At 68.3% G+C, this 55,907-nt stretch carries 55 protein-coding genes, 4 tRNA genes and 3 pseudogenes (2 of these 62 running past the window's edge); 31 read left to right on the top strand and 31 right to left on the bottom strand.

Annotated features, from left to right (window positions below; translation table 11 throughout):
• Positions 1-1,600: the 3' portion of an L-glutamate gamma-semialdehyde dehydrogenase gene (pruA, locus tag FHX42_RS15215; RefSeq protein ID WP_182545049.1), read on the top strand. Its footprint begins 29 nt before the window's first position; 1,600 of the gene's 1,629 nt are visible here — the last part of the coding sequence; its start codon lies beyond the left edge, outside the window; its stop codon occupies positions 1,598-1,600.
• 27 nt (positions 1,601-1,627) lie between these two features.
• Positions 1,628-2,557, top strand: coding sequence for a proline dehydrogenase family protein (locus FHX42_RS15210; RefSeq protein ID WP_182545048.1), 930 nt, complete (start codon positions 1,628-1,630; stop codon positions 2,555-2,557).
• A 90-nt stretch (positions 2,558-2,647) separates the two neighbouring features.
• Here the strand turns inward: FHX42_RS15210 and FHX42_RS15205 are convergent, their stop codons facing one another.
• Positions 2,648-3,316 (bottom strand): hypothetical protein, encoded by a 669-nt coding sequence (locus FHX42_RS15205; protein WP_182545344.1) that lies wholly within the window; start codon positions 3,314-3,316, stop codon positions 2,648-2,650.
• A gap of 25 nt (positions 3,317-3,341) precedes the next feature.
• Between FHX42_RS15205 and FHX42_RS27825 the strand changes: the two are divergent.
• Together FHX42_RS27825 and FHX42_RS15195 are read left to right on the top strand one after the other, a co-directional pair.
• Positions 3,342-3,736, top strand: a pseudogene (locus tag FHX42_RS27825) (DUF5753 domain-containing protein).
• A gap of 60 nt (positions 3,737-3,796) precedes the next feature.
• Positions 3,797-4,018 (top strand): DUF397 domain-containing protein, encoded by a 222-nt coding sequence (locus FHX42_RS15195; RefSeq protein ID WP_182545046.1) that lies wholly within the window; start codon positions 3,797-3,799, stop codon positions 4,016-4,018.
• 105 nt (positions 4,019-4,123) lie between these two features.
• Here the strand turns inward: FHX42_RS15195 and FHX42_RS15190 are convergent, their stop codons facing one another.
• Entirely contained in the window at positions 4,124-5,509 is a 1,386-nt protein-coding gene (locus FHX42_RS15190) for an MFS transporter (protein ID WP_182545045.1), read from the bottom strand.
• A gap of 313 nt (positions 5,510-5,822) precedes the next feature.
• Between FHX42_RS15190 and FHX42_RS15185 the strand changes: the two genes are divergently transcribed.
• The gene (locus tag FHX42_RS15185; RefSeq protein WP_182545302.1) at positions 5,823-7,490 is read left to right on the top strand and encodes a sodium:solute symporter family protein; all 1,668 of its coding nucleotides are present in this window, start codon (positions 5,823-5,825) and stop codon (positions 7,488-7,490) included.
• 26 nt (positions 7,491-7,516) lie between these two features.
• Positions 7,517-7,828 (top strand): hypothetical protein, encoded by a 312-nt coding sequence (locus FHX42_RS15180; RefSeq protein WP_182545044.1) that lies wholly within the window; start codon positions 7,517-7,519, stop codon positions 7,826-7,828.
• On the opposite strand, the gene FHX42_RS15175 is transcribed toward FHX42_RS15180, so the two are convergent.
• The gene (locus tag FHX42_RS15175) at positions 7,799-8,566 is read right to left on the bottom strand and encodes an IclR family transcriptional regulator (RefSeq protein ID WP_182545043.1); all 768 of its coding nucleotides are present in this window, start codon (positions 8,564-8,566) and stop codon (positions 7,799-7,801) included. The genes FHX42_RS15180 and FHX42_RS15175 overlap by 30 nt on opposite strands.
• A gap of 192 nt (positions 8,567-8,758) precedes the next feature.
• Between FHX42_RS15175 and FHX42_RS15170 the strand changes: the two genes are divergently transcribed.
• From FHX42_RS15170 to FHX42_RS15150, 5 genes are read left to right on the top strand one after another with little or no spacing between them, the layout of a single operon-like run.
• Positions 8,759-9,685, top strand: a complete 927-nt coding sequence (locus tag FHX42_RS15170; RefSeq protein ID WP_182545042.1) for a U32 family peptidase — start codon at positions 8,759-8,761, stop codon at positions 9,683-9,685.
• Positions 9,686-9,708: 23 nt separating this feature from the next.
• Positions 9,709-10,866, top strand: coding sequence for a mandelate racemase/muconate lactonizing enzyme family protein (locus FHX42_RS15165; protein ID WP_182545041.1), 1,158 nt, complete (start codon positions 9,709-9,711; stop codon positions 10,864-10,866).
• On the top strand, positions 10,863-11,876 hold the full coding sequence (locus FHX42_RS15160) for a zinc-dependent alcohol dehydrogenase (RefSeq protein WP_182545040.1): 1,014 nt from the start codon (positions 10,863-10,865) through the stop codon (positions 11,874-11,876). Before FHX42_RS15165 ends, FHX42_RS15160 begins: the two co-directional genes overlap by 4 nt.
• Before the next feature lie 38 nt (positions 11,877-11,914).
• Complete coding sequence (locus FHX42_RS15155; protein WP_182545039.1) at positions 11,915-13,414, top strand: aldehyde dehydrogenase (NADP(+)); 1,500 nt, start codon at positions 11,915-11,917, stop codon at positions 13,412-13,414.
• On the top strand, positions 13,411-14,331 hold the full coding sequence (locus FHX42_RS15150; protein ID WP_182545038.1) for an SMP-30/gluconolactonase/LRE family protein: 921 nt from the start codon (positions 13,411-13,413) through the stop codon (positions 14,329-14,331). Before FHX42_RS15155 ends, FHX42_RS15150 begins: the two co-directional genes overlap by 4 nt.
• A gap of 466 nt (positions 14,332-14,797) precedes the next feature.
• Here FHX42_RS15150 and FHX42_RS15145 read toward each other — a convergent pair.
• The 4 genes from FHX42_RS15145 to FHX42_RS15130 all read right to left on the bottom strand — a co-directional run bounded on the left by FHX42_RS15145 (position 14,798) and on the right by FHX42_RS15130 (position 15,627).
• Positions 14,798-14,872, bottom strand: a tRNA-Val gene (locus FHX42_RS15145).
• 1 nt (position 14,873) lies between these two features.
• Positions 14,874-14,945 (bottom strand) — tRNA-Cys (locus tag FHX42_RS15140).
• Between the two features lie 43 nt (positions 14,946-14,988).
• Positions 14,989-15,060: transfer RNA gene (locus FHX42_RS15135), tRNA-Gly, on the bottom strand.
• A gap of 141 nt (positions 15,061-15,201) precedes the next feature.
• On the bottom strand, positions 15,202-15,627 hold the full coding sequence (locus FHX42_RS15130; protein ID WP_182545301.1) for an SsgA family sporulation/cell division regulator: 426 nt from the start codon (positions 15,625-15,627) through the stop codon (positions 15,202-15,204).
• Between the two features lie 925 nt (positions 15,628-16,552).
• Between FHX42_RS15130 and FHX42_RS15125 the strand changes: the two genes are divergently transcribed.
• Both FHX42_RS15125 and FHX42_RS15120 read left to right on the top strand, forming a co-directional pair.
• Positions 16,553-16,942, top strand: a complete 390-nt coding sequence (locus FHX42_RS15125) for a TIGR02611 family protein (RefSeq protein ID WP_182545037.1) — start codon at positions 16,553-16,555, stop codon at positions 16,940-16,942.
• Between the two features lie 46 nt (positions 16,943-16,988).
• A tRNA-Val gene (locus FHX42_RS15120) sits at positions 16,989-17,060 on the top strand.
• Between the two features lie 58 nt (positions 17,061-17,118).
• Here the strand turns inward: FHX42_RS15120 and pepE are convergent.
• From pepE to FHX42_RS15105, 3 genes are all read right to left on the bottom strand, one after another.
• Entirely contained in the window at positions 17,119-17,841 is a 723-nt protein-coding gene (gene pepE, locus FHX42_RS15115) for a dipeptidase PepE (protein ID WP_182545036.1), read from the bottom strand.
• A gap of 121 nt (positions 17,842-17,962) precedes the next feature.
• Positions 17,963-18,709 (bottom strand): hypothetical protein, encoded by a 747-nt coding sequence (locus tag FHX42_RS15110; protein WP_182545035.1) that lies wholly within the window; start codon positions 18,707-18,709, stop codon positions 17,963-17,965.
• Positions 18,710-18,922: 213 nt separating this feature from the next.
• Entirely contained in the window at positions 18,923-19,309 is a 387-nt protein-coding gene (locus tag FHX42_RS15105) for a phage holin family protein (RefSeq protein WP_182545034.1), read from the bottom strand.
• Between the two features lie 212 nt (positions 19,310-19,521).
• On the opposite strand from FHX42_RS15105, the gene FHX42_RS15100 reads away from it, so the two are divergent.
• Positions 19,522-20,574 (top strand): LLM class F420-dependent oxidoreductase, encoded by a 1,053-nt coding sequence (locus FHX42_RS15100; RefSeq protein WP_182545033.1) that lies wholly within the window; start codon positions 19,522-19,524, stop codon positions 20,572-20,574.
• Between the two features lies 1 nt (position 20,575).
• On the opposite strand, the gene FHX42_RS15095 is transcribed toward FHX42_RS15100, so the two are convergent.
• Positions 20,576-21,538, bottom strand: coding sequence for a D-2-hydroxyacid dehydrogenase family protein (locus FHX42_RS15095; RefSeq protein WP_182545032.1), 963 nt, complete (start codon positions 21,536-21,538; stop codon positions 20,576-20,578).
• A gap of 96 nt (positions 21,539-21,634) precedes the next feature.
• On the opposite strand from FHX42_RS15095, the gene FHX42_RS15090 reads away from it, so the two are divergent.
• Together FHX42_RS15090 and FHX42_RS15085 are read left to right on the top strand one after the other, a co-directional pair.
• On the top strand, positions 21,635-22,426 hold the full coding sequence (locus FHX42_RS15090; protein ID WP_182545031.1) for a cupin domain-containing protein: 792 nt from the start codon (positions 21,635-21,637) through the stop codon (positions 22,424-22,426).
• A 630-nt stretch (positions 22,427-23,056) separates the two neighbouring features.
• Positions 23,057-23,368 (top strand): hypothetical protein, encoded by a 312-nt coding sequence (locus FHX42_RS15085; RefSeq protein ID WP_182545030.1) that lies wholly within the window; start codon positions 23,057-23,059, stop codon positions 23,366-23,368.
• 14 nt (positions 23,369-23,382) lie between these two features.
• Here FHX42_RS15085 and FHX42_RS15080 read toward each other — a convergent pair whose 3' ends face one another.
• From FHX42_RS15080 to FHX42_RS15060, 5 genes are all read right to left on the bottom strand, one after another.
• Entirely contained in the window at positions 23,383-24,465 is a 1,083-nt protein-coding gene (locus FHX42_RS15080; RefSeq protein ID WP_182545029.1) for a Gfo/Idh/MocA family oxidoreductase, read from the bottom strand.
• 219 nt (positions 24,466-24,684) lie between these two features.
• The gene (locus tag FHX42_RS15075; protein ID WP_182545028.1) at positions 24,685-25,404 is read right to left on the bottom strand and encodes a response regulator; all 720 of its coding nucleotides are present in this window, start codon (positions 25,402-25,404) and stop codon (positions 24,685-24,687) included.
• Positions 25,405-25,416: 12 nt separating this feature from the next.
• Positions 25,417-26,646 (bottom strand): sensor histidine kinase, encoded by a 1,230-nt coding sequence (locus FHX42_RS15070; protein WP_182545027.1) that lies wholly within the window; start codon positions 26,644-26,646, stop codon positions 25,417-25,419.
• A 119-nt stretch (positions 26,647-26,765) separates the two neighbouring features.
• On the bottom strand, positions 26,766-27,389 hold the full coding sequence (locus FHX42_RS15065; RefSeq protein ID WP_182545026.1) for an MBL fold metallo-hydrolase: 624 nt from the start codon (positions 27,387-27,389) through the stop codon (positions 26,766-26,768).
• A complete protein-coding gene (locus FHX42_RS15060; protein WP_182545025.1) occupies positions 27,389-28,474 on the bottom strand; it encodes an S-(hydroxymethyl)mycothiol dehydrogenase in 1,086 nt (361 codons plus the stop codon). The genes FHX42_RS15065 and FHX42_RS15060 overlap by 1 nt, the downstream gene beginning before the upstream one ends.
• 142 nt (positions 28,475-28,616) lie before the next feature.
• Here FHX42_RS15060 and FHX42_RS15055 point away from each other — a divergent pair.
• Positions 28,617-29,462: pseudogene (locus FHX42_RS15055) on the top strand (SAM-dependent methyltransferase); the annotation flags it as partial.
• Positions 29,463-29,519: 57 nt separating this feature from the next.
• On the opposite strand, the gene FHX42_RS15050 reads toward FHX42_RS15055, so the two are convergent.
• From FHX42_RS15050 to FHX42_RS15040, 3 genes are read right to left on the bottom strand one after another with little or no spacing between them, the layout of a single operon-like run.
• Complete coding sequence (locus FHX42_RS15050; protein WP_182545024.1) at positions 29,520-30,692, bottom strand: MFS transporter; 1,173 nt, start codon at positions 30,690-30,692, stop codon at positions 29,520-29,522.
• 32 nt (positions 30,693-30,724) lie between these two features.
• Entirely contained in the window at positions 30,725-31,915 is a 1,191-nt protein-coding gene (locus FHX42_RS15045; RefSeq protein WP_182545023.1) for an acyl-CoA dehydrogenase family protein, read from the bottom strand.
• A gap of 13 nt (positions 31,916-31,928) precedes the next feature.
• On the bottom strand, positions 31,929-33,131 hold the full coding sequence (locus FHX42_RS15040) for a CaiB/BaiF CoA transferase family protein (RefSeq protein ID WP_182545022.1): 1,203 nt from the start codon (positions 33,129-33,131) through the stop codon (positions 31,929-31,931).
• 158 nt (positions 33,132-33,289) lie between these two features.
• Between FHX42_RS15040 and FHX42_RS15035 the strand changes: the two genes are divergently transcribed.
• The gene (locus tag FHX42_RS15035; RefSeq protein ID WP_182545021.1) at positions 33,290-33,952 is read left to right on the top strand and encodes a GntR family transcriptional regulator; all 663 of its coding nucleotides are present in this window, start codon (positions 33,290-33,292) and stop codon (positions 33,950-33,952) included.
• Positions 33,953-33,993: 41 nt separating this feature from the next.
• Here the strand turns inward: FHX42_RS15035 and FHX42_RS15030 are convergent, their stop codons facing one another.
• The 3 genes from FHX42_RS15030 to FHX42_RS15020 all read right to left on the bottom strand — a co-directional run bounded on the left by FHX42_RS15030 (position 33,994) and on the right by FHX42_RS15020 (position 36,171).
• On the bottom strand, positions 33,994-34,854 hold the full coding sequence (locus tag FHX42_RS15030; RefSeq protein ID WP_328796171.1) for a 3-hydroxybutyryl-CoA dehydrogenase: 861 nt from the start codon (positions 34,852-34,854) through the stop codon (positions 33,994-33,996).
• Positions 34,855-34,964: 110 nt separating this feature from the next.
• Entirely contained in the window at positions 34,965-35,648 is a 684-nt protein-coding gene (locus FHX42_RS15025; protein ID WP_407926247.1) for a dienelactone hydrolase family protein, read from the bottom strand.
• Entirely contained in the window at positions 35,638-36,171 is a 534-nt protein-coding gene (locus FHX42_RS15020) for a hypothetical protein (RefSeq protein WP_182545019.1), read from the bottom strand. Before FHX42_RS15020 ends, FHX42_RS15025 begins: the two co-directional genes overlap by 11 nt.
• A gap of 156 nt (positions 36,172-36,327) precedes the next feature.
• On the opposite strand from FHX42_RS15020, the gene FHX42_RS15015 reads away from it, so the two are divergent.
• On the top strand, positions 36,328-37,560 hold the full coding sequence (locus FHX42_RS15015; protein ID WP_182545018.1) for a serine hydrolase domain-containing protein: 1,233 nt from the start codon (positions 36,328-36,330) through the stop codon (positions 37,558-37,560).
• A gap of 45 nt (positions 37,561-37,605) precedes the next feature.
• Here the strand turns inward: FHX42_RS15015 and FHX42_RS15010 are convergent, their stop codons facing one another.
• The 3 genes from FHX42_RS15010 to FHX42_RS15000 all read right to left on the bottom strand — a co-directional run bounded on the left by FHX42_RS15010 (position 37,606) and on the right by FHX42_RS15000 (position 39,768).
• Complete coding sequence (locus FHX42_RS15010) at positions 37,606-37,932, bottom strand: DUF2795 domain-containing protein (RefSeq protein ID WP_182545017.1); 327 nt, start codon at positions 37,930-37,932, stop codon at positions 37,606-37,608.
• A gap of 47 nt (positions 37,933-37,979) precedes the next feature.
• Positions 37,980-39,122: a baeRF2 domain-containing protein gene (locus FHX42_RS15005; RefSeq protein ID WP_182545016.1), complete on the bottom strand. Its 1,143-nt coding sequence runs from the start codon at positions 39,120-39,122 to the stop codon at positions 37,980-37,982.
• Positions 39,123-39,195: 73 nt separating this feature from the next.
• A complete protein-coding gene (locus FHX42_RS15000; RefSeq protein ID WP_182545015.1) occupies positions 39,196-39,768 on the bottom strand; it encodes a type 1 glutamine amidotransferase domain-containing protein in 573 nt (190 codons plus the stop codon).
• A 147-nt stretch (positions 39,769-39,915) separates the two neighbouring features.
• On the opposite strand from FHX42_RS15000, the gene FHX42_RS14995 reads away from it, so the two are divergent.
• Positions 39,916-40,368 (top strand): peroxiredoxin, encoded by a 453-nt coding sequence (locus FHX42_RS14995; protein ID WP_182545014.1) that lies wholly within the window; start codon positions 39,916-39,918, stop codon positions 40,366-40,368.
• Positions 40,369-40,427: 59 nt separating this feature from the next.
• Here the strand turns inward: FHX42_RS14995 and FHX42_RS14990 are convergent, their stop codons facing one another.
• The gene (locus tag FHX42_RS14990) at positions 40,428-41,426 is read right to left on the bottom strand and encodes a sugar ABC transporter substrate-binding protein (RefSeq protein ID WP_182545013.1); all 999 of its coding nucleotides are present in this window, start codon (positions 41,424-41,426) and stop codon (positions 40,428-40,430) included.
• 116 nt (positions 41,427-41,542) lie between these two features.
• Here FHX42_RS14990 and FHX42_RS14985 point away from each other — a divergent pair.
• Positions 41,543-42,904 (top strand): annotated as a pseudogene (locus FHX42_RS14985) (RNA-guided endonuclease InsQ/TnpB family protein).
• On the opposite strand, the gene FHX42_RS14980 reads toward FHX42_RS14985, so the two are convergent.
• Complete coding sequence (locus FHX42_RS14980; RefSeq protein ID WP_182545012.1) at positions 42,840-43,877, bottom strand: ABC transporter permease; 1,038 nt, start codon at positions 43,875-43,877, stop codon at positions 42,840-42,842. The pseudogene FHX42_RS14985 and the gene FHX42_RS14980 sit on opposite strands and share 65 nt — an antisense overlap.
• The gene (locus FHX42_RS14975; protein ID WP_328796168.1) at positions 43,870-45,312 is read right to left on the bottom strand and encodes a sugar ABC transporter ATP-binding protein; all 1,443 of its coding nucleotides are present in this window, start codon (positions 45,310-45,312) and stop codon (positions 43,870-43,872) included. The genes FHX42_RS14980 and FHX42_RS14975 overlap by 8 nt, the downstream gene beginning before the upstream one ends.
• A 307-nt stretch (positions 45,313-45,619) precedes the next feature.
• Here FHX42_RS14975 and FHX42_RS14970 point away from each other — a divergent pair, with 307 nt between their 5' ends.
• Positions 45,620-47,197: a serine/threonine-protein kinase gene (locus tag FHX42_RS14970; protein ID WP_328796167.1), complete on the top strand. Its 1,578-nt coding sequence runs from the start codon at positions 45,620-45,622 to the stop codon at positions 47,195-47,197.
• Here the strand turns inward: FHX42_RS14970 and FHX42_RS14965 are convergent.
• Both FHX42_RS14965 and FHX42_RS14960 read right to left on the bottom strand, forming a co-directional pair.
• On the bottom strand, positions 47,176-48,012 hold the full coding sequence (locus FHX42_RS14965; protein ID WP_182545010.1) for an SGNH/GDSL hydrolase family protein: 837 nt from the start codon (positions 48,010-48,012) through the stop codon (positions 47,176-47,178). The two genes, FHX42_RS14970 and FHX42_RS14965, sit on opposite strands and share 22 nt — an antisense overlap.
• Positions 48,013-48,110: 98 nt before the next feature.
• Positions 48,111-49,175, bottom strand: coding sequence for a lactonase family protein (locus FHX42_RS14960; protein ID WP_182545009.1), 1,065 nt, complete (start codon positions 49,173-49,175; stop codon positions 48,111-48,113).
• Positions 49,176-49,338: 163 nt separating this feature from the next.
• Here FHX42_RS14960 and rocD point away from each other — a divergent pair, with 163 nt between their 5' ends.
• Entirely contained in the window at positions 49,339-50,574 is a 1,236-nt protein-coding gene (rocD, locus tag FHX42_RS14955; RefSeq protein WP_182545008.1) for an ornithine--oxo-acid transaminase, read from the top strand.
• A gap of 74 nt (positions 50,575-50,648) precedes the next feature.
• On the opposite strand, the gene zapE is transcribed toward rocD, so the two are convergent.
• Positions 50,649-51,683, bottom strand: a complete 1,035-nt coding sequence (zapE, locus tag FHX42_RS14950) for a cell division protein ZapE (protein ID WP_182545007.1) — start codon at positions 51,681-51,683, stop codon at positions 50,649-50,651.
• A 34-nt stretch (positions 51,684-51,717) separates the two neighbouring features.
• Here zapE and FHX42_RS14945 point away from each other — a divergent pair, with 34 nt between their 5' ends.
• The 8 genes from FHX42_RS14945 to FHX42_RS14910 form a co-directional block, all read left to right on the top strand.
• Positions 51,718-52,485 carry a pyrimidine reductase family protein gene (locus FHX42_RS14945; protein ID WP_182545006.1) on the top strand — a complete coding sequence of 256 codons (768 nt, stop codon included), beginning with the start codon at positions 51,718-51,720 and terminating at the stop codon, positions 52,483-52,485.
• Positions 52,486-52,540: 55 nt separating this feature from the next.
• On the top strand, positions 52,541-53,065 hold the full coding sequence (locus FHX42_RS14940; RefSeq protein WP_182545005.1) for an Asp23/Gls24 family envelope stress response protein: 525 nt from the start codon (positions 52,541-52,543) through the stop codon (positions 53,063-53,065).
• A 45-nt stretch (positions 53,066-53,110) separates the two neighbouring features.
• Positions 53,111-53,458 carry a hypothetical protein gene (locus FHX42_RS14935; protein WP_182545004.1) on the top strand — a complete coding sequence of 116 codons (348 nt, stop codon included), beginning with the start codon at positions 53,111-53,113 and terminating at the stop codon, positions 53,456-53,458.
• 330 nt (positions 53,459-53,788) lie between these two features.
• Positions 53,789-53,968: a DUF2273 domain-containing protein gene (locus FHX42_RS14930; protein ID WP_182545003.1), complete on the top strand. Its 180-nt coding sequence runs from the start codon at positions 53,789-53,791 to the stop codon at positions 53,966-53,968.
• On the top strand, positions 53,965-54,372 hold the full coding sequence (locus FHX42_RS14925; protein WP_182545002.1) for an Asp23/Gls24 family envelope stress response protein: 408 nt from the start codon (positions 53,965-53,967) through the stop codon (positions 54,370-54,372). The genes FHX42_RS14930 and FHX42_RS14925 overlap by 4 nt, the downstream gene beginning before the upstream one ends.
• Positions 54,373-54,374: 2 nt before the next feature.
• A complete protein-coding gene (locus FHX42_RS14920) occupies positions 54,375-54,911 on the top strand; it encodes a DUF6286 domain-containing protein (RefSeq protein WP_182545001.1) in 537 nt (178 codons plus the stop codon).
• Positions 54,908-55,522, top strand: a complete 615-nt coding sequence (locus tag FHX42_RS14915) for an alkaline shock response membrane anchor protein AmaP (protein ID WP_182545000.1) — start codon at positions 54,908-54,910, stop codon at positions 55,520-55,522. The genes FHX42_RS14920 and FHX42_RS14915 overlap by 4 nt, the downstream gene beginning before the upstream one ends.
• Positions 55,523-55,552: 30 nt before the next feature.
• A protein-coding gene (locus FHX42_RS14910) for a 2-dehydropantoate 2-reductase (RefSeq protein ID WP_182544999.1) crosses the window boundary here: on the top strand, positions 55,553-55,907 show its start. The gene runs 533 nt beyond the window's last position; only the first 355 of its 888 coding nucleotides appear in the window; its start codon is at positions 55,553-55,555; its stop codon lies beyond the right edge, outside the window.

The following is a 55,907-nucleotide window of genomic DNA, read 5'->3' as shown; positions in this document are numbered from 1 at the left end:
GGCCAACGAGCCGGTCCGCTCCTACGCCCCCGGCTCGGCCGAACGGCAGTCCCTGCAGCAGCGGCTGGCCGAGCTCTCCGCCGAGCACGTGGAACTGACCACGACCATCGCGGGCAAGCAGCGCATGGCGGGCGGCGAACGGTTCGACGTCGTGCAACCGCACAACCACGCCCACGTGCTGGGCACCTGTGCGCAAGCCACCCGGGACGACGTCGCCGAGGCCGTGCAGGCCGCCAAGGACGCCGCCCCCGAGTGGGCCGCGCTGCCGTTCGACGAGCGCGCCGCGGTGCTCCTGCGCGCCGCGGACCTGCTGTCCGGGCCGTGGCGCGACACGATCAACGCCGCGACCATGCTGGGCCAGTCCAAGTCGGTGCACCAGTCCGAGATCGAGGCCGCCTGCGAGTTCGCCGACTTCCTGCGGTTCAACGTGCACTTCGCCCGGCGCATCATCGCCGAGCAGCCCAACTCCGTGCCCGGTGAGTGGAACCGCATGGAGTACCGGCCGCTGGACGGCTTCGTCACCGCGATCACCCCGTTCAACTTCACCGCCATCGCGGCCAACCTGCCCACGGCCCCCGCGCTGATGGGCAACACCGTGGTCTGGAAGCCGACACCGACGCAGCAGTTCGCCGCGCACTTCACGATGCGCATGCTCGAGGCGGCGGGCATGCCGCCCGGCGTGATCAACATGGTGACCGGCGACGGCGGGGCCGTCAGCGAGGTCGCCCTGACCGATCCGGAGCTGGCCGGGCTGCACTTCACCGGCTCGGCGGCGACCTTCCGCAAGCTGTGGTCCACCGTCGGCAGCAACATCGACACCTACCGCTCGTACCCGCGCATCGTGGGCGAGGCCGGTGGCAAGGACTTCGTCGTCGTCCACCCCTCGGCCAACCCGGCGCCGATCGCCACGGCGCTGGTGCGCGGCGCGTTCGAGTACCAGGGTCAGAAGTGCTCGGCGGCCTCCCGCGCCTACCTGCCGCGTTCGCTGTGGGAGTCGGGGCTGCGCGAGGAACTGCTGGAGACCACCCGCGACATCACCTTCGGCGATCCGCAGGACTTCTCCCACTTCGGCGGTGCCGTGATCGATTCGAGGGCCTTCGCCAAGCACAAGGCGGCGCTGGACCGCGCGGCCGCTGAGCCCTCGCTGGAGGTGCTGGCCGGAGGCGGCTACGACGACTCGGTGGGTTACTTCGTGGAGCCGACCGTGCTGCTGGGCAGCGACCCCCACGACGAGGCGTTCACAACCGAGTACTTCGGTCCGATCCTGGCGGTGCACGTCTACGACGACAACCGCTACTCCGAGATCCTGGAGACCGTCGACAGCACCAGCCCCTACGCGCTGACCGGAGCCGTGTTCGCCACCGACCGCAGCGCGATCGCCGAGGCCCACGAGAAGCTGCGCCACGCCGCGGGCAACTTCTACGTCAACGACAAGCCCACGGGGTCGATCGTGGGACGCCAGCCCTTCGGCGGCGCCCGCGCCTCCGGCACCAACGACAAGGCCGGTTCGATGTTCAACCTCCTGCGCTGGACCAACCCCCGCGCGATCAAGGAGACCTTCGACGCCCCCACCCACCACACCTACCCGCACCAGGGCTGAGTCCGAGACCGCGCCAAGGAGGCCACGATGCTGCGCAGCACACTGCTGGCTGCCGCCCGGTCGGGGGGCGTCAAGCGGATGGTGGAGGGCAACCCGCTGACCCGTTCCGTGGTGGACCGCTTCGTCCCGGGCACCACGCCGCAGGACGCACTCGCGGTCATCCGCGAGCTGGCCGGGCGTGGGATGTCCGTCACCCTCGACCACCTCGGCGAGGACACCACGGACGCCGACCAGGCGGCCGATACCGTGCGGGCCTACCGGCTGATGCTGTCCGAACTGGACTCCGCCGGCCTGGCGGGCAACGCCGAGGTCTCGGTGAAGCTCTCGGCGGTGGGACAGCAACTGCCCCACGACGGCAACAAGATCGCGCTGGACAACGCCCGGCTGATCTGCGAGGCGGCGGCGGACGCCGGTACCACCGTGACCCTGGACATGGAGGACCACACCACCACGGACGCCACTCTGGACGTGCTGAGCAATCTCCGGGTGGACTTTCCGTGGGTCGGTGCGGTGCTCCAGGCCTACCTGCACCGCACCGAACAGGACTGCCGTGACCTGGCCGGCGCGGGCTCGCGGGTGCGGTTGTGCAAGGGCGCCTACTCCGAGCCCGCCTCGGTGGCCTTCCAGGCCAAGCACGAGGTGGACCGCTCCTACGTCCGCTGCCTCCGGACCCTCATGGCCGGCTCGGGCTATCCCATGGTGGCCTCCCACGACCCGCGCATGATCAGCATCGCGCGGCAACTGGCCACCGAGACCGGGAGAGCGGCCGAGGACTACGAGTTCCAGATGCTCTACGGCATCCGTCCCGCCGAACAGCGGCGGCTCGCCGCCGAGGGCAACAGGATGCGGGTCTACGTCGCCTACGGCGACGAGTGGTACGGCTACTTCATGCGCCGCCTGGCCGAGCGGCCCGCCAATCTGGCCTTCTTCGCCCGCTCGCTGCTGAGCTCCGGGTGACGACCTCGGCCCGGTGCCCGTCCCCGAGACCTCCGCTCGGGGGCGGGCACCGTCGTGAGAGGCCCCGGGCGCCCGTAAGCCCCGGAACAGCTATGCGGAGATCGGTTCGGCGAGCCCGATGCGCGCGCTCGGTGAGGGTGGATGCATCTCGCCGGGTTCGCCGAGGCGGTGGCGGCCGACGTAGGTGTCCTCGACCGGTGGGGTCAGCAGGCGCTGGAGGTCGCGTTCCAGCGGGGTGGGATCGGGCTCGATCCAGCCGGCTTCGTCCCAGCCGGGTTCGGGGTGGTCTTCGGATGGCCAGACGATGATCTCGTCGTCGGGGTCACGATTTTCCCCAAAATCGTGCGGGTGTCCCCTGATCGTGCGGTGGAGCTGGACCACGGTCAGCGTGCCCGGCCCGGCGTGGGCGTGATGTCCGTTCCCACCGCGCACCGGCACCAGTAGCAGTAGCAGGAACGGCGCGGCCAGCAGCACACCGAGAGTCAGCCAAACACCGAGCTCGTGGGCAGTCATCCACAACCACCCCCGACGGCGGCGCTGATCACGACGGCGCTCGGCGATCGCATCCTGACGCTGCTGGGACCACTGCTTCGCCCGGTCCATGCACGTGTCGCAGGTCGGCATCAACCAGTCCAACTCGGACGGATCGATCAGTACGACCGCCTGCCCGCACAGCGTGACCCGCTCCTGCTCCGGACGCGGCTTCGCCTCCGGTGAGAACGCGTGCCGCCACCCGTACACCGAGTTCCACCACACCACCGGGCCCCGCCTAGTCGAGCTTCGGATGCAGCGGCAGCACCGATTGCAGGACCCGAAGTTTCGGTTCACCGCCGTAATCAACGAAGGAGCTCTGCACCGCCAGGTCGGTGGGCGCGCAGTCATGCGAGCGCAGCTACAACATTTGCTCGTCCTGGAGCATGCTGCCGACGTGGAAGTGCTGGTCCTGACGTTCGAGGCCGGTGAGCACGCGGCACAAGGGCAAACCTTTGCCTTGCTCGGCTTTCCGAGGAGCAGGACCCCGACGTCGTGTTCTCGGAGTCCGTGGCCACCTCCGGTTTTCTGGAGCGCTACCCCGAACTGCGCCGACACACCTCGGCGCTCGACTCAGCGGTTCGGCAAGCGCTCGACCCGAAGGAGTCGTGCGACCGCATCGAGCACATCCTCCGCACGATGGGATGAACCCCGGCCTGATTAGCATGGTGGAGCCCTTGCACAGGGCAAGCCCAGAGGTAGGCAGCAATGAAGGCAACCCCCACGCCCGATGAAGCCTTACGCCGGTCGGCGGTGTTCAAGAAGTCCACCTACTCCAGCGGTGCTCAGGACTGCGTCGAGGTCGCCCTCACCGCACGGGCCGTGGGCGTGCGCGACAGCAAGGACCGGGCCGTTGGGCACTTCACCGTGCCCCCGGCGCGGTGGAACACCTTCCTCAACACCGTGAAGACAGGCGCCTTCGACCGGTAGGTGCCACCCGATGGGTGGGGATGGTCCGGTTTCGCGCGAAACCGGGAAGCCCCACGTCCCGCGCCGACCGGGATCGATTCGAGTCGGCGCGGGCGTGGCACCGGGTCACCCCGCTGTGCCCGAGGTTTTCGACACGTCCCCGCTCGAACGTGCCGAGTGGGGCTCCGGAACCTCCGTGCTCGAACGGGTCGGACGGGTTTCGGCCAGCATCAGGGTCGACCCCAGCGTGCACAGCCCCATCACCAGCAGGAACGCCGACACTGCCGCCGATGTTCCGGTCGCGGCCAGCAGTGCGGTCATGATGAACGGGGTGCCTCCGCTGATGAGGATGGCCGCGAGCTGGTAAGCCATCGAGGCTCCGGAGTAGCGAACCCGTGGCTCGAACAGTTCGGAGAGGTAAGCCGCCAGGGGCCCGTAGGCCAGGCTGGAACCCGCACCGCCCACCGTGACCGCCACGGCGATCAGCGCCAGCGATCCGGTGTCGACGAGCCAGAAGAACGGGAAGGCCCAGACCACGATCAGTCCCGAACCGGCCAGCAGCAGCGGACGGCGTCCGAAACGGTCCGACAGCAGGCCGGAGACGTAGATGACTATCATGCCGACCGCCGCGGAGGCGAGGCTCACGGCGAGCAGGCTGTCGTAGTCCAACCCCAGTTCCCTCGTGCCGTAGTCGAGGACACCGGCGATGCTGACGTAGAAAATGGCGTTGCTGGCGAACAGCAGCCCGGCACCGAACAGGATCTGCCTGCTGTGAGTGCGCAGGGCCTCGGCCAGCGGCGCCTTCGGAGTCCGTTCGGCTCGTTCGGCGGCGCGCTCGCTCAGCTGCCGGTACACGGGCGTGTCCTCGATCCGCAGTTGAATGAACAGCACCACCGGGAACAGCAGGGCGCTGAGCAGGAAGGGAATCCGCCATCCCCAGCTCGCGAAGGCTTCCTCGCTCATCGTCGCGGCCGTGACCAGGAAGGCGACGTTGCCGAGGATCACGCCTGACGGCACGCCCATCTGCCCGAAGGTTCCCGCCTTCCCGCGGCTGCCCCTTCCGGCGCTCTCCGTGAGCAGCAGGGTGATCCCGCCCCACTGCCCGCCGACCGCGATTCCCTGGAGGAAGCGCAACGTCACCAGCAGTATCGGAGCCGCGGCGCCGATCGAGGTCTCGGTGGGCAGCAGTCCGATCGCGAACGTCGCCGAGCCCATCAGCACCAGGCAGGTCACCAGCGCGGGTTTGCGCCCGAAGCGATCGCCGAAGTGTCCGAACACGACACCACCGAGCGGACGGGCGATGAATCCGGCCCAGAACGTGCTGAACGCCAGCAGCGCGGCGATCAGCGGTGTGGCCTGGGGAAAGAAAAGCGGACCGAACACCAGCGCCGCGGCGGTGGCGTAGACGAAGAAGTCGTACCACTCGATCGAACTGGCCACGAGGCCCGCCGCCAGCAGCTTGGTGGGTGTCTTCGGTTCCGGTTCGCGCGAGGCGGTGTTCGGGTCCGTCATCGGCGGTCTCCTTGGACAGGCGGCGACCAACCACGCGAGCCTGACTCGTGGGGTTGTCCGCAGCACGTTCCGTGATCGTGGGAGTACATACCGGCCGGTTGGTATGACATGGTGCGGCGTCCGACCCGCCAGGTCAAGGCCTCCACGTCCGCTTTGCCGGTTTTTCGCATGACCAGCTTCACGAATGGCCTTGACCACGCCCCACGCCTGTCATAAGTTTCGAACACTGTCCGAAGTACCGAACAAAACGTTGCCGGGCGCCCGCGTGCACGACGCCGGAACCGGTGAGATCTCCCTAGGCGAGGGCACAACGATGCACTACTTGGCCGACGGGCTACGCCTGTCGATGAACTGGCTGGACTACCTCATCCTCGCCACGTACTTCGTCGTGGTGCTGGGCATCGCCCTGGTGGCGAAGCGCAGCGTCAACAGCAGTCTTGACTTCTTCCTCTCGGGACGGTCGCTTCCCGCCTGGGTCACCGGGCTGGCATTCGTCTCGGCGAACCTCGGGGCGACCGAGATCCTGGGGATGGCCGCCAACGGCGCGCAGTACGGTGCCTACACAGTGCACTGGTACCTGATCGGGGCCATCCCGGCCATGGTCTTTCTCGGCCTGGTCATGATGCCGTTCTACTACAACTCGAAGGTGCGCAGCGTCCCCGAGTTCCTGCTGCGGAGATTCAGCCCCTCCTCGCATCTGTTGAGCTCGAGCCTGTTCGCGATCGCCTCGGTACTCATCGCCGGAGTCAACCTGTTCGCCCTCGGGATCATCCTGCGCACGCTGCTGGGGTGGCCGCTGCCGGTGTCCATCGTGGTCTCGGGCGTGTTCGTGCTCGCCTACATCGTCATCGGCGGACTGACCTCGGCCATCTACAACGAGGTGCTGCAGTTCTTCGTCATCATCGCGGCGCTGGTCCCGCTGACCGTGCTCGGGCTGATCCGGGTCGGCGGCTTCGACGGGCTGATCGACAAGGTGGTCGCCAGCGAGGGAGCACAGTTCCTCAGCGCATGGGGCGGAACCGGGTTCGGCGAGCAGAACCCGCTGGGCACGAACTGGCTGGGGATCACGCTCGGGCTCGGATTCGCGATCTCCTTCGGGTACTGGACGACCAACTTCGCCGAGGTGCAGCGCTCGCTGTCGGCCAAGAACCTCTCGGCGGCACGGCGTACTCCGCTGATCGCGGCCTTCCCGAAGATGTTCATCCCGCTGATCGTGGTGCTTCCCGGCCTGATCGCCCTGGTCATCGCGCCCAGCATCGGCGGCCCGAGCAGTGCCTACGAGTACAACCAGGCCATTCCGCTGCTGATGCGGGAGCTGCTGCCCAACGGGGTGCTCGGTCTCGCCGTGACCGGTCTGATGGCCTCGTTCATGGCCGGTATGGCCGCCAACGTCTCCAGCTTCAACACGGTGTTCACCAACGACATCTGGCAGGCCTACGTCAAGCCGCGGATGCCCGACAAGCACTACGTGACGGTCGGGCGCGTGATCACCGTGATCGGGGTGGTCGTCGGAATGGGCACGGCGTTCATCGCCGCCTCGTTCAGCAACATCATGAACTACATGCAGACGTTGTTCTCGTTCTTCAACGTGCCGCTGTTCGCCACCTTCATCCTGGCCCTGTTCTGGAAGCGGATGACCGCCAAGGCCGGTTTCTGGGGGCTGCTGCTCGGAACCCTGGCGCCGGTGGCGTTCTACGCCTCCTACAGCACCGGATACGTTCCGCTGAGCACCGACCAGGCCGCCAACATGACCGCGGCGATCATCGCCTTCATCGTCAACGTGGTCGTGAGCGTGCCCATCAGCCTGGCGACCCGGCCGAAGGCCGCCAGCGAGCTGGAGGGGCTCGTCTACACCAGGGCCTCCGCGCAGGACAAGGGCGAGCACGCACCGGGAGACGGCGCCTGGTACCGCCGGCCCGCCCTGCTCGGGTGGGGCGCCGTCGCGCTGGCCGCCCTGTGCTACGTGCCCTTCACCCTGTGACGCACCACCCTCGAGGAGGAACCGCGATGACCGACAACGACACCGCACCCCCGTCCCCACAGCACGACGCGAGCACCGAACCCGCCCACAAGTCGAAGTTCGGTCAGCTGTTCGACATACGAGCCATCATCGGTGGCCTGTTCCTCGTCTACGGAGTCCTCATCGGGGCGGCGGGTGTCTTCGCCGGCCCGCAGGCGATTCACAAGGCCGAGGGAGTCAACATCAATCTCTGGACGGGGATCGCGATGTTGCTCGTGGGCGCGTTGTTCCTGATGTGGCTGAAGCTCAGACCGCTGTCCCCGCAGACGTCAGGAGGCGAGGAAACCGAGCCGATGTGACAACTCGTCGGCCCCCTGGCGGGCGAGATCACGCAGGAACGCCTCGACGTCGTCGTCGAAACGCAGGATCGGGGCGGAGATGCTCACGGCGGCCACCACCGCGCCGGAGTGATCCCGCACCGGTGCCGCGACGCAGGCGACGGCGTCGTTGGACTCGCAGTGCTCCCGTGCCACACCGTCGCCGGCGCGGATCTCCTCCAGCTCGCCGTGCAGGGCGCGACGGCTGGTGATGCTGTTGTCGGTCATCGCGATCAACCCGGTGTCGGCGTAGAGCTCGTCGACCCGTTTACGCGGCAACGTCGCCAACAGGGCCTTGCCCACCGCCGTGCAGTGGGCCGGAAGCCGCCGTCCGACGGCGGAGACCATTCGCACCGGATGCGTGCTGTCCACCTTGGCGACGTAGAGCACCTCGGTGCCCTCCCGCACGGCGATGTGCACCGTCTCGTGGCACTTCTCGGCGATTCCCTCCGCGACGAGCTGCCCCTCCCGAGCCAGGTCGAGGCGCTCCGCGTAGGCGGAGCCCAGCTGGAACCCGCGGACGCCGAGCCGGAAGCGGCTGCTGTCCCTGGTCGCCGGTGTCAGGTACTCCCGCTCGACGAGGGTGCTGACCAGCTCGTGCACGGTCGTGCGAGGCAGCCCCAGTCTGGCGGTGATCTCCGGAGGGTTGAGCTCGTGCTCGTCGAGGAACAGCTCGAGGATGTCGAAAGCTCGCTCCACCGCAGGTACCGCACGTGCCATCGGCGCCCTTCCCGGTACGCCGCCCGGACGCACCAACACTTGACCGGTATTTCGAACATCGTACCCGACCACCGCACATGACCAGCACTGACGGGTGGACCTGAAAGCACTCTCCCCGAAGGACTGTTGACCTGTTCGTCACCCCGGCATACGATTGCCGAACAATGTTCGGAATATCGAACGGACGGGCCCGTGCAACAGACACGCGATTTCCTCAGCTCGCAAGGGCTGCCTGCCACCGAGTCCGGTGAGGCTCCCACCAGTACGAAACGCTTCCCGGACGGCGCGCAGTACCGCGTCGAGATTCCCAGCGTGGAAGGTCCGGAGGTACTGCGCGGAGTCTTCGAGCAGGCTCGTACCCATGACGTCACCATCCACCGGATCTCCCAGGGCAGCGGAGGAATGCTGCTCACGGGCGACGAACTGGCCGAGATGGCCGAACTCGCCGGACACGCGGAGGTGAGTTTGTTCGCCAGGCCCGTGGCGGCCTGGGACACCGGCAGCATGGCCACGATCTCCGGGAGCGTCGCGGCCCAGGCGCGGGGCACCGAACAACTGGTGCACGTCCTGGAGGACGTCCGGCGCACCGCCGAGGCCGGACTGCGCAGTGTGCTGATCACCGACCTCGGTGTGCTGGCCGTGGCCGCACGAATGCGCGCGGCCGGAGAACTTCCCTCCGACCTGCGTTTCAAGGCCAGCGTGCAGATGGGACTGGCGAACCCGGCCTCGATACGCATCGCGGAGGATCTCGGTGCCGACACCTACAACGTGCCCACCGACCTGTCGATCCCCCAGATCGCGAGCATCCGTGCCGCCACCTCCCTGCCCCTGGACGTCTACGTCGAGTCCCCCGACGATCTGGGAGGGTTCGTCCGGCACTACGAGATCGCCGAGATCGTGCGGGTGGCCGCGCCGGTCTACCTCAAGTTCGGCCTGCGCAACGCCCCCAACATCTATCCCAGCGGCCTGCACCTGACTCCCACCGCCACCCTGCTCGGACGCGAACGCGTGCGACGCGCCCGCATCGGCCTGGACATGTTGGACCGGCATGCTCCGGACGCGAAGACCTCGCAGCTTCCGACCGCCGACCTCGCCGTCCCGCAGCCGGTCCGGCACTGACCCACGGCGTGAAAGGAATCTCAATGAAGATCACTCACCTGGAGACCTTCGTCGTCGGCACCCCGTGGCGAGACCTGACCTACGTCCGGGTGCACACCGACGAAGGCCTGGTCGGCGTCGGTGAGACCAGGATGCTGAGTCACACCCAGGCGCTGCTCGGGTACCTCGCCGAGGCCGGTCCGAACCACGTCCGCGGCACCGACCCCTTCGACGTCGAGTCGCTGGTGTGGCGCATGAAGTACGGCGACTACGGGCGTGCCGGAGAGGTCGTGATGTCCGGCATCGCCTGCGTGGAAACGGCCTGCTGGGACATCATCGGCAAAGCGCTCGGCCAGCCCGTGTGGCGCCTGCTCGGCGGACGGGTCAACGACCGGATCAAGGCCTACGCCAACGGCTGGTACACCGTCGAACGCACCGCGGAGGAGTTCCGCACGGCGGCACGCGCGGTCGTCGAACGCGGATACCGGGCACTGAAGTTCGACCCGTTCGGACCGGGCCGGTGGGAACTCGAACCCGCCGAGTTCCGCCGCTCGGTCGAGCTGGTCGAAGCGGTGCGCGACGCCGTCGGACCGGACATCGAGATCCTCGTGGAGATGCACGGCCGGTTCGCCCCGGCCGAGGCCGTGCGGATCGCCGGCGCGCTGCGTCCCTTCGCCCCGAGCTGGATCGAGGAGCCCGTTCCACCCGAGAACTTCGAGGCGCTGGCCAAGGTGACGCAACAGGTCGACGCCCCCGTGGCCACCGGTGAGCGCGTCCACGACCGCAACGAGTGCCGCGAGCTGTTCACCCAGCAGGCCGTCGATGTCCTCCAACCCGACATCGGGCACTTCGGCGGGATCTCGGAGGTCCGCAAGGTCGCCGCCACCGCCGAGACGCACTACGTGCTCGTGGCCCCGCACAACGTCGGTGGCCCCGTGCTGACCGCGGCCAACCTTCACCTGGCCGCGGTCACGCCCAACTTCAAGATCCAGGAACACTTCAACGACTTCGCCGACGAGCACATCAAGCAGGCGGCTCCGGGGCTGCCGGAGGTCGTCGACGGCCACTTCGAGCTGCCGACGGTACCCGGTCTGGGCGTGGAGCTCGATCTGGACTTCGTCCGGGAGCACCCCTCCCGCGGAGCTCGGTTCGACCTCTACGCCGAGGACTGGCAGTTCCGCGGCACCAAGGAGGCGCAGTGAACACCGCACGTGCGGTCCGCATCGACGCGCCCGGACAGCTGCGCGTCACGCCTCGTGATCCGACCCCACCCGGCCCGGGAGAGGCCCTGGTCCGGGTGGCCTACAGCGGGATCTGCGGTTCCGACCGCGAGGTCTTCGCCGGTCACCGCCCCGAGGGCTTCGTGCGGTATCCGGTGGTGCCCGGTCACGAGTGGTCGGGCACCGTGGCCGAAACCGGGGCCGATGTGGACTCCGGCCTGGTCGGTCGTCCCGTGGTCGGGGAGGGCTTCCGGACCTGCCTGGTGTGTCCGTCCTGTCGGGCCGGTGAGACCAACCTGTGCACGGCCGAGTACGACGAGACCGGCTTCACCCGCGCCGGCGCGTGGGCGGACCATCTGACGCTGCCCGCCCGCCTGCTGCACGTGTTGCCCGCCGATTCGGACCTGCGGGCGGCGGCGAGCCTCGAGCCCGCCGCGTGCGCGGCAGCGGCGTGCCTCAAGGCCGGCGTGCTGCCGGGCGAGAGCGTGGCCGTGGTCGGAGGCGGCAGTCTCGGTCTGCTCGCGACCCAGCTGCTGGCGGCGGCCTCTCCGGCCGAACTGCTCGTGGTGGATCCGCATCGTCAACGCGCCGAAGCAGCCGCCGCGAACGGGGCCACCGCGCTGAGAACGCCCGAGGAGGCGACGGTACCGGGACGCTTCGACGTCGTCGTCGAAGCGGCGGGCAGCTCCGGTACCGCCGATCTCGCCACGAGGCTGGTCCGCCCCGGCGGCCGCGTCGTCCTGACGGGACTGGCCTCGGAGGAACGGCAACCACCCTCGCCGGCCCACCTGGTGCTTTCCCAGATCACGGTGCACACGGTGTTCGGAGCACCGCCACGTGCCTGGACGCACGCGGTTCGCGCGTTCGCGTCGGGAGCTCTTGACCCCTCGCGGATCATCACTCATGAGCTGGCTCTCGACGACGCGGAACGAGCCCTGGGGCTACTCGCCGAGGCCGACCCGGCCACCATCAAGATCCTGCTGCGCCCCTGACGGGGCGGAACCGATTCGACAAGGAGAAACACGAACGGATGACCACCGAGACTGTCACCGGAGAAGCGGAACTGGCCGCGACCCTCGACGCCGCCGAGCGGGCGAGCCGGCCGCTGGCTCGACTCCGCCCCGCACAACGCGCGGGGATCCTGCGCGGTATCGCCCAAGCACTGGATGCCGCCGGTGACGAGCTGATCCCGCTGGCCGAGCGGGAATCCCACCTGCCGCGGGCGAGGCTGACCGGCGAACTCACCCGCACCACCTTCCAGCTGCGCCTGTTCGCCGACGTCCTCGACGAGGGCACCTTCCTCAACGCCACCATCGATCTGCCCGACGCGAGCTGGCCGACGGGAGCTCGCCCCGACATGAGGCGGACGGTGTTGCCGCTGGGGCCGGTGGTGGTGTTCGCGGCCAGCAACTTCCCGTTCGCGTTCAGCGTCGCCGGCGGTGACACCGCCTCCGCACTGGCCGCGGGCTGCCCGGTCGTGCTCAAGACCCATCCCGGCCACCCGGAACTGTCCAGGCGGACCGGCGAGATCATCGACGAGGCGTTGCGCGAGACCGATGCTCCGGCGGGAACGTTCGCTCTCATCAGCGGCGACGAAGCCGGCCGCACGGCGGTCCAGGACCACCGAGTACGCGCGGGGGCGTTCACCGGATCCGCCACCGCGGGCCGTGCCCTGTTCGACCTGGCGAACTCGCGGCCGGACCCCATTCCCTTCCACTCCGAGATGGGCAGCGTGAACCCCGCCTTCGTCACCCCGCGGGCGGCGGCGCAGCGTCCCGACGACATCGCCGACGGCTACCTCGGCTCGTTCACCCTCGGTACCGGCCAGTTCTGCACGAAGCCGGGAGTGCTGTTCGTGCCCTCCGAGTCCACCGCGCGGTTCGAGCAACGCCTGGCGAGCTCCCTGGAGGAGCACGCGGGTGGGGCCATGCTGAACTCCCGCATCCAGCGGGGTTTCCAGGAGTCGCTCACGACGCTGACCGACCACCCCGCGATCCGCGTGATCACTCCGGCTCGCCCCACCGAGCAGGGATCGACGCCGAGCCTGCTGGCCACGAGCGCCGCGGAACTCCTCCGGCACCACGATCAGCTGCTGACCGAGTGCTTCGGCCCGACCTCGATCCTCGTCTCCTACTCCGACGAGGAGGAGCTGGCGGCCGCGGCCGAGCTGTTCCAGGGCGAACTCACCGCCACGGTGCAGGGGACCGCCGAGGAGGAGATCGTGTCCCGGCTCGCCACCCTGCTCCAGCACCGGGTGGGCAGGCTGGTCTACAACGGGTGGCCGACCGGGGTCAGCGTCAGCCACGCCATGCAGCACGGCGGCCCGTACCCGGCCACCACCGGATCCGGGCACACCTCCGTCGGCACGGCCGCCATCGATCGCTTCCTGCGCCCCGTCTCCTACCAGAACGCACCCGCCGAGATCCTGCCGGAGGAGCTGCTCGACGAGAATCCGCTGGGCGTCGCACGGCGCGTCAACGGCGTCCTCGACACGACCGGAGGAGCCCTCACCCCGCCGGAAACGCCGTGAGCACCGCCGAACAGGTGACCGAACCGTGCGCCCACCACGGTGAGGGCCCGGTCTGGGTGGACCGGTGGCCGGGCCTGCGCTGGGTGGACATGCTCGCCGGGGACGTGCTCACCCTCGACGAGCGAAGTGGGTCCGTCCACCGCCGCCACGTCGGCTCCGTTGTCGCGGCTCTGCGACCCTGCCGTGACAACGGGGCCGTCCTGGCCCTCGAACGAGGGTTCGCGTTGACCGACGACGACCTCGCCGGGGTTCGCCCGCTCCCCGAACTGTGGCCGGACTCCGGACTCCGGATGAACGAGGGCGGCTGCGATCCGGACGGACGGTTCTACTGCGGTTCTATGGCCTACGCCGAAACACCGGGCGCGGGCGGCCTGTACCGGTTGAACCCCGACCACACGGTCTCGAGCGTGCTCACCGGAGTCACCATCTCCAACGGGCTCGCCTGGAGCCCGGACGGCACCACGGCCTACTACGTGGACACGCCGACCCGCACCGTCGACGCCTTCGACTACGTCGACGGACAGCTGAGCCGGCGTCGCACGCTCGTGGAGATCGAAAGCGACGCGGGGGCGCCCGACGGCCTGACCGTCGACGCCGAGGGGCACCTGTGGGTGGCGTTGTGGGGCGGAGGCGCCGTACGGCGCTATACGCCTCGGGGAGAACTCGACGAGGTCGTGACCGTGCCCGTACCCCGAGTCACGGCCTGCACCCTGGGCGGCCCCCGGCTCGACGAGCTCTACATCACCACCTCCAGGGTGGCCACCGACACGACTCGGCATCCGCGAGCCGGGGCCCTGTTCCGCATCGGCCTTCCGGTTCCCGGGCTCCCGCCGTTGCCTTACGCGCCGACCCGCGAGAGTGAGCGGACGCCCGGATCGTCCCAGGGCACGACCGGGCCGAGCGGTTCGTCGGAATGAATCACCCGCGGCGACCGGAGGACGAGCGATCGTCCCCCGGCCCCGTCGACGACGCTGCTAACCGTTCGTGACCTCCGGGGCGGCGATCACGCCGCGCTGCCCGAGTACCCGGCGCATCGACTCGCACGCCGCCGAGACACCGAGCGATCGATCGCCGGGAGCGGCCGAAACGGACCTGGCGCACCGCGTCGGCCGAGTTCTGGAACAGCGGCTCAGCCGCCGGCCACGGGCACCCACCCCGACCACGCGAGCACGGAGGAGGGACTCGCCGTGGCCGTGGAGTCACTGGCCGGCCTGGTCCGGTGCGTGGCCGCTACCGTGCCCTCCGACGGGTGAGCTCCCGGCTCCGCGACTTCATACTCCGCCGCTGTTACTGAAAGTCGACGACCATGCGCGGAGCAGCGTCGTGCGACACGAAAGCGGGGCCCGGCAGATGATTCCTCATCCATCGGACCCCGCTCACTCGTGGTGCGCGATGCTGGGTTTGAACCAGCGACCTCTACGGTGTCAACGTAGCGCTCTCCCGCTGAGCTAATCGCGCGAGGCGGAGGCGGGAATCGAACCCGCGTACAGGGCTTTGCAGGCCCTTGCCTAAGCCACTCGGCCACTCCGCCGGACGGCGGTACAGCCCGGAACCGGACTGCCCACCACTCCCAGAGCGGACGACGGGATTCGAACCCGCGACCCTCAGCTTGGCAAGCTGATGCGCTACCGCTGCGCCACGTCCGCCTGCACGCGAATACCGGTTTTCGATCGTGCGAAACCCGATCACCGCGTTGCACGGACTACTCTAGAACACATCGACAGCAGCCCTCGAACCGGGGTCAGCGTCCCGGCGTCGAGGCCATCATCGAGCCGGCCGTCGCCCGGTCAGGACAGGTCGTGCGGCAGCAACCTGCTCAGCGCGTCGTCGACGTCGACCCACAGGTTCTCGTTGCCGGGCACGACCACGTCGTAGGTGCGGTCCAGGAAGTCGGCCAGCTCCTGGGCCGAAGCTTCGAACACGGCGTGTCCCGACGGGGAGCTGAGCTCGACGACCACCACTTCGGGATCGTTAACGGCGGGACGGATGGCCACGTCGCCCTCACCCGCGTGCGCGATCAACCCGTCCGCGAGTAGGTCCCGAGCGAAGACCCATTCGACCCATCCGGCACGCCCGGTGCGAAAGGCGGCAACCACGGCGTAGGGGTCCCGAGTGTCGTAGCGCAGCTCCACCTGCACGGGCACGGCGGGGGTCTGTGGCGCCAAGAGATCGAACACAGCCGTCGAACGGAGAGTCACGTGATCGTTACGCATCATCCTTGCCTTTCTTCTTCCTCCCGGTCCGGTGAATTGACCGAGCAACACAGTTGTGACGGTTACGCCGGGTCGTTCGCTCGCAACTCACGGATAAACCACCCATTCGGGGGAAAACTAATTCACTGGGCAACCGAAAAGCTGCGGAGTGTGTTCGCCAACACCGGATGTGCAGGTCGCCTCGCCCTTGACCTGGCTCCACTCGACCCACAGCCAGCACCCGCCTAGAGCCGCACCGTCACCGCCGGTACGCGCCGGTTCTCAGCTACACGAAGACACGAACCCGTTTCAACACCCGACGATCATCGACGGACCGCGGCCGCGTTCACGGACACGGATACCACATTCGACCACTATCGCAGGGCGCACCACCAGGATAAGGGATTCACGGCGTCATCTCGCCTCGGCAGCAGCCCATCCTGAGATTTCGGTCACAGTTGTTCACCAGGTCGGGGGAACGGGCGCGGCCGGATGCCGACCGACCACGCCTGAGCGGATATCCACCGCTGAGACCACCGTCACAGTGTGACCTGCCTCGAACCCCCCAGGGGGCGCCGCCTCCGCCCCGGAAGATGAGTCTCATCACATTTCGAATGCCCTTCGGTGGGTAGCCGCCGGCCCGACACCACCGGAAAGCGGGTACCACCCGAACGGCCGACGAGGCGCCCGAGAGACCCGTATCCTCGACGAAGTGGGGCGGCGAGACTCACACCGCGACCTTCACCGCGATTTCGCCGGTGCCGGTACCGGTGCCAGTATCAGCCACCACCGTCGGCAGCGCTGCCCACTCATCCGAAAAACACTTCAGGTAGTCGGCAGGTGAACCCTGAGTAGCAACCCCAACCCGGGACCCCGCCAGCCCGGGCAGGAAACCACTCGGCGAGGCGGCACACCGGGAAACCGGCGACAGGCCTGGCGCGAGAAATTGCACACGCGCCGCGAAGCGATCCGCTCACGACCGACGTTGAACACCACCTACCGGGTGGCGCTCGGCGGTTTCGGCGGTCTCGTCCTGATCGCGGGGCTGACGATGGTCCCCTACCCCGGCCCCGGATGGTTGATCGTCTTCGCCGGCCTGGGCCTCCTCGCCACCGAGTTCGCCTGGGCGCACCGCGTGAACACCTTCGCCAAGCACCACTACCACCGCTGGATGCGGTGGATCGCTCGGCAGCATCCGGTGGTCAAGTTGGCCGTGATGACGGCAACGTGCGCGATCGTGCTGGTGACGCTCTGGCTCATGGGAGCGTTTTCCCTGGTAGGCGGATGGCTCGGACTGCGATGGGGATGGCTGCGGTCCCCCCTGCTCATCGGTTGAGGCGCGATCGTGTAGTGTTTCTCCTGTCGCCACGGAGAGCGGCGAGGGGCGATTAGCTCAGCGGAAGAGCGCTTCGTTCACACCGAAGAGGTCGCTGGTTCGAGCCCAGCATCGCCCACCGACGAAGGGCCGGGCAGGATGTTTCCTGCCCGGCCCCTCTCATGTGCTCGTCGGGGTCAGTCGACGTCGTAACGCGCCTCGGTCTTCAGCAACCGCGACAGGTCCCTGCCGACGGGTACCTCGGTCGGATCGGCGCCGCGGGTGAACAGCCGTGCGCCTTCGGTGCCTCCGAGCTCGGCTCGCTCCCCCGACACGCGCAACCAGGCGCCGTCTCTCATCCCCAGCACCGGCACCGAATTGTCCTCGAGGAACTCGGTGATCCGCTGCTGTCTCGTCTCCCCCATCCGGGTACTGGTGGGCTCGGGGTCCTGGTAGTGCGGATTGATCTGGAAGGGAACCAGTCCGAGCGCGTCGAAGGACGACGGCTGCACGATCGGCATGTCATTGCTCGTCCGCAGCGACGGACAAGCGACGTTGGTTCCGGCGCTGGCCCCCATGTACGGCGTTCCGGCTCCCACGACCTTCCTGATCGCGGTGACCAGTCCCTGCCGGTGCAGCGCGGACAGCAGCCGGAAGGTGTTGCCGCCACCGACGAACACGGCGTCGGCCTCGTGCACCGCGGCCACGGGATCGGCACTCCGGTGCACGCCCTCCACCTGAACGCCCAACGGGCTCAGGGCGGAATGCACGGCCGCCGTGTAGCCGTCGTGATCGCGCCGAGCGTAGGGGACGAAAAGCAGCCGTTCCCGCCCCGCGAGTAAACCGGTCACCGCACCGAGCGCGTGACCGAGTAGACGACCGGCGTACTTGGTCGAACTGGACAGCAACAACAGTTCCACGAGGTCTCCTTCGATACCGTCCTTGGTCACTCCCCGTCGGGAAGTGGCGGACACGGTACCGTCTTGACCCCGCAAGAGGACCCCGTGAAAGCCCGCTCCGGTGACGAAACGGACACCCCGGCTACTCGTAGAGCACGTAGCTCGGCTCCGGACGCAGTCCGAGTACCTCCTCGGGGCTCATCAGCCGCCCACCGCCGCTCGTGTCCTCCTCGTAGAACAACTTGAACCCGGCCGCCACGTAGGGCGGCTTGGTGCTCGTGAGTTGCTTCCAGGTGTCGGTCTTCAGTGCCGGTGAGCCGATACCGTCCACCGACTTGATCAGTGCCAGTCCCGGGTGCGGGGTCAGCAGCTGCTCGTCGCGGACGATTCCCGGCGCCAGCTGGTGGTAGACGAGCGGCTTCTGCGGCAGGTTGTGCTCGCGCACCAGTCCCGCCGCGTAGTCGGCTACCGCCTCCAGCTCCTGTCCGCTCGTACTCCCGAACGTCTGGCCGGGCACCTGGCTCGGACCGACAGCCCACTCCGGATCCAGGGCGAGCCCGACGTCCGGCTCGGTCAGCCACTTCCGGTAGTACCGCACCTCCTCCAGGAAGTCCGCGCGTCCCGGCTGGATGCCCAGCAACAGCACGCCACCGGCACGCCGTGCCGCGGCGAGATACCGACGGACCACTTCGTCGCCGGCACGACTGCGGTACTTCCCGTCCGGGCCCGGAGCCGACGTGGCCCGCGTGGCGAGCAATTCGAAGGTCGGCAGTACCGGACGGTCGGAGGCGTAGGCCCTCGCCTGCTCGCTCAGTCGCTGGGCGGCCCGATCCAGGTTTCCGGTCAGCGGTCCCAGCGCCGTCGTGCCCGGTGCACCGGAAAAACCCACGAGTCTGCGGTCGGGCAGGATCCTCCTGCCCCCGCCGGGGAGCTGCGGTGAGGGTGCGGGGCGGGGATCGGCGACGCTGGGAGCGGGCGGAGCCGGTGGTCTCGGACGGTCGACGGCGCCCGGACTGCAGGCGGCCGAAAACAGCACGAGCAGTGCTGGAAGCAAGCCTCGGAGACGGTGACTCAACCATTCCTCCCGCGAACGCCGTGGTGCTCAGTCCCGCTCGGTCGAGCGGGTACGATCCACGATTCCGTGCAGCACACCGCTGACGATCGTGACGATGATCGCTCCCCAGAAGGCGGCCCAGAACCCGGAGACCTGGAAGGCCAGGTCCAACCGCTCGGCCAGCCAGCCGGTCAGCCAGAACAGCAGTGCGTTGACCACGAGGCCGAACAGTCCCAGAGTCAGCACGTAGAACAGGCACCCCAGCGTCTTGGCGATCGGCTTGAGCACGGCGTTGACGAGGCCGAAGACGACGGCGACGACGACGAGCGTGGCGATCTGCGTTCCTGTGGTCTCGCTCGTCAAACTGATCCCGGGGAGGGCGGTGGTGGCCCAGACCGCTACCGCGGTGATCAGTATGTGCACCAACAGTGCCAAGATGCGCGACCTTCCTGCCGACGACGGACCCCGCTCACGTTACTTTCCCGAGATCGGATCGGCATCCTCTCCACCCCGGGGGAGTCACTTCCCACATCGCGATCACCGCGGGGGACTGCCGAACGACCGTACTCGGCGGTAACCTCTGGTCCCCGGCACCGGGTCACCTCGTGACGGGCGACCGCCGGGCAGCTTCGACGGAGAGGACGAGCATGCGCATCGGAATGCCGCTGAACTACAGCGGGGGGTTCAAGGAGACGGTCGACGAACTGGCCACCCACGAGAAGGCCGGGCTGGACATCGTCTACGTGCCGGAGGCGTACTCCTTCGACGCGGTCAGCCAGATGGGGTTCATCGCAGCGCGCACCGAGCGCCTGGAAATCGCTTCCGGCATCCTCCAGATCTACACCAGGACCCCGACCTCCACCGCGATGACAGCCGCCGGCCTCGACTACGTCTCCGACGGCCGCTTCACCCTGGGGATCGGTGCCTCCGGGCCACAAGTGATCGAAGGGTTCCACGGTGTGCCCTACCACGCCCCGCTGGGCCGGACCCGCGAGATCGTCGACATCTGCCGCAAGGCCTGGCGCCGGGAGAAGCTCACCCACGAGGGCAAGCACTTCCAGATCCCGCTGCCCGAGGACCAGGGCACCGGCCTCGGCAAGCCGCTGAAGCTGATCAATCACCCGGTCCGCGAGCGGATCCCGATCATGATCGCGGCGATCGGCCCGAAAAACGTCGCGATGACCGCGGAGATCGCCGAGGCATGGGAACCGATCTTCTACGTGCCGGAGAAGGCCCACGAGGTCTGGGGCGAGTCACTGGCCGAGGGCAGGGCCAAGCGGGACGAGTCGTTGCCCGAGCTGGAAACCGTCGTCCAGGTTCCGCTGGCCATCGGTGACGACATCGACGCCGAGAGCCTGCTGGACGCGATGCGCCCGATGCTGGCGCTCTACATCGGCGGTATGGGCTCCAAGCAGCGCAACTTCTACAACAACCTGGCCCGGCGTTACGGCTACGAGGAGGAGGCGGCCACGATCCAGGACCTCTACCTGGACGGCAAGAAGGACGAAGCCGCCGCCCAGGTTCCCAGGGACCTGCTGGTCAAGACCGCCCTGATCGGCTCGGAGGGCCACGTTCGCGAGCGTCTGGCCGCGTTGAAGGAGTCCGGCGTGGGCACGCTCAACGTCACCCCGTTGGCGAGCAGCCCCGGCGAGCGCACCCGGCTCATCGAACGAATCCGGCACCTCGTGGACGAGACCTGACTCAATTGAGCACGCGGACGGGGGCTCCTGCCAGGTGCGCCAGGATGTCCTCGACGGTTTCGGTGTAGAAGGTCTCGTAGGTCGGGGCCGTGACGTATCCGATGTGCGGGGTGAGCACGGTCCGGGGCACGCTTCGCCACGGGTCGTCGGCGGGCAACGGCTCGCGCTCGAACACGTCGATTCCGGCCCCGGCGATACGTCCCCGCCACAGCGCGTCCCGCAGCGCGGCCTCGTCGACGATCGGACCCCGCGAAGTGTTGACCAGGTAAGCGTCCCGGCTCATCAGTCCGATCTCCTCGGCACCGACGAGGCCGCGCGTCCGGTCGCTGAGCCGCACATGGATGCTGATCACATCGGCGGTGGCGAACAGCTCCCGTTTGCCGACCGCTTTCACTCCCGCGGCCTCGGCGGTCTCGGCGGTGAGGTGCTGGCTCCAGGCGATCGTGTCCATGCCGAAGGCCCGGCCCAGGTTCGCGACCTGGGTACCGAGCCTCCCGAGTCCGACGAGGCCGAGGGTGCGGCCGCTCAGCCCCATCCCGATCGTGTGCTGCCAGCCGCCCTCGCGAATCCTGCGGTCCTCGGCCGGGACGGCACGGGTGAGGGCCAGGATCAGCCCCCAGGTCAGTTCCGTCGTCGCCGCCGGGGAGGAACTGCTGTTACCCGTTCCCGAGACGGTGATGCCGAGCCGGCCGGCTGCCTCCATGTCGATGGACGCGTTGCTCATGCCCGTGGTCACCAGCAGTTTCAGCTTGGGCAGCGCTTCCAGCACGCGGCGCGGAAACGGGGTGCGCTCGCGCATCGCCGCGACGACCTCGAACGGTTCCAGTCTGCGCACGAGTTCGCTCTCGTCGGCGATGTGCTCGTCGAAGGCAGTGATCTCGGCATCGGCCGGCAGCGCGGACCAGTCCGCGTACTCACGCGCGACGTGTTGGTAATCGTCGAGTACCGCGATCCGAACGGACATCGGGCCTCCTCGTCTCCTCGGCGCCGCTTTCGGAAGCGACTTCCTGGTGGGGCGATCCTATGCAGCCGGCGAAACGAGGTGCGCGAGACTGTCCCGGTGAACACATCGCCCCTGTTTCACCTGCTGCCGCTGAGCACCTACCGGGCCGCCCCGGACGCCCCGATCGGGTCACCGACGCTGGAGAGCGAAGGGTTCGTGCACCTGTCTCCCGACCTGGAGACCACGCTGGCCGTGGCCAACACGATCCACCGCGACCGCGAGGGCCCCATGGTCGCCGTGGAAATCGACGCGGCGAAGCTGTCCGCCGCGGTGCACTGGGAACCACCCGCTCCGACCCCTCCGGAAGGTGTCTCGGCGGAAACGCTGTTTCCACACCTGTACGGACCGATCGACCGTCGCGCTGTGGCCGGCGTGTACTACGCACGCCGCGATGTCGCGGGACGCTATCTCGATCTGGAGCAGCGTGGCGACACGGCCGAGGAACTCGATCTGCTTCCCCACCCCGAGGGAGGCTGGTATCGCCGCACGTGGTGCAGCGAGGTCGCCGTGTCCCACCCCGACAAGCAGCAGGACCGTCCGTCCGCGACGGCGATCCACTTCCTGCTACCGGCGGGGCGCAGTTCCGCCTGGCACACCGTGGCCTCCGACGAGCTGTGGCTGTGGCATCGGGGCGGGCCGGTGACGCTCACCTACGGCGGTGACGGTCCACAACCGCACGAACAACCCGTTCACGTCACCGTGGGACCGGACCTGGAAGCCGGGCAGCTCCCGCAGGCGGTGGTTCCGGCGGGAACCTGGCAGGCGGCCACGGCCGAGGCCTCCGAGGAAGCACTCGTGAGCTGCGTGGTCTCCCCCGGCTTCGACTTCGCCGACTTCCGAACCGAGTAACCGTGCCGTCCCGCGCCACCACTGTTCGCCCGTGCCCCCTCCCGGGGGCGGGGTTCCTAAGTGGGCGCTCCCCTCGGCAGCTCGGCGCTCGGTCCCTTCCGGCCACCACGCCGCCGAACGGAGGTTCGGCGGCGATCACCGATCATTCGACTTTCCAGCCAGCACAGCAGCAACGACGACCCCAGGATCGTACCGAGACCAATCGGTGCTACCAGCGCGAACACGACGAGTGTATTCACAAGCTCCACCCCCGAACGGTTCTGGCCAGGCGGCCCGCATCCGACCCTGCGAGTTCCCGCCTGCCCGAAAGCCGAGCACGACCTCGTCGGGTTGCTCGGTCCGTGCGTGTCAGCCTAAGCCCGGCCGAACCGTGAACGCCGGATTCAGCCCGCCACTAGCCACGATTGGGGGACACCACTTCCGCGACAGCCCCAGATGAAGACACCCGTAGTAACCAAATACTTCCCCAAGCGGGCGAGCAGACCGTACTTGGTACTACCATCGACCAGCAGCACCAAGGCCGGAGGCCGGTGTCGGTCGCCGGTCACGGTGTCACCGGCCCCACGGGCAACCGTGCGAAGCACGCGAGCGTGCGCCAGCCGTTCGTAGCCCGGAAGGAGGTGTCGTACCGTGCGTGGCTACACCGCCCACCTGATCTTTCACATACTGGCTGCCGCCATCGGTGGCGCGTGCGGACTGACCGCCGCGCTGTGGCGGTTCGACACGGTACCCACGGCCGCGACGATGTTCTTCGGCGCTTTGCTGCTCGGTGCGATACTGCTGGCTCTGCAGGCGCTCTACATCCGTGTCGCCCGGCCACGCGACACGTCCGGGGCCACGCCGTCCACACGGCGCCCGCGTCCCGGCCCCGGGGGAACCCATCGTCCCGGGACCGGAACTCGCCCGGAACCGTCCACCAGACCTCAGCCGGACCGGTGGTGATCCCCGCGCGGGGTCTACCGAGGAGTCGCCGTCTCCGGTGCCAACGTCACGACAGCGGCCTCCGCGGAGGACTTCCGCGCCGCCTCGATGATCTCCAACCCCGTGACGACCTCGGTGGGATCCACGGGCGGAGCCGTACCGTCGCGCAGTGCCCGTGCGAGAGCTTCGTAGAAGGCGGGATAACAACCGTTCTCCGTGGGAATCGCACGATCGTGCTCGCCGTCGCCCAGGCGTCCCCACTGCTGCTCCGATTCGACTCCCCAACCGGATTCGCCGGGCCTCCTGCCTGAGCGGAGAGCGGCTTCCTGGGGGTCGAATCCGTGCTTGGTGTAGGCGGCCCGGTTGCCCAGCACCCGAAAGCGCGGTCCGCTCTGAGCCGCGAGCTTGCTCATCCACAGGTGGGAGCGAACACCGTTGAGGTGAGTCAGCGCCAGGAACGAGTCGTCGTCGACCTCGACACCGGGCCTGCGCTCGTCGAGTTCGGCGTACACCGAACGGACCGGGCCGAACAGCCGCAGCGCCTGGTCGACGAGGTGGCTGCCCAGGTCGTAGAGCACTCCTCCCCCTTCGCCCGGTGCGCCCCGGTCGCGCCAGGTGTCCTTGGGAGTGGGTACCCATCGCTGGAACCGCGACTCGAAGCGGTGGACATCCCCCAGTCGTCCCTCGTCGAGGAGCCGGCTCACGGTGAGTACGTCGTTGTCCCAACGGCGGTTCTGGAACACCGACAACAGCAACCCGCGCCGCCGGGCCTGTTCGATCAGAGCACGGCCTCGCTCGGCCGTGGGAGTCAGCGGCTTGTCCACCACGACCGGCAGCCCCGCTTCCAGCGCCGCCGAGGCGAGTGCGTCGTGCGTACTGTTGGGAGTGGCGACCACGACGAGATCCAGCTCCCCCGCACGCTCGAACAGCTTCGCCGAATCCGTCTCGACGAGCACCCCGGGATGGTCCTCGAGGGCTTGTTGTCGCCGTTGCGGGTTCGCGGTCACGATCGTGTTCAGCCGCAGTCCCCGCGCCGCGGCGATCAGGGGCGCGTGGAAGACGGCACCCGCCGGGCCGTAGCCGATCAGACCCACCCGAAAATCCGTCGAGGAACTCATACGAGCATTACACCAGCCCGCGAGCCGGGCTCGTCCCGCCCCGGTCGGGGGGCGAACGGAGCGAGACGAACTGCTCGCCCGGGTGAACCTCAAGGGAATACGCGCGGTTGCCTGCGGACCACCTTCGAGTGAGACGACGCGAATCTAGGCCCGCACGACTTTCGCGAACACCCACGAAGGTGGAGTGCCGACGCCCACTTACGACGGAGGCGGAAGGGATCACGCCGATTCGGAGCGTGCCGCCCGAGTACCGACCGCCTCGACGGCCGCATTGTCCTGTCCGGGACAGACGAGTCCGGTCTCGTAAGCGGTGATCACGAGCTGGGTCCGCGAACTCAGGTGCAGCTTCTGCATCACGTGGTACAGGTGCGATTTCACCGTCAGCTCGGCCAGGCCGAGAGTCCGGGCGATGTCGGCGTTGGAGCCACCACGCGCCACCTCCAGCAGCACGTCGCGTTCCCGGTCCGTCAGCGCCGCCAGTTCGCTGGCGCAGTCCCGCGTTCCCAGGGCCGCGAAGCGGCGCAGGAGCCTGCGGGTCACGCTCGGCGCCAGCAGCGCTTCTCCCGACGCCACCGTGCGCACGGCCTTGACCAGTTCTTCCGGTGGTGCGTCCTTGAGCAGGAAGCCGCTGGCCCCGGCACGCAGGGCGGCGTAGACGTACTCGTCGTGATCGTGGACGGTCAGCATGATCACCGATGTCCGTCCACCGGTCTCGGTGATGATCTCGCGCGCGGCGGCTATTCCGTCCGTGCCCGGCATCCGTACGTCCATCAGCACCACGTCGGGACGACGGCGCCGCACCGCGGCCACCGCGGCCTGGCCATCGGCCACCTCGGCCAACACGCGCAGATCCGGCTCCGCGGACAGCAACGCCACCAGACCACCACGGATCATCGCCTGATCGTCCGCGACGAGCACGCTACTGACGGGATCGACCATCGCCGGACCTCCTCAGTTCGCACCAGGGTCCGAAGTTTCCGGGAACGGTAGCACGGCTGACAAGTGAAAACCTTTCGCAACAGGATGCGCCGTCAGCGTCCCCCCGAGCAAACCGACCCGCTCACGCAGTCCGATCAGACCGTGTCCGGTGGAGTGGGAGTCGTGCTCCTCCGCGGTTCCCCGCTGCGTCCCCGCCGCACCGCACGGATCGGTGACGTGGTTGGTGACCTCGATCCGCACCGTGGTGCTGCCGTATTCCAGCAGAACGCGCGCATTCCCGGAAGCGGCGTGTTTGAGCACGTTCGTCACGGCTTCCTGCACGATGCGGTAAGCCGTCATCCCCACCGCGGCACCGAGATCACGGGGCACGCCACGACGATCGATCCGCCACACCACACCGGTGCCCCGCACCGACTCGATCAGTTCGTCCACCTGGTGCAGTCCCGGAGCCGATCGGCTGTCCGTGTCGGTCGGATCGGGTGCGGAGTCCGCTCGCACGGTCTCGGCGGGCTCCCGCAGCACGCCCAGCAAATGCCGCATCTCGTCCAGCGCCGTGCGCGAAGTCCGTTCCAGCTCCCCCAGCGTCTGCCGCGCGTGTTCCGGGTCCCGGTCCACCAGGGAACGCGCCACGCCCGTTCGCAACGCGACCACGGAGAGGTTGTGCGAGACGATGTCGTGGAACTCGCGGGCGATCCGCGACCGCTCCACCGTCGCGGCCTCCGTGGCCAACTGATCACGCGTGCGGTCCAGCAGGGCGATCGTCTGCGTCAACTGGTCGGCCTGACGGTGCTTCATCCGCATCGCACGCCCCCAGCCCACGACCATGACGAGGTTGACCACCGAGCCCACGATCTCGAAGACGGCCTCGCCCACTTCCATCGCCGGCACCCGCAGCGCGGGCCACAGCATCGCCAGCGCTGCGGCGCCCACGGCACCGGCCAACCCCGTGCGCAGGCAGACGGAGTAGACCGCCACCAGGATGGCGAGGTTCAGCAGCCCGACAGGAACGGTCAACCAGGTGAAGCCGATCGTCACCGCCAGCAGCACCACCAGCCCGCTCCAGGGCAGGTACCGCCTGACGAGCAGGGTGGCTGTCGCGGGGACGCTGAGCAGCAACGGCCACCACCACAGCGTGCCGGGTGCGTGCGGCCCGAGAACGAGGACCAGCAGGTGTGAGCCGGCGAAGGCCGACACCAGCCCCAGATCGATCAGGAAGGCTCGGGAAACAGCCGTGTTCGACACGGCGTGCAGTATGCGTGTCTCCCCACGCGGGCCGCACCCATCATCCGAATTGACCGGCCGTACGTCACATCGCGGGACCGCGAACGATCAGCGAACGCGGATCGCGACGTCGACCGTGCTTACTCGCTCCCAGTGCCGATGAGCACCGCTTTCTCGGCGGCGATGGTGGTGTCGGGGCCGTGCCCGGGGTGAACCACCGTCTGCTCGGGCAGGCTGAACAACCGCTGCCTGATGGAGTCCACGATCACGGAGTAGTCCGAGTAGGAGCGTCCGGTCGCACCGGGGCCACCGGCGAACAGGGTGTCTCCGGTGAACACCACGCCGAGATCCGTCGCGTGCAGGCACACCGCTCCGGGTGCGTGTCCCGGTGTGTGCAGCACCTGCAGGCCGGTTCCGGCCACGCCGATCACCTGATGGTCGGCGAGCTCGCGGTCGGGTGCCGTGTCGGGGTGGGTCATGCGCCACAGCACCAGGTCGTCGGGATGCAGGAAGATCGGCGCACCGACGGCTTCGGCCAGCTCCGGCGCCACCCGAACGTGATCGTCGTGAGCATGTGTGGCCAGGATGGCCAGCACCTGGCGGTCACCGACCAGGCGTCGGATCTCGGCCGCGTCGTGGGGAGCGTCGATGACGACGCACTCCCGGTCGTCGCCGAGGATCCAGACGTTGTTGTCCACCTCGTGGGTTTGCCCGTCCAGCGAGAAGGTTCCCGAGGTCGTCGTGTGATCGATACGCGCGGCCATCACAGCATCACCACCGAACGCAGCACATCGCCGTGATGCATCTTGTCGAAGGCGCTTTCCACCTCGTCCAACGAGATCTCCTCGGTGACGAACTTCTCCAGCGGCAGGCGACCCTGCTGGTAGAGCTCCACCAACATCGGAAAGTCGCGGCTGGGCAAGCAGTCACCGTACCAACTCGACTTCAGCGCACCGCCCCGGGCGAAGACGTCCAACAGCGGCAGTTCGAGCCGCATATCCGGCGTGGGCACCCCCACCAGCACCACGGTCCCGGCGAGATCACGAGCGTAGAAGGCCTGTTCGTAAGTCTCGGGACGACCGACGGCCTCGACGACCAGATCCGCACCGTTGCCGTCGGTGAGCTCGCGAATTCCCTCGATGGTGTCGGTCTCGGCGGCGTTGATGGTGTGCGTGGCGCCGAACTGCCGAGCCCACTCCAGCTTCCTCGGATCGGTGTCCACGGCGATGACCCGCCGAGCACCGACCATCGCGGCACCGGCGATGGAACCGTCGCCCACTCCGCCACATCCGATGACCGCCACCGTGTCGTTCAGTCCGGCGGCACCCGTGTTGACCGCGGCGCCGATCCCGGCCATGACCCCGCATCCCAGCAGACCGACCACGGCGGGCCTGGCCGACGAGTCCACTTTGGTGCACTGTCCGGAGTGCACCAAAGTCTTCTCGACGAACGCTCCGATGCCCAGCGCCGGCGACAGTTCGGTGCCATCGGTCAATGTCATCGGTTGAGCCGCGTTGTGCGTGTCGAAGCAGTACTGCGGCTCGCCGCGCTTGCACGCCCTGCAAACACCACAGACCGCGCGCCAGTTCAACACCACGAAGTCGCCCGCCCGAAGGTCGTCGACCCCCGCACCCACCTGCTCGACCACACCGGCCGCCTCGTGCCCGAGCAGGAACGGAAAGTCGTCACTCACCCCGCCCTCGCGATAGTGCAGGTCGGTGTGGCACACACCGCACGCCTGCACGCGCACCAGAGCTTCGCCCGGTCCCGGATCGGGAACCCTGACGGTGGTCACTTCGACCGGCTCACCTTTGCCCGCTGCCACGATCCCGCGAACATCCGTGCTCATGAACACCTCCTTCGATGATTGATCCGCCTCGGATCATGTAGTCGACAGCGGGTCGACGCAACCGAGCGACATAGCCCGAACAGTGATGTGAATCACTCTCGTGATCCGTGAGGGTCGCACACTGTGTCATCGTCTTATCACGATGCGTTCTTACCGTGATGCATCGATGGCGAGCCGCGAAGGAACGAAAGAGGCGGAGTACGGCATGGCCAAGCGGAAACGGCTATCCGCGCGCGAACTGGATCTCGAATCACCGTGCGCCGCTCGTATCTACGACGCGTTCCTCGGTGGTAACCACAACTTCGGCGTCGAGCGACGTTTCGTCGAGCGGGCCGAGGAAGCGCTTCCCGGAATCACCGAAAGCTACCGGGAGAACCGGGCGTTCCTGCGACGTACGGTCGAGTACCTGATCAGTCGAGGTATCCGGCAGTTCCTCGACATCGGGTCCGGGACTCCGACCATCGGCCACGTCCACGACATCGCCGAGCGCCGAACCAACGACTTCCGAGTGCTCTACGTGGACAACGAACCGCTGACGGTGATGCACAGCAGCCGGTTGCTGACCGAGGAGCCACGCGCCGAGATCGTGCTGGCCGACCTGCGGGAGCCGGACTCCGTGCTGCGCGCTGCCGCGGAACAGCTCGACCTGGACCGACCGATCGCCCTGCTGTTCTCGGCGGTACTGCACCACATCCCCGACGAGGACGACCCGCTGTCCCTGGTGGACACGTATCAGCAGGCACTGGCCCCCGACAGCCACGTGGTGATCTCCCACGTCACGGCCAGCATGTCCCCGGAACACATGCACGTCCTCGACGAGCTCTACGCCGAGAGCGCGGACCCGCTCTTCCCTCGCGGCAGCGACCGGATCGACGCGCTGTTCGGTGACTTCGAGCTTCTCCTGCCGGGCACGGGAGCACTGACCCGATGGCGGCCGGACCCGGAATCGACCACGACGGCACCGCGTTACCCGATCCTGCACGGAGGACTCGCCCACAAGAAGCACCCCAAGGTGTGGAGAACCCTCTCCGCACACTCGCTCGGATCACTCGCGGGCAAGCAACAGCAGCAGACTGGCCAGCACGGCCACGACCCCGGCCCCCAGCCAAGCGAGCTGTATACCGGCGTACTGGGCCAGCAGTCCGAAAAGCAGCGGGCCGGCACTGCCACCGATGTAGACCCCCGTCTGGGAGATCGACGTGGCGCTGGCGACCCGGCCCGGATGCAACCGGGCGACGGCGAAGTTGAGCAGCCCCGGCCACGCCCATCCGGAGCCGAACCCGACCATCGCCCCGACCACGAACGGGATCGGCACGTCCAGCGCCATCATGGCGTATCCGAATGAGCCGACCAGCAGCATCACCGTGATCATCAGCAACGGGTCCGGGCCTTTCCGGTCGGCCGCGACACCCACGAGCACCCGGACGACCACCCCGACGGCCGAACCCGACGACAACACCAGTCCGGCAGCGGCGGGTCCGAATCCGACTTGGACCGCCGTGGTGGTCACGAAAGTCCCGAGCGCGTTGGCCGCCGCCGAACCCAGTCCACCGGCCACCGCGATCAACAGCAGTGCCCGCAGTCCCGACCGCGTCCCCGAGTCACCGGAGTCCGCCGCGGCGCGACTTTCGAGCCGAGGCAACCGCGGCACCGACAGAGCAGAGGCCACTCCGAACGGAACGGCCGCGCAGAACGCCCAGCGCCACCCGATCGTCAACGCCACCGCCGGTACCGCCAATCCCGACAGCAGAATGGCGGTGGGGATCGCCGCCTGCTTCACCCCGAAGGCCGTGCCCCGCCTGTTCTCCGGGATCCGCTCGGCGATCAGCAGGTTCGAAGCGGGCTGAGCCAGGGCGTTGGGCATCCCCGCGGCCCAGAGCACGGTGATCAGCCAGGTGGGATGCCGCGCGGCCGCCAGACCGAGCAGGCACAGCGAACTTCCCGCCACGGCGACCCGCATGGCTCGAGTGGCCCCGAGGCGCTCCGCCACCCATCCCATCCCCCGCGAGGACAGGGCCGCCACCGCGAAGAAACCGGCCGTTCCGAGCCCGAGCACGATCGCGCCGAATCCCCACTCGGCCTGCAACTGAACACCGAGACCGCCGAGCAGGAACACGGGCAGGACGCCCACGGTGACCACGGCCGCCACCGACACCAGCACCCGGGCGCTACCCACCTGACCGCGCTGCTCACGGTCGGCCGAAGTCACCGCCGACATGCCCCTCCTCTCGCGTCCCGTGGTTCACCGACTCAGTCGCGGAACGCCGAGAGCCCCGTCATGGCCTGGCCGATGGTCAGCGCGTGCATCTCGTCGGTGCCCTCGTAGGTGCGCACCGACTCCAGGTTGGTCATGTGCCGGATCACCGGGTACTCCAGCGAGATTCCCCCGGCACCCAGCACGGTGCGAGCGGTGCGGGCGACCTCCAGCGCCCCACGGACGTTGTCCAGCTTGCCGAAGCTCACCTGCTGCGGCAGCAGGGTTCCGGCGTCCTTGCGGCGGCCGAGGTGCAGCGCCAGCAACCGGCCGTTGTGCACGCGCACCGCCATATCGGCGAGCTTGGACTGGGTGAGCTGGAAACCACCGATCGGCCTGCCGAACTGCTGGCGGTCGGTGGAGTACTCCAGCGCCGTCTCCAGGCAGCTACGCGCCGCTCCGTTGGCCCCCCACACGATCCCGTATCGCGCCTCGTTGAGGCAGCTCAACGGGCCGCGCAGCCCTTCGGACTCCGGCAGCACCGCCGCTGCGGGCAGCCTGACCTCGTCGAGCACGAGTTCGCTGGTCACCGAAGCGCGCAGCGACATCTTCCTGGTGATCTCCGGTGCCGAGAAGCCGCGAGCGTCGGTGGGAACCACGAAGCCACGTACTCCCTCGTCGGTCCGCGCCCAGACCACGGCGACATCGGCCACCGTCCCGTTGGTGATCCACATCTTGCGCCCGGTGAGCACCCAGTCCGATCCGTCCCTGCGCGCGAAGGTCCGCATCGCGGCCGGGTCGGAGCCGTGGTCGGGTTCGGTCAGACCGAAGCACCCGATCGCCTCACCCGCGGCCATCCTCGGCAGCCACTGCTGCTTGTGCTCTTCCGAGCCCCAGCGCCAGATCGCGAACATCGCCAACGAGCCCTGCACCGACACCAGTGAGCGCAGGCCCGAGTCGCACGACTCGAGTTCCTCGCAGGCCACGCCGTAGTCGACCGCGGACATACCGGCGCAGCCGTAGCCGTGCAGATGCATGCCGAGAACACCGAGCTTGCCGAGCTCACGCGCGAGCTCGCGGACGGTGGGCATTTCCCCGCGTTCGAACCAGTCGGCCACGTACGGCGTCACGTGGTCGCGGCACAACGCGCGCACGCTGTCCCGGATGGCCACTTGCTCGGTGCTGAGCTCGTCGTCGATACCCAGCGGGTCCCGGGGATCGAACGTGGGGCGGGCGCTGGAGTTCATCGGTAGTCTCCTTCTAGCTGCTGCCGGTTTCCGACTCGACAGGGGGATTCGGAGGGGGAACGGGCTCGTCGGTGTCCACCCGACCGAGCCACTGCAGGATCTCCTCGGTGTGCTCACCGAGCTTCGGTGGCGCCACGGGGGTCGCGCAGCCGGATTCGGAGAAGTCGATGGGCATGCGGACCTGAGCGACATCGCCACCGCTCGGGGTCACGGTCGGGCTCAGCCCGAGGGACTCGGCGTAGTCCACGGCCTGCGAGATCCCGTTGACCTGCCCGCAGGCGACCCCGACCCGCTGCAATCGTTGCTGCCACGCGGCTGCGGGCCGGGCACCCAGCACGTTCTCCAGCATCGCCACCAGCTCGGAGCGGTGGGCGACCCGGGCCGAATTGGTCGCGAACCGCTCGTCCTCGGCCAGGCCCACGAGGCCGAGGGCCTCGGTGAGCTTTCGGAACTGGGCGTCGTTGCCGACCGCCACGGCCAGCGGCGCGTCCTCGCACCGCAGGGTCTCGTACGGGGCGATACTCGGGTGCTGGTTGCCCATCGGTTCCGGATCGATCCCCGTGGCCAGGTACCCACCGACCTGGTTGACCAACCCGGACAGCAGGCTGGACAGCAGGTTGACCTCGATGTGCTGACCCAGTCCGGTGCTCTCGCGCTCACGCAGTCCGGCCATGATTCCCAGCGCGGCGTCCTTGCCGGTCAGTACGTCCACGACGGCCACCCCCACCTTCGTGGGTTGCCCCTGCGACGTGCCGGTGATGCTCATCAGGCCGCCCACGGCCTGTACGACGAAGTCGTAACCGGGCAGCTCCGCGCCCTGATCGCTGCCGAATCCCGAGATCGACGCGTACAGCAGCCCCGGATTGTCCCTTCGGAGGCTCTCGTAATCCAGGCCGTGGTCGGCCAACGCACCCGGGCGGTGGTTCTCCACCAGAACGTCGGCACGCCTGCCCAACTCGACGGCGGCCGCACGGTCCTCCTGTCGTCTCAGGTCCAGCGTGACACTGCGTTTGCCACGGTTCAGCGACTCGAAGTAGGAAGAGCTGTGCGTCGTCCACGGCGGTCCCCACTGGCGGGTGTCGTCCCCGCTCTCCGGCCGCTCGACCTTGATCACGGTGGCACCCAGGTCCGCCAGCAGCATGGTCGCGTAAGGACCGGCGAGGACCCGGCTGAAATCCGCGACCACCACGCCCTCCAGGGGAAGCGCTCGTGCCATCGGAAGGATCCAACCTTTCCGCGTACACACCGTTGGGCACGCACTCGTCGACTGGTGGTTTGCATCACGGTAATTTTGGATCCAATATACAGTTGTTGCCGTACGGGTCAACCTCTCAGCACGAGTCCGGCCTCCCACCGAAGGACCACGGAACCGCCATGCCACGACCCCCCACCACCCAGGAGTTCGTGCTCGACGAGCTCAGGAAAGCGATCGTCGCCGGACGGCTGCGTCCCCGGGATCCGATCAGGCAGGACACGATCGCCCATCGGCTCGGGGTCAGCCGGGTCCCGCTCCGGGAGGCGCTCAAGACCCTCGAGGCCGAAGGGCAGGTCGTCTACCGGCCGCACCGGGGGTACTCGGTCGCCGAAATGTCACTCGCCGACCTGCTCGAGGTGTACCGGCTGCGCGAACTGCTGGAGTCGGAGGCGGCCGAGGCCGCCGTGCAGCGGTTCACCGATGCCGAGCTGACCCGGGTCACCGACGCGCAGCACGACGTCGAAGAGGCCGCACGCACCGGCGATGTCATCGCGATGATCGCGGCGAACCGGCGCTTCCACTTCGCCGTGCTGGAGCCGTGCGGGATGCCCCGGTTACTGCGCATCGTGGGCACGCTGTGGGACGCCACCGACGCCTACCGCGCCGTGTACTACAACTCGGAGGTCAACCGCGTACGGGTCTGCCACGAGCACGAAGCGATCGTGGGAGCCGTGCGGCGCCGGGACGCCGCGGAACTCACGGCGGCTCTGACCGCGCACCGCCAGCACACGGTGGAGTCGTTGGAGGGAACCATCGACACCCGGGAGGAAACCGACCCCTGAGCACCCGGGCGGACCCGCCCGGGTCTCGCCCGGGTGCGTGTTCAGGTGTAGCTGTAGAAGCCCTGCCCGGACTTCTTGCCCCACAGGCCCGCGTCGACCATGCGCTGCAACAGCGGCGGCGCGGCGCAGTTGGGGTCCTTGTACTCGGCGTACATCGAGTCGGCGATCGCCTTGACGGTGTCCAGACCGACCATGTCCGCCAGCCGCAGCGGCCCCATCGGGTGCGCGCAACCGAGCACCATGCCGTTGTCGATGTCCTCGGCCGCGGCCGTTCCGGCCTCCACCATGCGGATCGCCGAGAGCAGGTACGGCACCAGCAGCGCGTTCACGACGAACCCGGAGCGGTCCTGCGCGCGGATCGACTCCTTGCCCAGCCGGTCGGTGGCGAAGTCGGTGACGCGCTGCACCGTTTCGGCGCTGGTCAGCAGGGACGGGACCAACTCGACCAGCTTGAGCACCGGAACGGGGTTGAAAAAGTGCATGCCGATGACGTGCTGCGGGCGCTGGGTGGCCGCGGCGAGCTTGGCGATCGGGATGGACGAGGTGTTGGAGGCGAGAACGGCCTCGGAGCCACCGACCGCCTCGTCCAACTCGCCGAAGACCCGGGTCTTGATGTCCTCGTCCTCCGCGGCCGCCTCGATCACGAGATCGCGATCGCCGAGATCGGCCAGCGAGGTGGTGAATCCGATGTTGTCCCAGGCCGCGCCCCGGTCGTCCGCACTGATTTTGCCGCGTTCGACCCCGCGGTCCAGGGAGCCGCGAATCCGCGAGCGGCCCGCCTCGACGGCGGAGTCACCGACCTCGGCGACCGTCACCCGCAGCCCGGCCCGGGCGTTCACCTCGGCGATCCCCGAGCCCATCAGTCCCGCACCGACCACACCGACACGTTCGATCTCGGCCACCACACGTTCCTTTCGTCACGGGCGCCGGGCCCCGGCTGTTGCGTTGGCCCGCCGATGATGTCAAAACCACAGGTTACTGACTGGTAAGCGTGCTGCACGCCACCACCCGTTCATCCCACGTGGCGACTCAACCAGTCGGCAGCCGCGGCCGAAACCTGCTCGAGAGCGCCGGGCTCTTCGAACAAGTGCGTCGCGCCCTCAACCACACGGACTTCGCACCGGGTCGGCATCCTCTCGGCGACTCCGAGGTTGAGCGCGAGGACTTCCTCGTCCCGCCCACCGACGATCAGCAACGTGGGCGCACGCACGTCCTCCACCGGTCGTGGTGCCAGATCGGGACGCCCACCGCGTGAGACCACGGCGCGTACCGCATCGGGGCGTTCGGCCGCGGCACCCAGCGCGGCGGCGGCACCCGTGCTGGCACCGAACAGGGCCACCGGTAGCTCCCGCGTCCGCTGATGCTCCGACAACCGGTCCACCGCACCGAGCACCCGTCGCGTGAGGAGGACGATGTCGAAACGCAGCTGCGCACCCCGGTTCTCCTGCCGCTCCTCCTCTGCGCTGAGCAGGTCCATCAGCAGTGTCGCCAGTCCCGACCGCCGGAGTTCGGTGGCCACCCGGCGATTGCGACTGCTGTGCCGGGAAGAACCGCTGCCGTGGGCGAAAACGACGACCCCCCGCGCCTCGTCGGGAACGGTGAGGTCACCGAGCAGCTCCCCCACCCCCCGCCCACCGATCGCGGGCAGGACCACCTGCCCGCTTCCGGTGATCGGCTCCGCGTGCTCAGCGCCCACTGTCCTCCACCCTCTCGGCGCCCTCCTCCGGTGCCCGAGTGGGGGCGATCTCGTCGCTCTCCATGTCGGCTCCCTCCGCCGTCGTCGCCGACAAACCGGTGGGCTCCGTCTCGTCGCCCTCCAGCACGGCGCCGTGCCGGGCCTCGACGGGTTCGGTGTCCTCGCCGGGCTCCACCCCGTCTGCGATCTCCGCGCCGGCACGCTCGTCGACGGACTCGTCGAGCTCGTGCACGCGAGTCTCCGTCAGGGGTTCCGAGGCTTGGCGAGTGTCGACGTCGGGACGCTCCTCGGTCAGGCGCTCCTCCAGGGGCTCGGTCTGGCGTTCGTCGCGCGGCCTGGGCCGCCCCTCGGCCACCGTCGACCAGCGTTCCGGAGGTTCGATCCCCTCCTCCAGCGGATCGGCCGCCAACTCGTCCTCGTCCAGATCACCGGCCGCCTGCATACCGGCGGCGTCCTCCGGGTCCTGGGGATCCGGTTCGACCTCGTTGGCCGACGGTGTCTGGGCGTCGAACGGATCCGACATCGCTGCCGCTCCCTCGTGCTACGGGGTCAAGGGTGTTCCCGTTCGGATTACCCACGTCGCCGTCGTTCCACTCCTCACCGCTCGGTCGGGTGGCGTCCCGTGGTTACCGGAAAGTAGAACGGGATCGAGAACATCGTCGGCAGGAGGAGGACGAGCGTGGGTCAGCTACAAACCGAGGTCGACCCGGCCGAGGTCGGGTTCGACGCCGAACGGTTGCAGCGCATCGACCGGCACTTCGAGCACTACGTCGCCGACGGCAGGCTGCCGGGGTGGCTGGTCCTCGTGGCTCGTCACGGCAAGATCGCCCATCTCAGCACGTGCGGGATGCGGGACGCTCAGGCGGGACTTCCCGTGGAGACCGACACCCTGTTCCGCATCTACTCGATGACCAAGCCGATCACCTCGGTGGCGGCGATGATGCTCTACGAACGGGGCTTGTTCGAACTGACCGACCCGGTGAGCCGGTTCATCCCCGAGTTCACCGAGCAGCGGGTCTACATCAACGGTGCTCCCCAGCAGCCACGGACCCGCCCGGCCACGGAACCGCTCCGGATCTGGCACCTGCTCACCCACACCGCCGGCCTGACCTACGGCTTCCACCGGACGCACCCGGTGGATCAGATGTATCGGGACCAGGATTTCGAGTGGGGACATCCGGCCGGGCTCGATCTCTCGGGGGCCTGCGCGGCGTGGGCGGAGCTCCCGTTGCTGTTCGACCCCGGCACGGCGTGGAACTACTCGGTGGCCACCGACGTCCTGGGACGGGTGATCGAGGTCGCTTCGGGTCTCGATCTCGACGAGTTCTTCCGAACCAACATCCTGGAACCGCTGGACATGCGCGACACCGCCTTCAGCGTCGAGGAGCGCGACCGGGACCGCCTGGCCGCGCTCTACACCGCCGACCGTGCGGGCAGGGCCGTGCGCAACGACAAGTTCGGGCGAGCCGCCCACCATCCACCCCGGGTGCTCTCCGGAGGCGGTGGGCTCGTCTCCTCGGCCCGGGACTACCACCGTTTCACCCAGATGCTGCTACGCGGTGGGCAGCTCGACGGGGAGCGTCTGTTGAGCAACCGCACCGTGGACTACATGACCCGCAACCACCTTCCCGGCGGAACGGATCTGGAAACCCTCGCGATGGGCTCGTTCTCCGAGGCGGCCAACGCGGGTAAGGGCTTCGGACTCGGGTTCTCCGTCGACGAGGACCCCGCAGCGGCCAAGGTGCTGTCCTCGAAGGGCGAGTTCGGCTGGGGCGGCGCGGCCAGCACCGCCTTCTGGGTCGCCCCGCGGGAGGAACTCACCGTGCTGTTCCTGACCCAGCTGCTGCCCTCCAGCACCCACCCGATCCGCTCCCAGCTGCACCAACTCGTCTACCAGGCCCTGGTCGACTGAATCCGTCCGTGCCCCCGGGACGTCGCCGGGGGCACGGGCGTCTCCTCAACTGCCGCGGTTCTCGCCGAGTTCCTCCACGATCGGGTTGTTCGGGGTCCGCGTCTGGTGCTCGGCCAGGCCGCTGCCGGTGTCCTGACGGTCCTGCTGGGCCTTCTCGGAATCCGACTGGCCCTCCTCGGCTCCCTTGTCCAACCACACCGAACGCTCCACCTCGGTCAGGTTCGCGTACTCGGCGGGAGGCATCGCACGCAGCGCGTGGATCGTGGACTCGTCGGCACCGTTGTTCCTCGCGTGCTCGACGAGGTCCTCCTTGCCTGCCGGAAAGTCCACTTCCAGCAGGCTTTCCTCCAGAGCGTGACGGTCGGTCGCCATGATTTCCTCCGATTCGTGCCGCTGAGCTCTCCCCTCCGGGGGAGAACTCAGCCGGCGGTGCTCACGTCGCTGTACCGCAGCACCGCACCGATACCGCCGTCCAGTTCCACCTTGCCGGGGTCGACGAACACCAGCTCCGCGTCCGTGCCGACCAGGGCGCGCACGACCGCCGCGTCGGCGGGCACGGTCGTGATGCCGTCGACCCCCATCCGCTCCAGTTCGGTGCCGTTCACGGCGACCTCGTTGGCCGCGGGGCCGATCCGCAGGGTTTCGAACTCCCCACCGACTCCGGAGGAGGCGCGAAGCAGCGTCCGTACCTGCCCCCGCTGGAGGGCCCCCACGACCGACTGCCAACCGTGCACCGCGCGATCGTGCTCGCCGCGTTCGCGCTCGAACTCCTGGATCGTCTCGGCCTCCCGCGCCTCGACCGCCGAGCGGATGCTCTCGGAGACCTCCTGCTGCAGCACTTCGTCCGAGGCCTTGCGATCACGATGACCGGCCCCGGTCGTCATGACCATGTCCTGCAGCTTCTTGCGCAACCGCTCGTGGACGAGCCCGCGCTGCTGCTCGGTACCGGCGAGCACGATCCTCTCGGCCCCGGCGCTCAGGGCTCGGTCGTCGATCTCGGCGGCCACGTCGGCGGCGTTGCGCGCCCAGTGCTCCTCGACGGCCCGCTGGTGCCCGCGTTCGTTGGACATACCCGGGCTGGGGGTCTTCCGAATGGGATGACCACCACTGCCGTGCACCTCGGTGTCGGTGCTCTCCCTGGCGGCGTTGACCGTCGTGATGTCGGCCCCCTCGTGGTCGACGACGGCGACCACGTACGGAATGCGCGCGCCACGCATCCGCAGGTACGGCATCAAGTGCGGCAACGCACCGAAACCGGCCCGCTCGTCGTCGGAGAAGTCGGTGGGCGGCTGTGGAAGCTCGTCGGAGAAGACCACCCGTCCCTGACTGGCCACGAGCAGCCGGCCACGTTGCCCGGTACGCCACTGGTGGTCGCTCAACGCGCCCGCGAGCGTCTGCAGGGTCAACTCGTCGGCTCCTCGCTCGGCCAGCTGCTGCCGAGCCGAGCGCCACCGCAGGTCGATCGCCTGGGCCGCCTCCTCGGTGTCCGCCGAGGTGTCGAGGTAGACCGTGGCGAACGGACCGTCGTGTTCGTACACGCCCTGCAGAAATCCGAGCTTCATCAGCGCTGCTCTCCACTCTCGGTATTCGTGGCCGTTCCCGAACGGCCACCGTCCCGCGACTCGACCGGGTCCGTCACGCGCTGCGAGCCTGCTGACGGTGCTTGCCCTCGGAGATCTCCTCGACGAGCTTGTCGCAGAAAGCGGGGAGGTCGTTGGGGTTGCGGCTGCTGACCAGTCCGCCGTCGGTGACCACTTGCTCGTCGACCCACTCGGCACCGGCGTTGCGCAGGTCGGTGGCCACGCTCGGGTAGGAGGTCAGTCGGCGCCCACGAACGACGTCGGCCTCGATGAGCGTCCACGGACCGTGGCAGATCACCGCCACCGGCAGCTGCTTCGCGAAGACCTCCTTGACGAAGTTCACCGCTTCGGGGATCTGACGCAGCATGTCCGGGTTCGCCACGCCTCCGGGAAGAACCAAACCGGCGTAGTCGTCCGGACTCACATCGGTGACCACGCGGTCGACGGTGAACGTGTCCGCCTTGTCCAGGTGATTGAACGCCTGCACGGAGCCGCTCTGCACGGACAGCAGTTCGGGTTGTGCGCCGGCTTCTCGCACGGCCTTCCAGGGTTCGGTCAGCTCGACCTGCTCGACCCCCTCGGGAGCCACCAGGAAGGCGACTTTGAGACCTGTCAGACTCGAGCTCATTCTTGCCTCCCTTGCTCGTTGCCGATGGGCATCCGTAAGGTGCCCGCACTCCTCCTCGAGCTACCCGCACGCCTGGGACTCGAAACGTCGCCGCGTGTGAGGATGGAAGGCGGCGTCGGAGATGCCGAGGCAGGAAGAGGAGGCCCCATGCGACAGGGCGACATCGTCGAGGACTTCGAGCTGCCCGACCACAACGGCACGGTCCGCAGGCTCTCCGATCTGTTGACCGGTGGGCAGGTGGTGTTGTTCTGCTACCCCGCCGCCACGACTCCCGGATGCACGGCGGAGGGGTGTCACTTCCGCGATTTGGCGACCGAGTTCGCCACGCTCCACGCGCAGCCGGTCGGCCTCAGCGCCGACCCGGTCGCCAAGCAGTACGAATTCGCCACCGCGAACTCCTTCGATTTTCCCCTGCTCTCGGACTCCACCGGCTCGGTCACCGAGGCACTCGGGGTCAAGCGCCGTTTCGGCCCGCTACCGGTCAAGCGCCACACCTTCGTCATCGATCGCGACCGTCAGATCCTGCGGATCATCCGCAACGAGTTCCGAATGACCGTGCACGCGGACAGGGCGCTGGAATACCTCCGCGCCCACAAGTAAACCTCCTCCTGCGCTTCGGCGGTGCGGACGGTGCTGCCGTCCCGCACCACCGCACACCGCTACTGCGGTGGATCGGCACAGCTCGGGTTCAGCAGTCGCTGAACCTCGGGAGCGTCGAGATTCCCGCGGTGGATCAGCATCGAACCGGTGTCGGTGTCGTGGAAGCCGGAAGCACCGCCACGGATCTTGCGGATGGTGGCGTCGACGGAGGCATAACCCATCTTGAACGGGTTCTGCCCGATCAGGCCGGTGACCACTCCGTCGCGGAGCGCCTCGATCTGGCCTTCCGAGGTGTCCCAGCCGACGATCTCGATCTCGCCGGCCTTGCCCGCCTGCCGCACGGCCTCGGCCGCGCCCAGCACGCTGGGTTCGTTGGCCGCGTATATCGCGTCCAGCCCCGGGTTGGCGGTGAGAATGTCCTGAGTGACCTGCAGGGCCCTGTTGTAGCTGCTGTCACTGGACTGCTGGGCGACCAGTTCCAGCCCCGGATGCTTGGCCATTCCGCGCTTGAACCCCTCCACCCGGGTCTCGTTGGTGCTGGTACCCGGCTGGAACTCGATGAGCGCCACCTCTCCCCGCCCTCCGAGCTCGCGAGCCAGGAAATCCGTTCCCCGTTCGGCAGCGGCGACGTTGTTGGTGGCGAACACCGGCACCTGCGGGGGCTGTGGTGTCGTACCCGAGTCGATGTTGGCCACGGTCGTGTTCTGCGCCAGCGCCGTCTTGGTGACCTCGGACAACGCCTTGGCATCGGTGGCGGCGTAGACCAAGCCGTCCACCCCCTGGGCGAGCAGGTTCTGCAGCAGACTCTGCTGTCCGCTGACATCGCTCTCGGACGTCACGCCGTTCCAGTAGAAATTGATGTTCTCGTGCCGGGAGGCCGCGCACTCCGCCCCGAGGCGAACCTGCTCCCAGAAGCTGAACCCGATGGCCTTGGGCACGGCGGCGAGTCGGATGGTGCCGTCGGAAGCACCCCCTCCACCGTTCGGTTCCCGGATTTTGACCGTGCATCCGGAAACGAGCACCAACAGCATCAGCACGGCGGGCAGCACTCTCTTCATCTTTTCTCCAATCGGCGGAAACCCCGGCGTTCACGCAGGGGAGGAGCCGATCCCGAGTGCTCTTGAGTGACCACCCCGAAGATCGGATTCATATACAAACGTGCCAGCATGCAAGCATGAGCCGAACGCAGGTGGCTCGGGCGTACAAGTACCGCTTCTCCCCCACTGCGCAGCAACAGCAAGAGTTGCTGCGCACGTTCGGCTGTGTCCGCAAGGCGTACAACCTCGCACTGAATGCGCGGTCCCGCGCGTGGTTCACCGAGCAACGTCGGGTGAACTACGCCGAAACCTCGGCGATGCTGACCGAGTGGAAGCGCTCCGAGGAGCTCTCCTACCTCAGCGAAGTGTCCTCGGTACCGCTTCAGCAAGTCTTGCGGCACCTGCAAGGCGCTTTCACGAACTTCTTCGACAAACGCGCGAAATACCCTCGCTTCAAGTCCCGGAAGAAGTCCCGCCAATCGACGGAGTACACCCGGTCCGGGTTCACCTGGCGCGGCGGACAGCTCACGTTGGCGAAGATGCGTGAACCCCTCAACATCGTGTGGTCCCGACCGCTGCCCGAGGGGGGCGAGCCGTCCACGGTCACGGTCTCGCGTGACGCGGCCGGCCGGTGGTTCGCCTCGATCCTGGTCGAGACCAGCACCGAGCATCACGCACCCAGCGATCAGGCGATGGGCGTGGACGCGGGGATCGAGTCGCTGGTGACGCTGTCGACCGGGGAGAAGGTCACCAATCCGCAGCACGAGAAGCGGGACCGCAGGAAGCTGGCGAAGACCCAGCGGGAAATGCCCCGCAAGCAGCCCGGCTCGAACAACCGGGCCAAGGTGGCACAGCAGGTGGCCCGCGTGCACGCGCGGATCACCGACCGAAGGACAGACCACCTGCACAAACTGTCGTCTCGACTCATCCGTGACAACCAAACGGTCGTGATCTAGGACCTCTCCGTGCGGACCATGCTCGCCAACCACCACCTGGCGCGGGCGATCTCGGACGCCTCGTGGTCGCAGTTCCGCAGCATGCTGGAGTACAAAGCCCACTGGTACGGCCGCGAGGTCATCGTGGTCGACCGCTGGTTCCCGGCCAGCAAGACCTGTCCGGCCTGCGGCAGGCTCACCGCAGCGATGCCACTGCACATCCGCACCTGGACCTGCACCGGGTGCGGTGCCACGCACGACCGCGACATCAACGCCGCGAAAAACATCTTGGCCGCCGGGCTGGCGGTGTCGGCCTGTGGAGCCGGTGTGGGACCTCAACGGGAGACCTCCCGGACGGGGCAGTCGGCCAGGAAGCAGGAACCTTCGGCCGCGAGACCGAGGGGAAACCCCGCCCCCCAGGACGGGGAGTGGTCAAGGCAGCTGTTTCCCTTGCTCGAAGCGACCCTGTGCGAAACGCCGGACGGACGGGACGAGAGGGCTACCCACTGTCCGCTCCGAGCTTGCGTCGCTGGTAGCGATCCCACCAGACCGCGAGCCAAATGATCACGCCGATGAGAACGTTCTGGTAGAAGGTGTTGATCCCCAGCTGCACGGCACCGTTGCGGATGACCGCGACCAGGAAGGCACCGATGAGCGAGCCCCACACGGTGCCCCTGCCGCCGAACAGGCTCGCACCGCCGATGACGACCGCGGCGATCACGTCGAGTTCCAGTCCCTCGCCGAAGTTCGGCTGCCCGGAGTTGATCCGGGAAGCCGCGATCATGCCACCGAGCCCGGCCAGCGCACCGGAGAGCACGTACACGGAGGTGGTGTGCCGCTTGACCGGCACACCCGACAACCGGGCCGCCTCCGAATTGGACCCCATCACGTAGGCGTAGCGACCGAGCCGGGTGCGGGTCAGCACGAAATGTCCGCCCAGCGCCACCACCACGATGACCAGGATCGGGATCGGAACGACGCCGATCACTCCCTGGCCGAGCAGCCGGAACGACTCGGGAGCGCCGAAGACCGCGACAGCACCGGTGACGATCAGTACCAGTCCACGGGCGACACTGAGCATCCCGAGCGTGGCGATGAACGGGGGGAGTCCGACCATGGACACCAACAACCCGTTGACCAGCCCCGCGGCCGCTCCGATGACGATGCCGCCGAGGACGCCGATCAACGGGTTGAACCCGAAGGTGGCCATCAACATCACACCGACCACCCCGGACAGCGCCGCCACCGACCCCACCGACAGATCGATCCCACCGGTGATGATCACCAGTGTGACCCCGACGGCCATGACCGCCTTGACCGAGGTCTGCGATCCGAGGTTGAACAGGTTGTCGGCGGTGAGGAACGACGGCGCGATGATCGAGAGCACGATGAACACGACGATCAACGCTCCGGCGGCGGCCACCTGCGAGATCGCCCCGGACAGGCGGTCGCTCAAGGAGCGGACGAGCCCCCGTCCTGCCTCCGGCTCCCGCCCTCCGGTCGGCTGCTGCTCGCTCGTCGGAGTCTGCTCACTCATGATTGTCCTTCGCTCCTGTCGCCAGTGCGACGATGCGCTCCTCGGAGAATTCCTCGCGCGCCACCTCACCCACGAGCCGGCCCGCGCGCATGACCAAAATCCGGTCGCACATGTTCATCAGCTCCGGCAGATAGCTGGAGATGAGCACGATCGACCGCCCCTGCGAGGCCAGGGAGTCCAACTCGGCGAACATCTCCGACTTGGCTCCGACGTCCATCCCCCGACCGGGCTCGTCGCAGAACAGCACCTCGGCACCGGCCTCCAGCCAGCGCGCCAGCACGACCTTCTGCTGGTTGCCGCCCGAGAGCATCCGCACCGGTCTGCTCGTCCGGGGAGTACGGATCCGCAGGTTGTCCCGGTGCCGCTGGGTCAGCTCGCGTTCCTCGCTCAAGTCGATCAGAACGGACCACATCGGCAGCCGCGCCAGCGTGATGTTCTTGTCCACGCCCAGTTGCAGTGCGAGTCCGTCGTCCTTCCTGCTCTCGGTCAGGTAACCCAGACCGGCGGCGATCGCGTCCGCGGGACCGCGGATCCTGAGCGGCTTCCCGTCGAGGGAAACCGTGCCGGAATCGGGCACCTCGGCACCGAAGACCGAACGTGCGAGCTCGGTACGACCGGCACCGACCAGTCCGGCCATCCCCACGATCTCGCCCGCACGAACGTCGAAGGACACATCACGAACCTGCCCGCCTCGGCTGAGACCGCTGACGCTGAGCCGTACCGGACCCAGTTCGGTGTGCGTGCGCGGATAGAGGTTGTCGACGTCGCGACCGACCATGAGCCGCACGAGTCGCGCCTCGTCCAGCTCGGAGACCGGGCTGGTCTCCACGACCGCGCCGTCGCGCATCACGGTGACCCTGTCGCCGACCTCGAAGATCTCGTCGAGCCGGTGGGAGATGTAGAGCACGGCGATCCCCCGGCGGCAGAGTTCACCGATGATGCCGAACAGTTCCCGCCCCTCGCCCTCGGTCAGACTGGCGGTCGGCTCGTCGAGAATGAGCACGCCGGCGTCGACGGCCAGCGCCTTGGCGATCTCCACTCGTTGCTGCTGGGCCGTGGACAGGGACCCCACTTTCCGCTCCGGCACGATGTCGAGCCCCACGCGGGCGAGCAGTTCCCGGGCGTTCCGCCGCTCCCTGCCCTTGGCCACCCAGCCGAAACGACCCGGTTCCTGCCCGATGAACAGGTTCTCCGCCACGGACAGGTCGGGGGCCAGGGCGAATTCCTGGTGCACCATCGAGACACCGAGTTCGCGAGCGGCACCGGGACCCTGGTGACTCACCGGCTTGCCACCGATCTCGATCGTGCCGGAGGTTGGCGCCTCGATCTGGGCGACCATCTTCATCAGCGTGGACTTGCCCGCGCCGTTCTCACCGGCGAAGACGTGGACTTCGCCCGCGGCGACACCGAGATCTACTTCGGAGACGGCGATCACGCCGGGAAATCGTTTACTGACTGCCGTGAGCCTCACGGCGAGCGGCACATCACCTTCGTGGGAACGCACGCTCTCCGCCACGGCGAACCTCCCTCGTTCGGCGTCGACCAGCTCCGGAGTGATGCGGATCATACAAAACCCACCGGCCCCCCGAAAGGGTTCGCGACGAAACCGAGTAACCGATTACTGACGGGAGGAGCGCGAACACCCACCCTCCGTTGTCGCGGCGGGCACCTCGGCGGGTGATTCCAGCACCCCCGGGAAAGGGCCCGTAAGCTCACGGACAAGCATCGCGAACAGGAGGGACGTGGACGTGCAGCCGCTGCTCGCCGGTGAACCGAGCCGGGTCGGTGACTACCGGCTACTCGCCCGCCTCGGCAAGGGTTCGATGGGCTCGGTGTACCTGGCGCGTTCGCGCGGGGGTCGAACGGTGGCCGTCAAGGTGGTCCGCTCCGATCTCGCGGAGGATCCGCAGTTCCGGGAACGGTTTCGCCGGGAGGCGGCGATCTCCCGGACCGTCGGCGGGTTCTGGACGGCCGCGGTCGTGGACGCCGATCCGGAGGCCGAGCAGCCCTGGCTGGCCACCGAGTACGTTCCCGGGCCCACACTGCACCAGGCCGTGGCCGAGAACGGGCCGCTTCCCGAGCAAACCGTCGGGGCACTGGCCGCGGGGCTGGCCGAGGCACTCGGTGCCATACACGCCGCCGATCTGGTGCACCGCGACCTCAAACCCGCCAACGTGCTGATCGGCCCGGACGGGCCCAGGGTGATCGATTTCGGGATCTCCCGGGTGATGTCGTCCAGCGCGATGACGGCCACCGGGACGTTCTTCGGCACTCCCGGCTACTTCTCCCCGGAACAGACCGAGGGCAGTGAGGTCGGGCCCGCCAGCGACGTGTTCTCCCTCGGCGCCGTCCTGGTGTTCGCGGCGACGGGACACGGCCCCTTCGGTGAAGACGGCACCGTGGCCATGCTCTACCGGGTCGTGAACTCCGAGCCGGAGGTCGGCGACGTCCCCGCGAGCCTGCGGCCCCTGGTAGCCGCCTGCCTGGCCAAAAAACCCGCCGAACGCCCCACGCCGACCATGATCCTGGATCGGGTCGGCGGTGCCGGACCACAGGGCCGCCAGTGGCTCCCCGCTCAGGTCACGGCTTTGATCGACGAGAACACCACACGGCTGCAGTCCATGGACGAGGTCGTACCCGCGACTCCCGAACCGCAGTCCCCCAGACCACCGACGCGCGCCTACGATCCGGTGCTTCCCGAGCCGCCGGTGGCGCCGCCACCTCGGCAGGCCGAGGCAGCCGGACCTTCCCACCCCCGAACCGCCTCCTCGAAACCGGCGGGCGCCCCGCTGGTGCGCAAGGACAATCCGGGAGCGGTTTTCCGCACGGGAAGGCGCAGTGGTGCGGTGGCCTACGCCGCGATGGTGTTCCTCCTCGCTTACGGCGCTTACGCGTCCCGGGGTGCCATCGAAATCGCGGAAAACGCCCGTGTGATCTTTCTGCTCGGCGTGGGGTGCCTGGTCCTCAGTGGCGTGCTGTCGCTGGTGCGGGCCCTGCTTCCGGGACTGCGCCTCAAAGTCAACAGCGACGGTCTGCTCGTGTCCCGGGTGGGACTGTCCCGGCAGATCCCCTGGAACCACGTCAGTAGGGTCGGGCTCGTGGGGAGCGGCAAGAAGCAGACCGTGGCGGTCTGGGTCGCCGCCGGCACCCCCGCGCCGAGATCCACCTGGTGGCACCGCGTTCGTGGCTACCACGGGGGTACCAAGGTGTTCCCCGTCGGCTCCACCGGCGGGTTGTGGACCCGCCGGTGGCAAGCCAAACGGATGCGGGACGCGCTGTACCGGTACGCCCCCCGCGTCTACGACGCCAGGCTGCTCTGATCCCGTTCGGACACCACCTGCCGGATCGAATCGGTCACCTCGGGCAGGTATCCCCGGGCGTGTCCCATCGCGTTCGGGTGGAAGGACTCCGAAATCGGACTGGTCAGTCCGTTGATCCAGGGCTGCGCGCCGCACGCGCCGTGGCCGGCGAAGGAGTCACGGACGCCGGTGAAGACGAAACCCGCCGCCCTGGCCTGCTGTTCGATCACCTCGTCGAGGGTGTCGGCGGCGTCGTTGAGACGCTGCCTTTCGAATTCGCTGAGCACGGTCTCGCAGGAACCGAGCTCGAACAACCGGGGGTAACCGACCGCGATCACCTCGGCCTTCGGGGCCGCCTCGGCGATGGCCGCGTAGGTGTCGGTCAACAGACCGGGAAGCTGTCCGGTGGCGAACGTCTCCGCCTGGTCCACGGCCATGTCGCAGGACTTGTCGGGGCCGATCACGCAACTGGTCACCACCGAGGCGAACCCGGCGTCGTTGCCACCTACCGAGACGGTCACCACGTCGGTACCGCTGCTCAACGCGTCAAGCTGCTCGGTCCGCACATCCGTGGTCACCGCACCGCCGCACGCGGCGAAGCCGAAATCGTCCACTCCGGACCGATCGGCCGCCAGCGCGGGGTACGCCTTGGGACTGCGCTTGCAGTCACCGCTTTCGGGGTAGTACTCACCGATCCCCACACCGGAGGCGTAGGAGTCGCCGAGCGCCACGTATTCCAGGGTCTCGGTGGTGCCACCGGCGGAGGGAGCCGCCAATGGCAGGAGCGCACTCGCGAGCACGGCACTCACGCAGGCTGACAGCCGGGTTCTGTTCATCGGGAAACGCCTCCTCGGGAAAAAGGACCTGGATCAGTGACTACCAGTCCGATCAGCACCGAGGAAGCACCGTGTCAGTGCTCGAACACAGAAAGACACTATTGGGCGACAGCCATAGGGAGGACGCAGGCCGGAGTGGGCGTGTCCACCGGCTCGGAAGGCTCCCCCGGCTCCCCCGTCTCTCCCAGTGGGAACGTCCGCACCGTCCCACTGTCCTGCCCCGCCACGAACAGCATGCGACCACGCGAGCACAGACTGATGTGCCTGGGCAGGGCGACTCCGGCCGGGTGGACACCGAGCAGCCGGAACTCGCCGCCGTCGGCTCCCGAGTCGAACACCGCGATGCTGTCGTGACCGCGGTTGGAACCGTAGACGTAGCGCCCGTCGGGCGAGACCACGACCTCGGAGGCCAGGTTCGGACCGGAGTGATCCTCCGGCAGTGTGGACAGTGATCTGCCCCGGCGCAACGATCCCGTACGCGCGTCGTAGTCGAACTCGGTCATGGTCGAGGCCAGCTCGCTGAGCAGGTACAGCCGGTCTCCGGCCGGGGAGAAGGCCAGATGGCGTGGCCCCGTTCCCGGCGGCATGAACATCTCCTGGCCGTCGACGAGATGGCCGCTCTCGGCGTCGAAGCCGTAGACGTGGACCGAGTCGGTCCCCAGGTCCACGGTCAACACGTGACCCCCCTCGGGGTCGGCGATGATCTGGTGCGCGTGCGGGCCGCGCTGCCGGTCGGGATCGGCCCCAGAACCGCTGTGCTGAACGACGTGGCAGGGCTCGCGCAGCGCACCGCCCTCGCCGACCTGATACACCACCACGTTGCCCGAAACGTAGTTCGCCGTGAACACGTACCTCCCGCAGGGATGCACGCTCACGTGGCACGGCCCCTCTCCCCCCGACGGTTGCGAGTTGACCTCTCGGAGGGTCCCGTCGGCACGGACCGCGAAGGCGGTGACCCTGCCCTCGGAAGTCTCGTTGACGGCGTACAGCATCGACCCGTCGGGAGCCGGTGCCAGGAAAGACGGATCCGGCGTGTCGGCGACGAGATCGACGTGGCCGATCCTTCCCTCGGCGTCGACATGCGCGAGCCCTATCCCGTGGGCCGCCGAGTCCTCGCCGGTATAAGCACCCAGGTACATCCGGTACTCGACGTGATCAGTCATCGACGACCCTCCCGCTCGGATATTCAGGTTCTCCCACGTTGCCACGGAGGATCGACACGAGCACAAGATTCCCGTGCCTGTCACCTGAACGACGCAACGAACAATCGGAAAAAGCAACATGTCACGGCTGAAAGCAATGGTCTCGCCGACATAGTCTGTGGGCATGACTGCCGTCCCCACCAGTGCCGACGTCCTGCCCACCGACGCCAGTGAGTTCCGCGCTCTCGACGAGCATTACAGCGCGCACAACTACCACCCGCTACCGGTGGTGATCGCGGAGGCGTTCGGATCACGGGTGACCGATGTCGACGGTCGGGAGTACCTCGACTTTCTCGCCGGGTACTCGGCGCTGAACTTCGGTCACCGCCACCCCGATCTCACGGCCGCGGCGGTCGAGCAACTCAACCGGGTCACGCTGACCAGCCGAGCCTTCCACCACGACCAGCTGGGCCTGTTCTGCCGGGAGCTCGCCGAGCTGACGGGCACCGAGATGGTGTTGCCGATGAACTCGGGAGCCGAGGCCGTCGAGTCGGCCATCAAGGTCGCCCGCAAGTGGGCCTACCAGGTCAAGGGCGTTCCCGAGGACGGCGCCGAGATCATCGTGGCCGGATCGAACTTCCACGGGCGCACCACCACCATCGTGTCCTTCTCCACCGACTCGGAGGCACGTGCCGAGTTCGGTCCCTTCACACCGGGCTTCACCGTGACCGACTACGGCGACGCCTCGGCGGTGGAGGCGGCGATCACCGAGCGCACCGCGGCGATCCTGGTGGAACCCGTCCAGGGCGAGGCGGGCGTGGTCGTCCCCGAACCGGGGTACCTGCGCGAGCTGCGCCGGACCTGCGACGAGAACGAGGTGCTGCTGATCGCCGACGAGATCCAGTCCGGCCTCGGACGCACCGGTGAGCTGCTGGCCAGCGCGCACGACGGCATCCGTGCCGACCTCTACACGTTGGGCAAGGCGCTGGGCGGCGGCATCCTGCCGGTCTCGGCCGTGATCGGCAGTCGTGACGTGCTGGGTGTGCTGCGGCCGGGAGAGCACGGCTCGACCTTCGGCGGTAACCCGCTGGCCTGCGCGGTGGGGCGCGCGGTGGTGCGGCTGCTCGGTGACGACCACTTCCCGCACCGGTCACGCGAGCTCGGCGCTCACATGCACGATCGTCTCGGCGCGCTCGTCGGACACGGTGTGACGGCGGTTCGCGGGCGCGGCCTGTGGGCCGGGGTGGACATCGCCGAGGACGGTCCGAGCGGTCGAGCGGCCAGCGAGGCACTGGCCGAGCGGGGCGTGCTGTGCAAGCACACGCAGGACAACACGCTGCGGATCGCTCCACCGCTGGTCATCAGCCGGGAGGATCTCGACACCGGCCTCGACGCCGTCACGGAGGTGCTGGGGCGCTGAGTACCGCCTCGCTCGCGGCGCGGGCGAGGCCTGTGGGCCGGGCGTTCCGGACGAACACCGCCCGGCCCACCACGTCAGGACTTGGCCAGATCGCGGGACAGCGCCGTCAGGCGGCTGATCGCCCGCAGGTACTTCTTGCGGTACCCACCGCGCAACATCTCCTCGGTGAACAGGGCCGACAGCGGTTCACCGGAAGTCTTGACGGGCACGGCCCGGTCGTAGAGCCGGTCGGCCAGCGCCACCAGACGCAGTGCGACGTTCTCGTCCGGTGCCGCGTGCACACCGCGAAGGTGCACCGCATCGACCCCCTCGACGAGGCGCCCGTACTTCGAGGCGTGCAAGCTCGCCAAGTGCTCGCACAGCTCGTCGAAGTCGTCCAGCGTCGCTCCCTCGGTCGCGACGGCCACCTCGGTCAGCTCCTCGTCGCTCATCGGCTCCGGAGCCTCGGGCATCCCGCGGTGTCGGTAGTCCGGGCCGTCCACGCGCACCACGCCGAACCGCGACGCCATGGCGTGGATCTCCCGCAGGAAGTCCTCGGCCGCGAAACGTCCCTCCCCGAGCTTGCCGGGCAGCGTGTTCGACGTGGCCGCCACGAACACGCCCGCGTCGGTGAGCTTGGACACCAGCTGCGTGACCAGCATCGTGTCGCCCGGGTCGTCGAGTTCGAACTCGTCGATGGCCAACAGCCGATGCTGTGACAGACGGCGGACGGTCTCGGCGAAGCCGAGCACGCCGACCAGGTTCGTCAGCTCGACGAACGTGCCGTAGGACTTCGGCCCGGGCACGGCGTGCCAGATGGAGGCCAACAGGTGCGTCTTGCCGACCCCGAAACCACCGTCGAGGTACATGCCCGGCTTGCCGTCGGAGCGGGCCGCCTTCCGGCCCCCGAACAGGCTGCGGAACCACGATCCCCGCTGATCCGTGGCCGATCTCACCCTTTCCGCGAACTCACGGCACGCCGTGAGAGCGGCCTGCTGACTGGGCTCGTCGGGATTGGGAACGTAGTTCTCGAAGCGCACGTCGTCGAACCTCGGCGGTGGCGCCAGCGCATCCACCAACTCGTCCGCACTGACTTCGGGGCGGCGATCGGTCAGGCGCGGGGTGGGCATGTCAGCACTGTAACCGGCGTGTTGGGATGGCCTTGTGAACAGCCCCCGGGTAGACAAGCTCTGGCCGACGGACGAGGGGAACCGCGCGGACGAGGAGCTGGAGGCGTACTACGCCTACCCGAGTCCGCTCGAGCGCCCCTGGGTGCGCGTGAACTTCGTGTCCAGCCTCGACGGCGCCGGCACGGTGGACGGCACTTCACGCGGACTCTCCAGCCCCACCGACCGGCGCGTGCTCGGCCTCATCCGGGATCTCTCCGACGTCGTCCTGGTCGGGGCCGGTACGGCCATCGCCGAGGGCTACGGGGGGATCAAGCGCAAACCGGCCCGCACCGACCGACGCCGTCGACACGGGCTCTCCGAAGTACCCCCCGTCGCCGTGGTCAGCCGGCACTGCTCGCTGGCCCCCGAGTCCGCTCTGCTGACCGACACCGTGGTGCCGCCGATCGTGCTCACCTGCGCCGACGCACCCGTCGAGCGACGCCGGGCGCTGACCGAAGCGGGCGCCGACCTCGTGCTCGCCGGCGAGCACGAGGTGGATCTGCACGAGGTGCTGGCCGCGCTGGAGGCCAGGGGACTGCGCCGAATCGGTTGCGAAGGCGGTCCGATGCTGTTCGGCGACCTCGTCGACCACGACCTCGTCGACGAGCTGTGCCTGTCCGTCTCGCCACTGTTGACCGGTGGTGACGCCAACCGGATAGCCACGGGGACGAGCACGCAGCGACCGCGTCGGATGCGGCTGCTCTCCGCGCTGCACGCCGACGACTCGCTGCTGCTGCTTCGTTACGGGAGAATGGCGGGGTGACCGAAAACTCGGGCTCCTCGTTCGGCGAGACACCCCATGACGAGAGGACCCCTCGATGACTCAGAGTTCGCAGACAGATTCGGGGTCGACCCGCTCAAGGGAACAGGAGGGCACGACCGAGACCACCGCGATCCCCGAAGCCCGTACCGGCGCCTCGCCCGCACGCCTGGCCGACGACACCTCGCAGGGCAAGACCACCATTTCCGCCTCGGTGGTGCAGAAGATCGCCGGAATCGCCACGCGCGAGATCTCCGGGGTGTACGCGATGGGTGGTGGTGTCTCCCGCGCGTTCGGCGCGATCCGGGAGCGTATCCCCGGTGGCGGCAGCGGCACCTCGAACGTCTCGGGAGTGCAGGTGGAGGTCGGTGAGAAGCAGGCGGCCGTCGACCTCGACATCGTCGTGGAGTACGGCGCCTCCATCGTCGAGCTGGCCCGTGCGGTTCGCCGGAACGTGATCCAGGGGGTGGAGCGGATGTGCGGACTGGAGGTGACCGAGGTCAACATCGCCGTCAACGACATTCATCTGCCCTCGGACGAGGAGGCGGACAACGGTGGCACCGGTTCCTCCCGCGTGGAGTGACCCACTTTCTCCCGTGACGGTACCGATTCCGAACGGCGGCGCGCGATGACGACCCCGGAGCAACATCACGAGAACTCGGCGGCGGACTTGGCCGACCGGGTGGCCGAGGTCGTCCTGGAACATCCCTGCGTGGTCCGGCTGCACGGCGGCGAGTTCGGCACGATCAGCACTCACCTGCCCGGACGCACCGTGACGGGAGTGCGCGTCGGCGAAGCGGACGAACCGATCGAGGTGGCGGTGGTACTGCGCCTTCGGCATCCACTGCCCGACGTCGTCACCGAGTTGCGCGAACGGGTCACGACGATCGCCGCCGTACCGGTGGACGTCACCGTCGGCGATGTCGTCGACGAACAGCGGAACGAACCCGGCACCGAAACCGGGAGTTGCTCATGACCGACGAAGACAGGACCGCGGGCCGGGCCGCCACTCCGTCGGCGGCGGTGCGGGCGTTCGCTCGTGCCCACCATCCCGACACCGGCGGGGACCCCGAGGTCTTCGCCACCGGGATGGCCGAACTGCAAAGAGCACGGGAACGGGCACGCCGCGGCCGAGAACCCGCGAAACGCCACGATCGCTTCGACGCACCGATCGTGGTGGTGACACGATCACGAGGCCCGTTCGGTCTCGCACAACGGCTCCGCGCATGGTATCTCCGGCACAGACGTGCACCACGGGTGTCGTGAATCCCGCACCCGTGCCGGTGTTCGCAGGAAGGACAGCTCGATGAACGCAACGCAGACCGGTCTGATAGCTGGGCTCGTCCTCGGTGTCGCGGTGGCGGTCGGCGGGTTCACCGCCTTCCTGATCACGCTCGCCGTGGGAGCGATCGGTCTGGTGATCGGTCGAATCCTCGACGGGGAGATGGAACTCGGTGACCTCTTCGGGCGAGGCAAGGATCGATGACCGAGACGGCCCACGACACCACCGCGCCATCCGAGTCGGCCACGTCGGCTGAGTCGACCGACCCCGCCGAGCGGGGCCACCTGGACATCGACCGCGCCGTCCTCCGCAAGATCGCCGAGCACGCCGCGAACCACGCCACCGGCGACGTCCGCGCACGCAGGCGCATCGCCGGGGTCGGACTCGGTGAGCACGGCGCCAGTGCCCGGCTCGCCGGCTCCGAGCGGCACCTGCGCATACGACTCGACCTGGCGGTGCACTATCCGTCTCCGGTGGGCCGCACGGTGAGCGCCGTCCGCGAACAGGTGCACGAGGAACTCGAACGGATCGCCGGGTGCCGTGTCCGCGCGATCGAGGTCACCGTCTCGGCGTTGGTCCCCGAGTCCCGAGCGCCCCGAGTGGAGTGAACATGCGCGCCCTGATCCGCTTGATCGCTGCCCTGCTGTGCCTGGTGCTCGCCGCGGTGGGAGCGCTGTTCATAGCCGAGGCCGCCTGGTTCCTGGCGTTTCCGAACGACGACTTCCTGCTGGTGGCCTGGCCGTCGATCCGGGCCGACCTCGCCGGCATCGCCTGGAACGGGACACCGGTCCGGATCTCGGGTGCGGTCATGGTGGTGGCCGGTCTGGTCCTGCTGGTGCTGGTGGCCCGGGCGAGGCGTGGAGAGATCCGGTTGCACGATCCCGCTCCCCAGGTCACGGTCACCACCGATCCGAAATCGCTGGCGAGGTTGATCGGACACCAGGTCCGCCTGCAGGAGGACGTCGCGAAGGCGTCCGTGACGGCACGGCGCAACCGGGTACGGGTCAGGGCCAGGGCCGAGATCGTCGACACCGGCGATCTCGACACCCGGTTGTCCGAACTGGCGACCGAGACCGTGCGGGAGCTGCCACTGCCAGCCGTGCCGAAAGTCTCCGTCTCGGTGCGACCGGCCAAGGAGCGACGATGACCGCCACGAGGACGACCGAGGGCCGGCCGAGCTCGACACCGATCGGCCGCTCGCTGGGTTTCGAACGTGCACTGGTGAGCGCGCTGGGAGTCCTCGCACTGCTGGCGGGGGCGTTCGCGCTGGTCGTGGCAACGGGATGGCTCGGCGTGTACCGAGCACGGCGTCCGGTGCTCGACCCGCTGGCGGTGCGGTGGATCCAGGATCGTTCCACGATCACGATCGTCTGCGCGATCGTGCTGGGTGTCGTGCTGCTCGTGCTCGGGCTCTGGTGGCTGGTGCGGATCCTGCGCCCGGAGCCCCGACCGAACGTCCGGCTCGGCGAGGGCCCGTCCGGGGCGACGATCACGGCCACGGCACTGACCGAGGCGGTTCGCGGCGACGCCCGCTCGCTCAGCGGGGTCAGCCGTGTCCGCGCACGTATGGCCGGAAGCGGCCGACACCGGCATCTGCGCCTCGTGCTGTCCCTGCGGGAGGGCACCGACGTGCGTCAGGTCTGGGACGAGCTCGATCGCAAGGTGCTGTCCCGGCTCCGCCGGAGCCTGGAGACCGAGACGGTACCCGCCGCGATCCGCTTCGAGCTGGAACGAGCACCTCGGCAACGGGTGCGTTGAGCACGATCGAGAACGGTTAGTCTCCCCGGCATGGGAGCACAGCACATCGCCGTCATCGGTTCGGGAGCGGTCGGTGGTGTTCTGGCCGAAGCCCTGCAGGCTGCCGGACATCACGTCACGCTGTGCGTGCGCACTCCGTTCGAACATCTGCGGGTGGAAACACCGCGGGGAAACCGCACGGTACCGGTGACGGTGGCCTCCGACCCCGCCGAGGTGGACCGGGCGGACTGGGTGGTGCTGACCACCAAGGTCCAGGACGCCGCGAGTGCCGCACCCTGGCTGCACCGGTTGGACGACGGGCACACGCCCCTCGTCGTGGCGCAGAACGGCATCGAGCACCGGGAGTCCGTCGCTTCGCTGGGGCTCCGCTTCCCGCTGTTGAAAA

The sequence above is a fragment of the Halosaccharopolyspora lacisalsi genome (genome assembly GCF_014137975.1).
Taxonomy (GTDB): domain Bacteria; phylum Actinomycetota; class Actinomycetes; order Mycobacteriales; family Pseudonocardiaceae; genus Halosaccharopolyspora; species Halosaccharopolyspora lacisalsi.
Note: the sequence above shows the minus strand (reverse complement) of the source record. Positions and strands in the feature narration are given on the sequence as shown.

Coding starts and splice junctions, on each gene's coding strand:
- FHX42_RS15210 (WP_182545048.1), top strand. CDS start 1,628: ATGCTGCGCAGCACACTGCTGGCTGCCGCCCGGTCGGGGGGCGTCAAG.
- FHX42_RS15195 (WP_182545046.1), top strand. CDS start 3,797: ATGAAGGCAACCCCCACGCCCGATGAAGCCTTACGCCGGTCGGCGGTG.
- FHX42_RS15190 (WP_182545045.1), bottom strand. CDS start 5,509: ATGACGGACCCGAACACCGCCTCGCGCGAACCGGAACCGAAGACACCC.
- FHX42_RS15185 (WP_182545302.1), top strand. CDS start 5,823: ATGCACTACTTGGCCGACGGGCTACGCCTGTCGATGAACTGGCTGGAC.
- FHX42_RS15180 (WP_182545044.1), top strand. CDS start 7,517: ATGACCGACAACGACACCGCACCCCCGTCCCCACAGCACGACGCGAGC.
- FHX42_RS15175 (WP_182545043.1), bottom strand. CDS start 8,566: ATGGCACGTGCGGTACCTGCGGTGGAGCGAGCTTTCGACATCCTCGAG.
- FHX42_RS15165 (WP_182545041.1), top strand. CDS start 9,709: ATGAAGATCACTCACCTGGAGACCTTCGTCGTCGGCACCCCGTGGCGA.
- FHX42_RS15155 (WP_182545039.1), top strand. CDS start 11,915: ATGACCACCGAGACTGTCACCGGAGAAGCGGAACTGGCCGCGACCCTC.
- FHX42_RS15130 (WP_182545301.1), bottom strand. CDS start 15,627: ATGCGTAACGATCACGTGACTCTCCGTTCGACGGCTGTGTTCGATCTC.
- FHX42_RS15100 (WP_182545033.1), top strand. CDS start 19,522: ATGCGCATCGGAATGCCGCTGAACTACAGCGGGGGGTTCAAGGAGACG.
- FHX42_RS15095 (WP_182545032.1), bottom strand. CDS start 21,538: ATGTCCGTTCGGATCGCGGTACTCGACGATTACCAACACGTCGCGCGT.
- FHX42_RS15080 (WP_182545029.1), bottom strand. CDS start 24,465: ATGAGTTCCTCGACGGATTTTCGGGTGGGTCTGATCGGCTACGGCCCG.
- FHX42_RS15075 (WP_182545028.1), bottom strand. CDS start 25,404: ATGGTCGATCCCGTCAGTAGCGTGCTCGTCGCGGACGATCAGGCGATG.
- FHX42_RS15065 (WP_182545026.1), bottom strand. CDS start 27,389: ATGGCCGCGCGTATCGATCACACGACGACCTCGGGAACCTTCTCGCTG.
- FHX42_RS15060 (WP_182545025.1), bottom strand. CDS start 28,474: ATGAGCACGGATGTTCGCGGGATCGTGGCAGCGGGCAAAGGTGAGCCG.
- FHX42_RS15050 (WP_182545024.1), bottom strand. CDS start 30,692: ATGTCGGCGGTGACTTCGGCCGACCGTGAGCAGCGCGGTCAGGTGGGT.
- FHX42_RS15045 (WP_182545023.1), bottom strand. CDS start 31,915: ATGAACTCCAGCGCCCGCCCCACGTTCGATCCCCGGGACCCGCTGGGT.
- FHX42_RS15040 (WP_182545022.1), bottom strand. CDS start 33,131: ATGGCACGAGCGCTTCCCCTGGAGGGCGTGGTGGTCGCGGATTTCAGC.
- FHX42_RS15035 (WP_182545021.1), top strand. CDS start 33,290: ATGCCACGACCCCCCACCACCCAGGAGTTCGTGCTCGACGAGCTCAGG.
- FHX42_RS15020 (WP_182545019.1), bottom strand. CDS start 36,171: ATGTCGGATCCGTTCGACGCCCAGACACCGTCGGCCAACGAGGTCGAA.
- FHX42_RS15010 (WP_182545017.1), bottom strand. CDS start 37,932: ATGGCGACCGACCGTCACGCTCTGGAGGAAAGCCTGCTGGAAGTGGAC.
- FHX42_RS15005 (WP_182545016.1), bottom strand. CDS start 39,122: ATGAAGCTCGGATTTCTGCAGGGCGTGTACGAACACGACGGTCCGTTC.
- FHX42_RS15000 (WP_182545015.1), bottom strand. CDS start 39,768: ATGAGCTCGAGTCTGACAGGTCTCAAAGTCGCCTTCCTGGTGGCTCCC.
- FHX42_RS14995 (WP_182545014.1), top strand. CDS start 39,916: ATGCGACAGGGCGACATCGTCGAGGACTTCGAGCTGCCCGACCACAAC.
- FHX42_RS14990 (WP_182545013.1), bottom strand. CDS start 41,426: ATGAAGAGAGTGCTGCCCGCCGTGCTGATGCTGTTGGTGCTCGTTTCC.
- FHX42_RS14980 (WP_182545012.1), bottom strand. CDS start 43,877: ATGAGTGAGCAGACTCCGACGAGCGAGCAGCAGCCGACCGGAGGGCGG.
- FHX42_RS14965 (WP_182545010.1), bottom strand. CDS start 48,012: ATGAACAGAACCCGGCTGTCAGCCTGCGTGAGTGCCGTGCTCGCGAGT.
- FHX42_RS14960 (WP_182545009.1), bottom strand. CDS start 49,175: ATGACTGATCACGTCGAGTACCGGATGTACCTGGGTGCTTATACCGGC.
- rocD (WP_182545008.1), top strand. CDS start 49,339: ATGACTGCCGTCCCCACCAGTGCCGACGTCCTGCCCACCGACGCCAGT.
- zapE (WP_182545007.1), bottom strand. CDS start 51,683: ATGCCCACCCCGCGCCTGACCGATCGCCGCCCCGAAGTCAGTGCGGAC.
- FHX42_RS14940 (WP_182545005.1), top strand. CDS start 52,541: ATGACTCAGAGTTCGCAGACAGATTCGGGGTCGACCCGCTCAAGGGAA.
- FHX42_RS14935 (WP_182545004.1), top strand. CDS start 53,111: ATGACGACCCCGGAGCAACATCACGAGAACTCGGCGGCGGACTTGGCC.
- FHX42_RS14930 (WP_182545003.1), top strand. CDS start 53,789: ATGAACGCAACGCAGACCGGTCTGATAGCTGGGCTCGTCCTCGGTGTC.
- FHX42_RS14925 (WP_182545002.1), top strand. CDS start 53,965: ATGACCGAGACGGCCCACGACACCACCGCGCCATCCGAGTCGGCCACG.
- FHX42_RS14920 (WP_182545001.1), top strand. CDS start 54,375: ATGCGCGCCCTGATCCGCTTGATCGCTGCCCTGCTGTGCCTGGTGCTC.
- FHX42_RS14915 (WP_182545000.1), top strand. CDS start 54,908: ATGACCGCCACGAGGACGACCGAGGGCCGGCCGAGCTCGACACCGATC.